This is a genomic window from Streptomyces sp. WG5 (assembly GCF_049974565.1).
GTDB lineage: Bacteria > Actinomycetota > Actinomycetes > Streptomycetales > Streptomycetaceae > Streptomyces.
This window is the reverse complement of record NZ_JBNGGC010000015.1, coordinates 114,564-172,234: the sequence shown is the minus strand read 5'-3', so window position 1 is coordinate 172,234 and position 57,671 is coordinate 114,564. Positions and strand designations below refer to the sequence as shown.

The window sequence follows — 57,671 nt, the reverse complement described above, 5'->3', positions numbered from 1 at the left end:
CGGTCGGCACGGCCGGCTCGGCGGTCGTCTTCGCCGGACTCACCGTCGTCATCGCCCTGGTCGGCCTCGCGGTCGTCAACATCCCGATGCTGACCAAGATGGGCGTCGCGGCGGCCGGCACCGTCGCCATCGCGGTGGTGATCGCCCTGACGATGGTCCCCGCGCTGCTCGGTTACGCCGGCCGCAGGGTCAAGCCGGCCGGCGCCAAGAAGGCGAAGAAGGGCGGGCAGACCGAGGCCAAGCCGGCCAAGGACAACCTGGGCACCCGCTGGGCGCGCTTCGTCGTCCGCCGTCCGCTGGCCGTCCTCCTCCTGGGCGTCGTCGGCCTCGGTGCGGCGGCGGTCCCGGCGGCCTCCCTGGAACTGGGCCTGCCCGACGACGGCTCCCAGCCGACGTCGACGACCCAGCGCCGGGCGTACGACCTCCTGTCGGAGGGCTTCGGGCCGGGCTTCAACGGCCCGCTGATGGTCGTCGTCGACGCGAAGGGCAGCGACGCCCCCCAGCAGGTGTTCACCGACGTCTCCGACGAGATCGAGGGCCTCGACGACGTCATGGCGGTCACCCCGCCCGCCCCCAACAAGGGCGGCGACACCGCGACGATCACCGTGGTCCCGGACTCCAAGCCGTCCTCCGTGCAGACCGAGGACCTGGTGCACGCCATCCGCGACGCGGGCGCCGGCATCAAGGCGGACACCGGCGCGGAGACCCTGGTGACCGGCTCGACCGCGATGAACATCGACGTCAGCGAGAAGCTGAACGACGCGCTGCTGCCGTACCTGGTCCTGGTCGTCGGCCTGGCCTTCCTCCTCCTGATCGTGGTCTTCCGCTCGATCCTGGTCCCGCTGAAGGCCGCACTCGGCTTCCTGCTCTCCGTCCTGGCGGCCCTCGGCGCGGTCGTCGCGGTCTTCCAGTGGGGCTGGCTGTCCGGCCTGATGGGCGTCGAGGAGACCGGCCCGGTCATGTCGATGATGCCGATCTTCATGGTCGGCGTGGTCTTCGGCCTGGCCATGGACTACGAGGTCTTCCTGGTCACCCGCATGCGGGAGGCCTACGTCCACGGCGAGACGCCCCACGAGGCGGTCGTCACCGGCTTCAAGCACGGCGCGCGGGTCGTCACGGCCGCGGCGGTCATCATGATGGCGGTCTTCGCGGGCTTCATCGGCTCCAGCGAGTCGATGGTCAAGATGATCGGCTTCGGCCTGGCGATCGCCGTCTTCTTCGACGCGTTCGTCGTCCGCATGGCCATCGTCCCGGCGGTCCTCGCCCTGCTCGGCAAGAAGGCCTGGTGGCTGCCGAAGTGGCTGGACCGCGCGCTGCCCAACGTGGACGTCGAGGGCGAGGGCCTGCGCACGGCCGGGGACGGCAAGGGCGGCCCCGACGAGGACAGGGAGCTGGCGCGCACCTGACGCACCGCCTCTGACAGGACGACAGACCAGCCGGTGAGGGCTCCGTGGGGACGGGGCTGCCCTCACCGGCTTCCTGTCGGGCCCGGGGCCGCGCGGCGGCTCATACGTGGATCGGGTGGGAGACCCTCCCCGACGCCGCGTCGATGTCGTCGTGCGCCTTGGTGAGCAGCTGCATCGCGAGCTCGTTCAACGCCCGCGCCCCCGCCACCTCCTCGCCGACCCTCGGCTGGTTGGCGTCGACGCGGTGACGGGTGGCGTGGCCGTGCGCGCGGACCTCGCTGCCGTCGGGGAGCCGCACCATCGCGACCGCCCGTGTGTGCTGGTCGTCCTCCATGAACTCCAGCTCGACATGCCATCCCACTGCGGTGTGCATCATGACGATCACCTCCGGAAGACCTCTTTCCAGGGTGCGCCTCGCAGCCGTCGTACGCACCATCCCGGGCGCGAGTCCCCGATCCTGGTCGGCGCGGCGACCGGGCCCGTTCTTCCCGAGGAGCGGTCCGGCGCGCAGGGCGGCGATCGGCGCGGGTCCGCGGGTTCCGGAGGCGTCGTCGGCCGTCGTCGTGGACGGCACCGCAACGGCACGTGTACCCGGCGGGCGACCGGGCTGCGGTGTCCCCGTACGAGGTCCGGGGCCGGCGGCCCGCCGGGAGCACGCACCGGACGCCGCGAAGCCGCCCACCGGGCGACGACGCGCACGGTCGGACGGGTCCGGCCCCGTCCTAGCCCGCGTCGAGTGACGCCCGTACCGCCCGTACCAGCGCCTGCGCCCGCGGGTCCGCCGTCACGGTCCTGCGGAAGCCGTTGGTGACATAGCCGAAGGCGACACCCGACTCCGGGTCGGCGAAGCCGAGGGCGCCGCCGCGGCCCGGGTGGCCGAAGGAACCCGGGGACAGGAACGGGGACGCGCTGCCGTGCAGCATGTAGCCGAGGCCGAAGCGGGTGCCCACGACGAGGACCCGGTCCGGGCCGGCCGACTCCTCGGCGCGGGCCCGTTCCCTCGTGTCCGGGTCGAACAGGCGTACCCGCCGTGTCGCGCCGTCGACCTCGCCGATCAGCGCCGCGTAGAAGCGGGCCAGCCCGTCGGCGGTCGCGATGCCGTTGGTCGCCGGGAGGGCCGCCGCCCGGTACGCCGGGTCGTTCTGGTCGGGGAACGGCGTGATCGCGGCGAAGGCGCGGCGGGTGAGCGAGCCGGGGTCGGCGTAGGCGTCGGTGACCGCGCGCTTGGGACGCAGGCGGGGGCCGTTCCCCGACGGCTCGGGGTCCTCGACGCGCCCGACCCGTCCGGCCCGGCCCGCCGCCTCCTGGGCGGCCGGCAGCCCCAGCCACAGGTCGAGACCGAGCGGCCGGGCGATCTCGTCCGCGATCCACTCACCGGTGCCGCGGCCGCCCGTCGCCCTGCGGACCAGTTCGTCGAGCAGCCAGCCGTACGTCAGCGCGTGGTAGCCGTGGTCCGTGCCCGGTTCCCAGACGGGTGCCTGCGCGGCGACGGCCTCCGGGCCCCGCAACGGGTCGAGGGCCTGCTCCGGGGTGAGCGGCCGGTCCAGGACCGGCAGCCCGGCCCGGTGGCCGAGCACGTGCCGGACCAGTACCCGCTCCTTGCCGTGCGCCTTGAACCGCGGCCAGTACGCGCCCACCGGCGCGTCCAGGTCCAGCTCCCCGCGCTGGTGCAGCAGCAGCGGTACGGCGGCGGCGACGCCCTTGGTCGCCGAGCGCACGACCTGGGCGGTGCCCCGCCGCCACGGTGCGGTGCCGTCGATGTCCCTGGTGCCGCCCCACAGGTCGACGACCTTGCGCCCGTCCCGGTAGACGGCGACCGCCGCGCCCCGGTCCCCGAGCACCGTGAAGTTCCGTGCGAACGCGTCCCTGACCGGCTCGAAACCCTCGGCCACCGTGCCGTGCACATCCACGCTCGCGTCCACGTCCGCGCCCACTTCCCACGTCCCTTCCGACCGCCTGCGACAGTCGGTGCAACCACCACCGGCCGCCCGCGATTCCACGGGCGCGGCGGAGGCGAACTCACATGTGACGTACGGCCCGAAGGGCGTGACCCGGCAAATATGGGACATTGGAGTAGGTGGCGTACGGGGTGGGCGCACAGCTTTCGCAGACGTGGCGAGCGTAAGGGGCCGATCCGATGTCCGTAGTCGAACAGTACGCACGAGCCCACATCCTGACGGACGCGGACCTCCCGGACGAGGACGGCGGCGGTGCCATACCCGTCGTGCTGCGCTACGACCCGGACCGCGACCCGCGGTCCGTCTGCGTCGGGCTGCCCGCGCGGGGCGGCGGTCCCGGCTTCCGCGAGTGGGCCTTCTCCCGGGCACTGCTGGAACAGGGGCTGCGCGCGCCCGCCGGGACCGGCGAGGTGCGGGTGTGGCCGTGCGGGCGGGTGCAGGTCGTCGTCGAGTTCCACACCCCGCAGGGCTGCTCGGTGGTCCAGTTCGAAACGAAGGCGCTCATCCGGTTCCTGCGCCGGACCTACACGGCGGTGGCACAGCCGGTGGCCCACTGAGCCGCCGGCCGCACGTCCTCGCGCTGCCGGTCAGCCGGCGTCCTTCAGCAGCGCCGCAACGATCGGTCCCGCCGTGTCGCCGCCGTGGCCGCCCTGCTGGACGACGCCCGCCGCCGCCAGGTCGCCCCGGTACGCGGTGAACCAGCCGTTGGGCTGCTCCTGGCCGTCGACCTCCGCCGAGCCGGTCTTCGCCCCGGTGTCACCGCTCACGCCGGCCATCGCCTCCGCCGCGGTGCCGTACGCCGCCGTGTAGGACATCAGCTCGCGCAGCTGCGCCAGCGTGGCCGCGGACATCGTGCGGGAGGCGGTGGCGAACGCGCGGCCGTCGACCGACCGGGCGACCAGGTAGGGCTGGTGGAAGCGGCCCGACTTCACGGTCGCCGACACGGACGCCATGTTCAGCGGGTTCATCCGCACCCCGCCCTGGCCGATGAGGGAGGCGGCCATCGGGGCCGCGCTCTGCACCGGCACCGAGCCGTCGAAGGTGGGCACGCCGACGGACCAGTTGTTCATCGACAGGCCGAACACCTCCTTCGCCTGCCTGGTCAGGTCGTCGTTCTCCAGCTCCGGGGCCTGGCTGATGAAGGCCGTGTTGCAGGAGCGGGCGAAGCTCGCCTTGAACGTGCCGTTCCTGATCTCGAACTCGTCGTCGTTCTGGAACTTCCAGCCGCCGTAGCTGAAGTACTTCGGGCAGGGGTGCTGCTCGTCCATCGACGCCAGGTTCTTCTCGATCAGCATCGAGGCGGTGATGACCTTCATGGTGGAGCCGGGGGCCAGCGAGCCCTGGAAGGCGGTGTTGAAGCCGTGGCCGCCGTTGGCGACCGCGAGGATCTCACCGGTGGAGGCGCGCAGCAGGACCACCGACGCCCGTGCCTTGCCGGCCACCTGCCTCTCGGCGGCGGCCTGGAGGGCGGGGTCCAGGGTCGTCCGCACGGTGCCGGGTGTGCCCTCGCTCAGCTTTAGCAGCGTCTTGTCCGAGGCCTTGGCCGCCTTCGACGCCTTCCCCCGGACGGCGCGCAGCTCGATGCCGGGGGTGCCGCCGGCCTTCTTGCCGTACTTCTCGCGCAGGCCGTCCAGCACGGTACCGAGCGACGGGTACTTCGCGGCGGTGATCTCCGCGCCGTCCCGGTCCAGCGCCTTGACCGGCGGGGCGCCGGCCTCCCCGGTGACCAGCGTGTCGCCGTCCCTCAGCTCCGGATGGACGACGGAGGCGTGCCAGTCGACGCGCGGCTCGCCGTCCGGGGCCCGGCGTACGACGGTCAGCGCGCTGTCGTACGCCAGCGGCTCGGCCGTCTTCCCGTGGGCGACGGTGGCCTTCACGGAGAACGGGACCTTCTGGCCGGCCGGGGTGCCCGCGGTGAGCGTGACGTCCTTCGCGCGGGCGTCCTCGGTGTAGCCGGTGAGCAGCGCCGCCGCGGCCTCGGCGTCGTCGGTCGCGGCGGCCGCCCCGGCGACGTCGCCCTGCTGCCAGGCGGTGAGGAACCGCTGGGCCGCCGAGGTGACCTCGGCCGCCGTGAGGGGGCCCGACTTCACCTTCTCCCCGGCCGCCGCGGACGTCGTCCGCGCGGTGTCCTCGGCACCCGCGCCGCCGTACACCGCGTAGGCACCGAATCCGGCGCCGGCCACGACCACGGCGGCCACACTGCCGACCACGGCGGGTTTCGTCCTCCGCCGCTCGCCGGCGGCCCTTCTGCTGCCCACTGCGTCCCCGTTCCTCCGCGCGCTGCCCGTCGGGGACGGGGCCGGCGGTGCCCTCGTTGCTTTTGCTTCATGCTTTCAACGACGGCGACCACATTAGGGTCTTCCGCCCGGCCAGTCCGACCGGATTCAGCCTCCCGCGCGCAGTACGTCCGCCACGATCGGGCCCGCCGCGTCGCCGCCGTGGCCGCCCTTCTCGACCATGGCAGCCGCCGCGACGTCGTCCCGGAAGCCGGTGAACCAGCTGTCGGACGTGGCCTCCCCGTCGACCTCGGCCGATCCGGTCTTGGCGCCGATGTCGCCGCCGAGCCCGGACATGGCCTCCTGGGCGGTGCCCTGGGTGGCGGTGAGCCGCATCATCTGCTTGAGCTGCGTGGCGGTGCTCTGCGGCAGGCCCTTGGCGGTGGCGAGCTCGCGGTCGTCCAGGCCGGGCGAGACCAGGTAGGGCTGGTGGAACTCGCCGGTGATGGCGGTCGCCGTCACGGACGCCATGTTGAGCGGGTTCATCTGGACCTGGCCCTGACCGATGGCGTTCGCCGCGCGGTCCGGGCCGCTCACGGCGGGGACCTTGCCGTCGAAGGAGACGATGCCGGTCTTCCAGTCGTCGCGGCCCAGCCCGAAGCGCTCCTCGGCCTCCGCCGTCAGCGAGGCGTCCGTGACCTCGTCGATGAGCTTGATGAAGCCCGTGTTGCAGGACCGCATGAAGGTGTTGGCGAGGGTGGCGCCCTCGTTGGCCGGCATGCCGGTGAGGTTCTTGAAGATCTGGCTCTTCCAGACCGCCGTGTCGGGGCAGGGCGCCGGGCCGTTCATCGAGGTCACGCCGTTGTCGATGAGCATCGCCGCGGTGATGATCTTCATGGTGGAGCCGGGGGCGACCCGTCCCTGGAAGGCGGCGTTGAAGCCGTCCGCGCGGTTGTTCGCCACGGCCAGCACCTCGCCGGTGCTCGGCTTGACGGCCACCACGGACGACTCGCCGTACCGCTTCACCGCCTTCTCGGCCGCCGCCTGCACGCTCGCGCTGAGCGTCGTCTCCAGCTTGCCGGGCTTGCCCTCGGTCAGGGTCAGCAGCGGGGTGTCCGGCCCGCCGCCGTTCCCGTGCCGGACCACCAGCTCCACGCCGGGGGTGCCGCCCGCCTGAGCGCCGTACTTCTCCCGGAGCGTGGCGAGGACCGGGCCGAGCGAGGGGTACTTCTCCTTGGTCAGCACGGCGCCGTCGCGGCCAACCGCCTGGATCTGCGGGGTCGCCGACTCCTCGGTGACCAGGGTGTCGCCGTCCTTCAGGTCCGGGTGGACGACGGAGGGCTGCCAGTCGACCAGCGCGCGTCCGCTGGTCTCGCCGCGCACCACCGTCAGCTCGCTCTTGTACGTCAGCGGTTTGGTCGTGCCCTGGTGGGACACCTTCGCCTGCACGGTGAACGGCACGGCGGTGCCGGTCGTCGTGCCGGGCGTGATCTCGACGCCGGTGATGTGCGCTTCCTCGCCGTAGGCCGCCAGCAGCGTCCCGGCGACCGCGGAGTTGTTCGTGTGGGACGCCGCCGCCTTCGCGTCGCCCTTCTCCCAGGCCGTGAAGAACTTCTCCGCCGTCTCCTGGACCTCGTCGCCGCTCGGCGGCCCGCTCTTGGCCGACCCGGACCCCGAGCCGCCGTCCAGTGCCGACACCACGTTGTAGGTGCCGTACCCGGCTCCGCCCACCATCACGGCGAACACGCCGCCTATGACGGCGGTCTTCACCCCCTTGCGCATCGCGCCTTCCCCTCCCGTGGGTGCCTCTGTGACGCTTTCCGACGCTTTCCGAACGTGTTCAGAAAACGTGGTCGCCTCAGAAACTGTATGCGGGACACGGGGCGGGAGGTGCGGGGGTGACGCAATCGTTAGCGTGGCGAACGGTGCACGGTGAACGGCGAACGGCCAACAGCGCACGGCAACGGCAACGGCGAACGGCAGAGGCGGACGCCACCGAGCCGTACCGGCGTCCGTGCCGGCCTCCGTCCCACCGGGGCGCCCACCTCGCCGGGCGGGGCGGCGGCGCGGCGCTGAGCACGGCGATTGCCGCTTTCCCTGCTTCCGGGCGGAGCCCGGTCACTTCCGGCGACGGCCAGTCGTCCGGGGGAGCCTCACGGCATGCGCTGCCCGAATACGCGTGCTATGACTGGTGATGAGACTGCACGGCACAAAGGTGCGGAGGGCGAAAATGGCAGACGCGGCTTTCGCCAAGCTTTTGTTCCTGGAGGCGCAAAGAGTCCAGGACCCGGACGGTGCGGACGAGATCGTCATCAGTAGAGGTGACGGCGGTGTATTCGAGAAAATAAGGCTGCGCAAAGGTGATGTGTTCGAGTTCGACGAGCGGTTCGTACCGTTCGTCGGCCAAGCGCCGATCGACATTCTTCTGCACGAAGTGAACGAGGCGACCGGTCGGGCCGTCTTCGTCGGAGGGGCGAAGATCATTCCCTCCGAGGTGGGCCTCGGAGAACGGAAGCAGGCAATCGGCGCACTGTCCCTGTCTCTGTACGAGCTGACATACAAAGTCCTGTAGGCCCAGCTAGACCCACGTATCGAGCCACATCCGCGACCGCCAGTCCTCCATCGGGATTGCCGTCCCCGTGTACAGCGGCCAGAAGTAGATGAAGTTCCAGGCGATCAGCAGCACCAGGACGCCCGCGCCCGTCGCCCCCGCGACCCGCCGGGCGTCGCCGCAGCCCGGCCGGCCCACGATCGCCCCCAGCAGCATCGCCACCGCCAGGCACAGGAACGGCAGGAAGACGACGGCGTAGAAGAGGAAGATCGTGCGCTCCTGGTAGAAGAACCAGGGCAGGTAGCCCGCCACGACGCCGCAGGCGATGGCGCCCGCGCGCCAGTCGCGGCGGAAGGCCCAGCGCCACAGCACGTACAGCAGGGCGAAGACGCCCACCCACCACAGCAGCGGCGTGCCGAGCGCCAGCACCTCGCGGGCGCACTTCCCGCCCGCGTCGGCCGGGCAGCCGTCCGAACCGGCCGTCGGCGACTCGTAGAAGTAGGAGACCGGACGGCCCAGAACGATCCAGCTCCACGGATTCGACTGGTAGGTGTGCGGCGAGGTGAGGTGGGTGTGGAACTCGAGGACCTGCGACTCGTAGTGCCACAGGCTGCGCCACCAGTCCGGGAGGAGCCAGGACCAGGCGCTGTCCTTGCCGTCGTTCGCCGCCCAGTCGCGGTAGTAGCCGCCGGTTCCGTCGGCGGGAGAGAGGATCCAGCCCAGCCAGGACAGGACGTACGTGACGAGCGCGACCGGCACCGTCGACAGGAACGCCCAGCCCAGGTCGTACCGCAGCACCGCCAGCCGCGGCCGGTGGGCGCCCGCGACCCGGCGGGTGCCCACGTCCCACAGCACCGCCATCACGCAGAAGGCCGCCATGATGTACAGGCCGTTCCACTTGGTGGCCGCGGCCAGACCCAGCATCAGCCCCGCCGCCAGCCGCCACGGACGCCACCCGAACCGGAACGTCTCGGCGAGGTGCGCGTCCGGCCGGACCCGGCCGTCGGCGTCCACCGGCAGCGCGGCGGCGAGTCTGCGGCGGGCCCAGTCGCGGTCGGCGACCAGGCAGCCGAAGGCCGCCAGCACGAAGAACATCAGCACGCTGTCCAGCAGCGCGGTGCGGCTCATCACGAAGTGCAGCCCGTCCACCGCCATCAGCGCGCCCGCCAGGCACCCCAGGAACGTGGAGCGGAACAGCCGGCGCCCGATCCGGCACAGCAGCAGCACCGACAGCGTGCCGAGCAGCGCCGTCATGAACCGCCAGCCGAACGGATCGAACCCGAACAGCAGCTCGCCCAGCCCGATCACGTACTTGCCGACCGGCGGATGCACGACGTACGCCGCGTCCGTCGGGACCGTGACGTCGCCGCCCGAGTTCAGGATCAGGTCGTTGGCGTTCTTCTCCCAGTTGACCTCGAAACCGCGGTGGATCAGCGCCCAGGCGTCCTTGGCGTAGTACGTCTCGTCGAATATCACCGCCTTCGGGCTGCCCAGGTTCCAGAACCGCAGCACGCCCGCCAGCAGCGCCACCAGCAGCGGTCCGCCCCAGGCCGACCAGCGCACGATCCGGTCGGCGAGCGGCTTCGACAGGCCGAGGAAGACCCACATGCGCGGACCGGGCCGGGTGTACGGCGGCACCAGCCGGTCGCGGACGTCGTCGGCCGCGGGCGGTGCCGTGTAGCCGAAGCGGCGCAGCCGCTGCTGCCAGGCGGGCCGCCGGTCGGGCGGGGCCTGGTCCTGCCGGGTGTCCGTGGAGGACGCGGTACTGGTCACCGCGCCATCGTAGGGAACCGCGCTGTGCACGTCCCGCGCATGCCCCGGACCGGTCGGACGCGTCCCTGTTCGTCCGCCGCCGGGAGGGCGTCCGTCCGCGCTGGGAGGATGTCCGTCCGCTCCTGGGAGGATGGGGGTGTGACTGGAACCCTTGTACTGGCTGGCACCCCCATCGGCGACGTCCGGGACGCCCCGCCGCGGCTCGCCGAGGAACTGGCCGGCGCGGACGTCGTCGCGGCCGAGGACACCCGGCGGCTGCGCCGGCTCACCCAGGCGCTCGGCGTCACGCCCCGGGGGCGTGTCGTGTCGTACTTCGAGGGCAACGAGTCCGCCCGCACACCCGAGCTCGTCGAGGAGCTGGTGGGCGGCGCACGGGTGCTGCTGGTGACCGACGCCGGGATGCCGTCGGTGTCCGACCCCGGCTACCGGCTGGTCGCCGCCGCCGTCGAGCGGGACGTCCGGGTCACCGCCGTGCCCGGCCCGTCCGCCGTGCTCACCGCGCTCGCCCTGTCCGGGCTGCCGGTCGACCGGTTCTGCTTCGAGGGCTTCCTGCCGCGCAAGGCCGGCGAGCGGCTCTCACGGCTGCGCGAGGTCGCCGGCGAGCGCCGGACCCTCGTCTACTTCGAGGCCCCGCACCGCCTCGACGACACCCTCGCCGCCATGGCCGAGGTCTTCGGCACCGACCGGCGGGCCGCCGTCTGCCGGGAACTGACCAAGACGTACGAGGAGGTCAGGCGCGGCCCCCTGCGGGAACTCGCCGAGTGGGCCGCCGAGGGCGTGCGCGGGGAGATCACCGTCGTCGTCGAGGGGGCGCCGGTCACGGGGCCCGAGGAGGTCGGCGCCGAGGAACTGGTGCGCAGGGTGCGGGTGCGCGAGGAGGCCGGGGAGCGGCGCAAGGAGGCGATCGCCGCGGTGGCCGCGCAGGTGGGCGTGCCCAAGCGGGAGGTGTTCGACGCGGTGGTGGCGGCGAAGAACGCGGGGGCCTGACGGCCGGGGCTCATCGGAACCGACCGGGGTCTGACCGGGGTCTGACCGGGGTGTGACCGGGATCTGACCGGGGCTTGGTCGGGGCCTGGTCGGGGCTGGCCGGGGTCTGAGGACCGGGACCCGACCGGCGTCCGGCCGGGGCCGGTCAGGGGCCTGATCCGGCCACGTTTGACTCGTTCCTGACCTCCCCGCCCTTTGCGTCAAGGGCACCCCAAATCGGCTCAAACACTCGGCAGATCCGGTGCGTTCCCGTCGGCGGAGGAGTCCACTGGAGCAAGGAGCGGACGGAACGGCCAGCGAACCGAAGGAGCCGGGATGAGCATGAGTGAGAGCGCGGCGCGGACCGGACTGCGCGCCGGTGCCACCGCCGTCGTCCACGAGTCGTACTCCTTCGCCTGCATGCGCTGCGGCAACGGCTGGGAGCAGGCCTTCGAGATCGAGCACCACAGGGACGGCGCCGGTCGGGAGTTCGTGCTCTACGTCACGGACGGCCGTGTCGTGCCCTCCCCGCTGACCCGGCCGACCTGCGACGGCTGCGACAACCACGTCGTGCGGATCATGCGGCCGGGGCGGGTCGCCTCGGCGCGCGGCACCGGGCCCGGACAGCAGCACCGGGTGCCGCCGGCCGGGCCGCTGGAGGTACCGGTGGTTCCGGGGTCCACGGGGTCCACGGGGTCCACGGGGTCCACGGGGTCCACCGGGCCCTCGGCGGAGCGTCGGCACCGGCACTGGCACTGGCACTTCGGCGACGTCCTGCACGCCCTCCACCTCCACCGCCGGGCGGGCTGACCCCGCCGGCTGACCCGGCCGGGGCCCGCGGGGCCTTTCGTAGGATCGGGGTATGCCTTCGAACGCCTCCTCGGGCCGGTCCGACAAGAACGACGCGCCCCCGCTCCCCGAACCCCTGCGGGTGCCGGTCGCCGACTCCCACACCCACCTCGACATGCAGTCGGGCACCGTGGAGGAAGGCCTCGCCAAGGCAGCGTCGGCCGGTGTCACCACGGTCGTCCAGGTCGGCTGCGACCTCGCGGGCTCCCACTGGGCGGCCGAGACGGCGGCGGCGCACGACGCCGTCCACGCCACCGTCGCCCTGCACCCCAACGAGGCGCCGCGCATCGTGCACGGAGACCCTGGGGGCACCTCCCAGCCCCCTGGGGCTGGGGGAGGATGGTCCCGGCAGGGGGCGCGCGGGCCCGGCGGGGACGCGGCGCTCGACGACGCCCTCGCCGAGATCGACCGGCTGGCCGCGCTGCCGCAGGTCAAGGGCGTCGGCGAGACGGGACTGGACTACTTCCGCACCGGCCCCGAGGGCAAGGAGGCCCAGGAGAGGTCCTTCCGCGCCCACATCGAGATCGCCAAGCGGCACGGCAAGACGCTGGTCATCCACGACCGCGACGCCCACGCCGACGTCCTGCGCGTCCTCAAGGAGGAGGGCGCCCCCGACCGCACCGTCTTCCACTGCTACTCCGGTGACGCGGAGATGGCCGAGATCTGCGCCCGCGCCGGGTACTACATGTCCTTCGCCGGCAACGTCACCTTCAAGAACGCCCAGAACCTGCGCGACGCCCTCGCCGTGGCCCCGCTGGAACTGGTCCTCGTGGAGACCGACGCGCCGTTCCTGACACCGGTGCCCTACCGGGGGCGGCCCAACGCTCCCTACCTGATCCCGGTCACGGTGCGCGCCATGGCCGGCGTGCGGGGCGTCGACGAGGACACGCTGGCGACCGCCCTGGCGGCGAACACGGCCCGCGCCTTCGGTTACTGAGCGTCGTTCGCCACGCAGCGTAGTCGCTCCGCTTTGGATAGTGACGACCGCTCCGCTAGGTTCTGGGGGCCCGAGCCGGACCCTGGAGCGTGTCGGTGTGAGCAGGACGCAGTTCTCGGCCTTCGAGACCCACCAGATCGACGAGTCGCACGCACCGTACGCCGTGCCCGGCGCGCCGACCCTGGCGTACGGCGACGCCGGCTGCCGGCCCGCCCGCGAGGTGACCGGGCCCGCGCTGCCCCGGCAGGGCGCCGTGCGGGCCCCGGCCCCCGCGCCGCGAGCGGCTCCCGCACCCGGGGACGGGCGGGCCGCGCGACGGCGCCGGGACCGGTACGCCGGGCGCGCGGACGGCTCCCTGCGCCGACTGCTGCCGCGCGCGCTGGTCCTGGCGTTCCTCGCGGGCGGCACCACCGCCTTCGTCGCCGAGGACAAGGCCGTCGAGCTGACCGTCGACGGCACACCCCGCACCCTGCACACCTTCGCCGACGACGTGACCGAGCTGCTCGCGGAGGAGGGCGTCGAAGTGGGCACCCACGACGTGATCGTGCCCGCGCCCGCCACCCCGCTGACCAGCGGCGAGGAGGTCGCCGTGCACTACGGGCGGCCCGTCCTGCTCACCCTCGACGGCCGCCGGCGCCAGGTGTGGACGACCGCGGAGACGGTGGAGGGGGCGCTGAGGCGGCTCGGCGTGCGGACGGAGGGCGCGTACCTGTCCACCGAGGGCTCCCGGCGCATCGGACGGGAGGGCCTCACCCTGAACGTGCGGACCGAACGGGTGGTGACCGTCATGGCGGACGGCAGGGCCCGCACCATCCGCACCAACGCGGCGACCGTGCGCGAGGCCGTCGAGGAGGCCGGGGTCACACTGCGCGGCCAGGACACCACGTCCGTCCCGGAGACCGGCTTCCCCCGCGACGGGCAGACCGTCACGGTGCTGCGGATCACCGGCTCCGAGGAGGTCCGCGAGGACCCGATCCCGTTCGCCGTGCGGAGGGTCGAGGACTCCTCCCTCTACCGGGGCACCGAGATCGTCCGGCAGACGGGCCTGCCCGGGCTGCGGCGGACCACGTACGCGCTGCGCACCGTCAACGGCGTCCGGGGCAAGCCGCGCCGGCTGCGCACCGAGGTGGTGCGTGAACCGAGGACGCAGATCGTGCTGGTCGGCACGCGCGCCCGGCCGACGTCCGTGCGGGGCGCCGACCACCTGAACTGGCAGGGCCTGGCCGCGTGCGAGTCGGGCGGGCGCCCGGACGCCGTCGACCCCTCGGGGACGTACGGGGGCCTCTACCAGTTCGACACCCACACCTGGCACAGCCTCGGCGGCGAGGGGCGGCCGGAGGACGCGCCGGCCGAGGAGCAGACGTACCGTGCGAAGAAGCTGTACGTACGCGGTGGCGCCGACTCCTGGCCGCACTGCGGGGCACGGCTGCGGGAGTGAGCGGCGGTGCCCTCGCGGCCACACCCCGGCACCCCTCGCGGCCACACCCCGGCACCCCTCGCGGCCACACCCCGGCACCCCTCGCGGTCACACCCCGGCCACCCCTCGCGGCCACCCCCCGCGGCCCCGACGCCTCCGCGCTCCTCGGCGCCTCCGCGCCCCCGGCTACCCTTGCGGGGTGAGCAGCCCCACCCCCGACGCCCTCCTGGGTCCCGCCGACGTCCGCGAACTCGCGGCAGCCCTCGGCGTACGCCCCACCAAGCAGCGCGGCCAGAACTTCGTCATCGACGCCAACACGGTCCGCCGTATCGTCCGCACCGCCGAGGTACGCCCCGACGACGTGGTGGTCGAGGTGGGACCGGGTCTCGGCTCGCTCACCCTGGCCCTGCTGGAGGCCGCCGACCGGGTCACCGCCGTCGAGATCGACGACGTCCTCGCCGGCGCCCTCCCCGCCACCGTCGCCGCCCGGATGCCCGAGCGCGCCGGCCGTTTCGCGCTGGTCCACTCCGACGCGATGCACGTGACCGAGCTGCCGGGCCCCGCCCCGACCGCGCTGGTCGCCAACCTGCCGTACAACGTGGCCGTGCCCGTCCTCCTGCACATGCTCGACACCTTCCCGACGATCGAGCGCACCCTCGTGATGGTGCAGGCCGAGGTCGCCGACCGGCTCGCCGCCGGACCCGGCAACAAGGTGTACGGCGTGCCGTCCGTGAAGGCCAACTGGTACGCCGAGGTCCGCCGGGCGGGCTCCATCGGCCGCAACGTCTTCTGGCCCGCGCCCAACGTCGACAGCGGCCTCGTGTCACTCGTCCGGCGGGCCGAGCCGCTGGAGACCACCGCGTCCAGGCGCGAGGTCTTCGCCGTCGTCGACGCCGCGTTCGCCCAGCGCCGCAAGACCCTGCGGGCCGCCCTCGCCGGGTGGGCAGGCTCGGCCGCCGCCGCCGAGGCCGCCCTCGTCGCCGCGGGCGTGTCGCCGCAGGCGCGCGGAGAGGCGCTGACCGTGGAAGAGTTCGCGCGTATCGCCGAACACAAGGAGTGACGAGCAAGTGAGCGTGACGGTCCGCGTCCCCGCCAAGGTCAACGTCCAGCTCGCGGTCGGCGCCGCCCGCCCCGACGGCTTCCACGACCTGGCCAACGTCTTCCTCGCCGTCTCCCTGTACGACGAGATCACCGCGACCCCGGCCGCCGGCGGACTCCGCGTCACCTGCGAGGGCCCGGACGCCGGCCAGGTCCCCCTCGACCGGACCAACCTCGCGGCCCGCGCCGCACTCGCCCTCGCCGAGCGCTACGGCCGCGAGCCCGACGTGCACCTGCACATCGCCAAGGACATCCCCGTCGCCGGCGGCATGGCGGGCGGCAGCGCGGACTGCGCGGGCGCGCTGGTCGCCTGCGACGCCCTGTGGGGCACCGGCGCCTCGCGCGCCGAGCTGCTCGCGATCTGCGCCGAGCTGGGCAGTGACGTGCCGTTCAGCCTGGTCGGCGGGGCCGCGCTCGGCACCGGGCGGGGCGAGAAGCTGACGGAGCTGGAGGTCGGCGGCGACTTCCACTGGGTGTTCGCGATGGCGTCGCGCGGACTGTCCACGCCGGCCGTCTTCCGCGAGTTCGACCGGCTGGGGGAGGGCCTGGACATTCCGGAGCCGGTCGCCGCGCAGTCCGTGCTCGACGCCCTCGCCAAGGGCGACCCGGCCGCGCTCGCCGTCGCCGTCACCAACGACCTCCAGCCGGCCGCGCTGTCCCTCTTCCCCGAACTGTCCGACACCCTCGCGGCGGGGCGGGCGGCGGGCGCGCTGGCGGCCCTGGTCTCGGGCTCGGGGCCGACGACGGCCTTCCTCGCGGCCGACGCCAGGTCGGCGTCCGACATCGCCGGGGTGCTGCGGGCGTCGGGCACGTGCCGCGACGTGCGTACGGCGGTGGGGGCGGCGGCGGGGGCGACGGTGGTCTGATGGGCTTGGCTCAGAGCTGGTCGATGGCGGTCAGGTCGATGTCGATGACGTAAGGCCTGTCGACCTTGATGCGGTCACGGTGGATGCCCATGTGTACGTATGTTTTGGTCATCGGTTCGAGTTCGTAGACGTGGACGACCGGCCTGCCGTCCGTACCGCCCTGCTCGACGCGCCAGAAGTTCGGGATGCCGGCGGCGGCGTACTTCTGCGGCTTGGTCGTGCGGTCGCGGGACTCGGAGTCGGGCGAGACGACCTCGACGGCGAGGAGGACGTCCTCGGCCTGGTAGCTCGTCTGGGTCGGCCCGGTGACCGCCTCGGCGCGGATGACACTGACGTCGGGCTCCGGGCCGTTTCGCCGGTCGAGGATGGTGGTCATCTCCCGGCTGACCTTGAACTCGGCGGGTAGTCCCGCACGCAGCCCCCAGACCAGCAGGTCGATCACATTCGCGTGGAAACGGCGCTGCGGACTCACGAAAACCAGGCTCCCGTCGATCAGCTGGGTGTGCGGCGGGAGATCAGGCAGGGTGAACAGGTCGTCCACGGTGTAACCGTCCACGGGCGGCACCGGCCAGCGCGGGCGGCGGTGCTCTACGGACTCGGCGGTCATGGTTCCTCCCATGGACGGGATCCTGCTGCCTGCCCTCCACGGTAACCGGGGGATACGACACACGTCAGTACAAAGAGTGACGATCCCCGTCCGCGTCACCCCACCCCCCGAAGGGCCTACGCTGGAAGGCTGATCGTCCCCCAGTCAGGAGAGAAATGGCCGTCAACCTGGTCAATGTCGAGAACGTCAGCAAGGTGTACGGCACCCGTGCACTCCTCGACGGCGTGTCCCTCGGCGTCTCCGAAGGCGACCGCATCGGGGTGGTCGGCCGCAACGGCGACGGCAAGACGACCATGATCCGGATGCTCGCCAAGCTGGAGGACCCGGACACCGGCCGGGTCACCCACTCCGGCGGGCTGCGCCTCGGCGTCCTCACCCAGCACGACTCCCTCGACCCCACCGCCACCGTCCGCCACGAGGTCATCGGCGACCTCGCCGACCACGAGTGGGCGGGCAACGCCAAGATCAGGGACGTGCTGACGGGGCTGTTCGGCGGGCTCGACATGCCGGGCTTCCCGCAGGGCCTGGACACCGTCATCGGCCCGCTCTCCGGCGGTGAGCGGCGCCGGATCGCGCTCGCCAAGCTGCTCATCGACGAACAGGACCTGATCGTCCTCGACGAGCCCACCAACCACCTCGACGTCGAGGGCATCGCCTGGCTCGCCGGGCACCTGCGCGAGCGGCGTTCCGCCCTCGTGTGCGTGACCCACGACCGGTGGTTCCTCGACCAGGTCTGCACCCGCATGTGGGACGTGCAGCGCGGTGACGTCTTCGAGTACGAGGGCGGCTACTCCGACTACGTCTTCGCCCGCGCGGAGCGCGAGCGCATCGCCGCCACCGAGGAGACCAAGCGGCAGAACCTGGTCCGCAAGGAGCTGGCCTGGCTGCGGCGCGGCGCCCCCGCACGCACCTCCAAGCCGCGCTTCCGCGTCGAGGCCGCCAACGAGCTGATCGCGGACGTGCCGCCGCCCCGGGACAGCAGCGAGCTGATGAAGTTCGCGTCGTCCCGGCTCGGCAAGACCGTGTTCGACCTGGAGGACGTGACCGTCCAGGCCGGTCCCAAGGTGCTGCTCAAGCACGTCACCTGGCAGCTCGGCCCCGGCGACCGCATCGGCCTCGTCGGCGTCAACGGCGCCGGCAAGACCTCCCTGCTGCGGGACCTCGCGAACGCCGCGTTCAGCGACGGGGAGCAGCAGCCCGCGGGCGGGCACGTCAAGGTCGGCAGGACCGTCAAGCTGGCCTACCTGTCCCAGGAGGTCGCCGAGCTCGACCCCACCTGGCGGGTGCTGGAGGCCGTGCAGCGCGTCCGTGAGCGCGTCGACCTCGGCAAGGGCCGCGAGATGACCGCCGGGCAGCTGTGCGAGACGTTCGGCTTCGGCAAGGAGAAGCAGTGGACGCCGGTCGGTGACCTGTCCGGCGGTGAGCGGCGGCGGCTCCAGCTGCTCCGCCTCCTCATGGACGAGCCCAACGTCCTCTTCCTCGACGAGCCCACCAACGACCTCGACATCGAGACCCTGACCCAGCTGGAGGACGTGCTCGACGGCTGGCCCGGGTCGATGATCGTCATCTCCCACGACCGGTTCTTCGTCGAGCGCACCACCGACCGGGTCTTCGCCCTCCTCGGCGACGGCGCCCTGCGGATGCTGCCGCGCGGCATCGACGAGTACCTGGAGCGGCGGAAGCGGATGGAGGAGGCCGCCGCGGCCAACGCCCCGGCGGCAGCGGCGAAGCCGGCCGCGGAGGTGCCCGAGAAGAGCGCCGCCGACGTGCGTGCCGCCAAGAAGGAGCTGCAGAAGATCGAACGGCAGCTGGACAAGGTCTCCGAGAAGGAGGCCAAGCTGCACGCGCGGATCGCCGAGAACGCCACCGACTTCGCGAAGGTGGCCGAACTGGACACCGAGCTGCGCGAACTGGCCGGCCAGCGCGAGGAGCTGGAGATGCGTTGGCTGGAACTGGCGGAGGACGCCTGACCCTTCGCAGGCGGGGCGCGCGACGCGTGAAGAGGGCGTGAAGGCGCGTAACAGAGGCATCACGGGCCGGTCCTCCCTTGGGTACAGGGGAGGGCGCGGCCCGGTGTGCCGTCCGGTCCGGTGATAGAAAGGCCGTCCGAGAACTGTCTAGTGACTGCCGTTCGACGACCCCGAGGCCAGCGCGTACCTCGGATCGTGGCTAGAAATCAGTAGCTATAAGGGGGAACGCGCTGATGAGCCAGCCGCCCAATCAGCCGCCGCAGCCGGGTGGCTTCGGAGCACCGCAGGATCCACCGCCAGGAGGCTTCGGGGCACCGGCCCCTCAGGGCCCGCCGTCCGGTCCGCCGCCGCAGCCGGGGTACGGCTACCCGCAGCAGGCGCCGCCGCAGCCGGGATACGGCTACCCCCAGCAGCCGCAGCCGGGACAGCCCGGTCAGCCGGGGCCGTACGCGCAGCCCGGTCCGTACGGCTCAGGGCCGTACGCCCAGCCGCAGCAGCCGGGCCCGTACGGCGGACAGCCCGGTTACGGCTATCCGCAGCCGCAGTTCCCGGGCGCCCCCGGCACCCCGCCGCCCGGCGGCTCCGGGTCCCGCAACCCCTTCAAGGGCAAGCCCGCCCTCGCCGTAGGCGCCGCTGTCGCGGCCCTGCTCGTCATCGGCGGCGGCGTGTGGGCGGTCACCGCGAACAGCGGCGACGACAAGGACGAGAAGCCCGTCGCCGGCAAGAGCGACGATCCCAAGCCCTCCGGTTCCGGCGACGCGCCGATCGATTCCGGTGACGGCCGCGGCGACGGCGCCGAGGACCCCGAGGACCTCAACGAGGGCCGCCGGGCGGGCGAGTCCAAGGTGCTCTGGTACAAGGAGGCGCCCGACGCCCCCGGTTCCGGCGCCGACGCCCCCGGCATGTGGATCACCGGCAAGACCGCGGTGAAGGCGGCGTACAAGCAGCTCCTCGCCTACGACGTCGGTGACGGCAAGCCCTCTTGGGACCCGATCGCCTTCCCGGAGAGGATCTGCGCCGTCACCCCGGAGAAGACGGCCGCCGACAAGATTGTCGTCGCCTACATGAGCGGCTCCAGCGACCGCGCCAAGTGCAACCAGTTGCAGGAGATCGACCTCGCCACCGGAGCGAAGGGCTGGAAGGAGGAGGTCGAGGACGGCGAACTCTTCGACACCACCCTCTCCGTCGAGCTGAACGTCAGCGGCAACATCCTGATGGTCGGCCGTTCCCAGTCCGGCACCGCCTACGACGTCACCAGCGGCAAGAAGCTCTACGACAAGAAGCGGTACGGCGACGCCTGCTTCCCCGCCGGCTTCGCGTCCGGACCGAAGGCGATCGTCCAGGTCGCCTCCTGCGGCGCCGGCGGCAACAACGAGCACGACGAGGTGCAGGGCCTCGACCCGAAGACCGGCAAGGTCCTGTGGACCTACAAGTACGGGAAGGGCTGGCGGGTCGAGCGCACCTACTCCGTCGACCCGCTCGTCGTCTACGCCACCAACGAGGACAAGAAGGTCTGGAACATCTCCACCTTCACCGCCAAGGGCACGATCCTCCAGCAGGTCGGCGTCCAGGAGGACTTCGCCCCCGAGTGCGGCTGGGCCATCCTCGACCGCGACCTCCAGGGCTGTGCGGGCGTCGTCGTCGCCGCGGGCACGCTCTACCTGCCGACCGAGGCGACCGGCGGCGCCAACGAGATCGTCGCGATCGACCTCGCCTCCGGCAAGGAGAAGTGGCGCGCGAAGTCCCCCGCGGACGAGACGATGATTCCGATGAAGGTCGAGGGCGACCAGCTCATCGCCTACGTGCAGCCGTCCTACGAGGCGGGCGGCCAGGTCGTGTCGATCGCGACCGGCGGCAGCAGCCACACGCCGGCCAAGCTGATGCAGAACCCGCAGGGCGTGGCGGACATCGAGAGAAGCTTCTACTCCAAGGACATCGACTGGGTCGACGGGCGGTTCTACATCTCCAGCACCCGCCTGACCGGAAACGACGAATCGAAGGAGAAGTTGATGCTCGCCTTCGGCAAGTGACCTTCTTCGCCCGCTCCTTCAGCTTGGCCGGCTCCGCCCGTCCGGTGCGCTCCGCCCGCTCCGGCGGGCCCGCCCGGCCGTCCCCGTCGTCTCCGTTTTCCGAGGTACTCACGTCATGACCCAGCCGCCGCCCCCGCCGTCCCACCAGCCCCCGCAGGGGGGAGGCTTCGGCCCGCCGCAGAACGAACCGCCGCAGCCGCCGGTCCCGCCCGCGGGCGGGGCGCCGAACCCCGGCGGGCCCCCCGAGCCGGGCTACGGCTACCCGCACACGCCGCCGCAGGCGCCCGCGGCCCCGCCGGTGGGGCCGCCGCAGCCGGGGTACGGATATCCGCAGGCCCCGCCGCAGCCCCAGCCCGGGTACGGCTATCCCGGCCAGCAGCCCGGCCCGTACGGGCAGCCGCAGACGCAGCCGCAGCAGCCCGGGCCCTACGGGCAGCCGACGCCGCCGTACGGCCAGCCGGGGCAGCCCGGTCACCCGGGGCAGCCCGGCTACGGCTACCCGCAGGCGACCGTGCCGATGCAGGCTCAGGCCGGCGCGCCGGGCGGCGGCCGGAAGATCAACTCGCAGGTGGCGATCATCGTGTCGGCCGTCGTGGCGATCGCGCTGATCATCGGCGGCGGTGTCTGGTACGCGGACTCCGCCGGCAAGGACGACGACAAGAACGACACCGCGACCTCCTCCGGCGGCAACGGCGGCGAGGGCGGCACCGACGAGAAGGGCGGCGGGGGCGGCACGTCCTCCGGGGGCGAGGAGAAGGTGCCCGCCGACCCCGCCTCCAAGGTGCTCTTCCAGGTCCCCGCGCCCGCGGTGAGCAAGGAGGACGACAGCGTCGACGTCTCCGGCTCGTGGCTCACCGACAAGGTGTACGCCAAGAGCGGCATCGCCGAGATCGTCGGCTACGACCCCGACAAGGGCAGCAAGAAGTGGACGATCAAGCTCGCCGGCCCCGTCTGCACGGCCGGCCGGCACGTCACCGACGACAACAAGACGGTCATCGTCCACCAGCCCGCCATGCCGACCAAGGCGGAGCGCTCGCACGGCTGCTCCCAGGTCGCGCTGATCGACCTGGACGCGGGCAGGACGCTGTGGACGAAGACCGCCGGTGACCAGCCGATCTCCTTCAACAACGTCACCATCAGCGGAGGCACCGTCGCCGCCGGCAGCAATGACGGCGGCGTCGCCTGGGACATCGCCAAGGGCACCGTCCTGTGGTCCCCGAAGACGACCGACACCTGCCAGGACGCGGGCTACGGCGGCGGCGAGAAGCTGGTCGCGGTGCGCAGGTGCGGCCCGTACGACGCCCAGGAGCTGAAGATCCAGACCATCGACCCGAAGAGCGGGAAGGTGATCTCCGAGTACCCGATGGCCAAGGGCATCGAGTACGCGAGCGTCGTGTCGACGAACCCGCTGGTCGTGGCCGCCGACGTCGGCAAGTCCGCCGGTGACGGCAGCGGTATCTCGGACTTCTTCTCCATCGACAACAAGACCGGCAAGCTGCGCGCCCGCATCCTTGCGCCGGGCGATCAGTTCGCGGCCGAGTGCGACGGCATCACGGAGGTCGAGCACTGCTCGGGGCTCGCGGTCGGCAACGACCGGCTCTACATCCCGACGGAGGAGCACGAGAGCGGCGGCGAGTCGTACAGCCGTACCAACGAGATCGTCGCCTTCGACCTGGCCACCGGGAAGCAGACCGGGCAGCGCGCCGACGCCGGCGTCGACTACACGATCACCCCGCTCCGCATGGACGGTGCCAACGTGATCGCGTACAAGCGCCCGCCGTACGACAAGGGCGGCCAGATCGTGAGCATCGACGGGGGGACCTTCAAGCAGACCAAGCTGCTGGAGAACCCGGCGACCGAGGCGGTGCGGGACGTGGAGGCCGGCATGTCGCCGGAGTACTCCGAGATCCTCTACACGCAGGGGCACCTGTACATGGCGGAGGTGTACGCCAGTGAGCCGGTCAACCCCGACGAGAAGGAGTACCTGGTGATCGCGTTCGGCACCAGCGGCTGAGTCCGCAGAGTCCGCAGAGCCCGCCCGGCGTTCCGCCGGGAGATCCCCCCGCGGCCCCGTTCCTGTTCAGGGACGGGGCCGTATTGCGGGGGATTTCGGCGATCCGGGGCAGTTATCACCGGTAGGGGCAGCGCGACGTCGGACTAGCGTGTAGCTTCCGGGGGCATGGAGGGCGGGGTCGGGGCGGGGCCGCGGGCGGGGAGCCGTGGGCCTTCGCAGGCCGTGCCGGGGGTCCGGGTGACTGGGGGGTTGCTCTATGGGAGTACGGCTCATGGTGGTCGACGATCACCGATTGCTCGCCGAGGCGCTGGCCTCGGCGCTGAAGCTGCGCGGGCACCGGGTGCTCGCCGCGGCGGCGCCGGCCGCGGGTGCGGCGGAGCTGGTGATCAGCCGGGCGCCGGAGGTGTGCCTGCTGGGGACGGCGACACCGGCCGAGCCGGGGCGGTTCGACCCGGTGGTGCGGATCAAGCGGGAGCGTCCGCAGGTGGCGGTGCTGGTACTGGGACCGGTGCCGAACCCTCGCGGGATCGCGGCGGCGTTCGCGGCGGGTGCCTCGGGGTACGTCCGGCACGACGAGCGGATCGGGGGCGTCGAGCGGTCGATCATGAAGGCGCGGGCCGGGGAGGTGGCGGTGGCGCCGTCGCTGTTGCAGGGCGCCTTCGGTGAGCTGCTGAATCCGGCGGCCCAGCCCGACGACGAGGGGCAGCGGCTGCTCCAGATGCTGACGCCCCGGGAGGTGGAGGTCCTGGTCAGGGTCGCCGAGGGGGACGACACGCGCCTGATCGCGGCGGGTATGGGGATCGCCCCGTCCACGGCGCGTACGCACGTCCAGCGCGTGCTGATGAAGCTCGGCGTGGGCTCCCGCCTGGAGGCGGCGGCACTGGCCGCGCGGACGGGGCTGCTGGACCGGGCGGGTGCCTCCGGCGGCTGAGCGGGTGGGGTGCCCGCGGCGGTCGAACGGCCGGGGTGCCTGCGGCGGCCTGCGCGGGCGGACCCGCCGACACGGCTCCTCCCCGCCGTACGCAGCCGTCCGTCCGCGCGGGGTGCGCCGTCCCGCCGCGGCGGGGGTGTGGGGCGGGCCGAGCGGCATCCCGCTGGGCCCACCCGACGTCCGCCCCACGCCCGGCAGCGCACCCCGGCGCCGCTCACGGCACCCGCGTCACTCCCCCGGCCCCTCCTCGGCGGAGGGCGGCGGCGGGGCCGTGGGACGCAGCCTCAGCCATGCCAGGAAGAACAGTCCCAGCACCAGCATCCCCAGCCCGGTCCAGAGGTTGATGTTCACCCCCTGCGCCTTGTCGATGTCGTCGTCGGACGCCACGAGGCCCGCGATCGTCACGATGACGCCGTAGACCACGAACAGCCCGCCGATGATCCGCCGGATGTCGAACAGCCGCGCGGCCGTGACGGACTTGGTCTCCAGCTCGGAGACCTCGTCGTGGACGTTCTTCTCGGAGTAGGAATCAGACATGCTCTCTCAATCCTTCCGCGATCAGAACGAGAACGGGACGTAGCAGGCGGCGGCCAGGACGACCGCCCCCCAGCCCAGCAGGGCCGGCTTGCGGTACCACGCGTCGTCGCCCTCGGCGGGTGCCTCGGACATGCCGGGGGAGGTGGTGCCGTAGACCAGGCCCTGCAGTTCGGCGACCGGCTTCGGCTCGGTGAACAGGGAGACGGCGACCATGACCACCGCGCCGGCGACGAAGCCCGCGATCGAGGAGACGAAGTTGGCGCCCTGGTCGGAGGGGATGTCGATGATGCCCTGCTTGTAGATGACGAAGTAGTTCACCATCGCGGCGGTGGTGCCCGCGATCAGGCCCCAGAAGCCGGACTTCATGGAGGCCCGCTTCCAGAACATGCCGATGATGAAGACCACGAACATCGGCACGTTGAAGAAGGAGAACAGCGTCTGGAGGTAGCTCATGATGTTCGAGAACGACGACGCCAGGAAGGCCGTGCCGATCGAGGCCAGCACGCCGATGACCGTGATCAGGCGGCCGAAGCGGACGTAGTAGTCGTCCTCGCGGTCCTTCACGACGTACTTCGCCCAGATGTCGGTGGTGAAGACCGTGTTGAAGGAGGAGATGTTCGCCGCCATGCCCGCCATGAAGGCGGCCAGCAGGCCGGTCACCGCGATGCCGAGGACGCCGTTGGGCAGCAGCTGCTGCATCAGGTACGGGATCGCGTCGTTGTACTGGAGGTCCGAGCCGGGCGTGCCGATCTTCGGGACGAGGACGGCGGCGACCAGGCCCGGGATCATCACGACGAAGACGATGAAGATCTTCGGGAAGGCGGCGATCAGCGGCGTGCGCTTGGCCGCCGAGAGGTTCTTCGCCGACAGGGCGCGCTGCACCTCGGCGAAGTTGGTCGTCCAGTAGCCGAAGGAGAGGACGAAGCCGAGACCGAGCACGATGGTCAGCCAGTTGGCGCCCAGCGGGTTGTCGCTGCCGATGCCCGTGCCGCCCCACGAGGTCATGAAGTCGGCCCCGCGGGTCTGGGTGAGGGAGTCGGACAGGCCGTCCCAGCCGCCGACCTTCTTCAGGCCCAGGACGGTGATCGGGATGAGGCCGGCCAGGATCACGAAGAACTGGAGGACCTCGTTGTAGATCGCCGAGGACAGGCCGCCCAGGGTGATGTACGCCAGGACGAAGAAGCCGGCGACCACGATGGCCACCCACTGGGGCCAGCCCAGCAGTGCCTCGACGACGATCGCGAGGGCGTAGAGGTTCACCCCGGCGATCAGGATGGCGGCGACCGCGAACAGGGCCGAGCTCAGGAGGTGTGACGCCTTGTCGAAGCGGAGGAGGAGGAACTCCGGGACCGAGCGGACCTTCGAGCCGTAGTAGAACGGCATCATCACCAGGCCGAGGAAGACCATCGCCGGGATGGCGCCGATCCAGTACCAGTGGGTCGTGTAGACGCCGTACTGGGCGCTGTTGGCGGCCATGCCGAGGATCTCGGTGGCGCCCAGGTTGGCCGCGACGAACGCGAGGCCGGTGACCCAGGCGGGCAGCGAGCGGCCGGACAGGAAGAAGTCCAGGCTGGTCCTGACCGAACGCCGGGCGGCGAAGCCGATGCCGAGCACGACGACGAAGTAGATCCCGAGGATCGAGTAGTCGAGCCAGTTGGTGGGGAGTCGAAGCTCCGCGGCTAGGTATGTGGGGGTATGCATGCGAACTCGCTTCGTTGCGCGAACTGATCCCAGCGGAACCTACGCCTCCGCGTTCAGTAATTGAACACTTCTGGTGATGTTCTTTGTTTGATTGTGATGATCGGCCTGGCTGGTGAGTTGTGACGTGTTATGTTTGATTGTGTTGGAGTGGTTGCGTGCGGATGCAGGTGTAGAGGAGTCCGGCAGTGAAGAAGACCTCGACCCGGCTGGCCGACGGTCGCGAGCTCGTCCACTACGACCTGCGCGACGACACCGTGCGGGACGCCGTGGACCGCCGTCCGCTGGAGCGGACCGTCACCACCTCCGAGGTCCGCCGCGACCCGCTGCTCGGCGACTCGGTCGCCGTCGCCTCGCACCGCCAGGGCCGCACCTACCACCCGCCGGCCGACGAATGCCCCCTGTGCCCCTCGCAGGGCGAGCGGCTGAGCGAGATCCCGGACTCGTCGTACGACGTGGTGGTCTTCGAGAACCGCTTCCCCTCGCTGGCCGGCGACTCCGGCCGCTGCGAGGTCGTCTGCTTCACCTCCGACCACAACGCCTCCTTCGCCGACCTGAGCGAGGAGCAGGCCCGCCTGGTGCTGGACGCCTGGACGGACCGCACGGCGGAGCTCTCCCACCTGCCCTCCGTCGAGCAGGTGTTCTGCTTCGAGAACCGGGGCGCCGAGATCGGCGTGACGCTGGGCCACCCGCACGGGCAGATCTACGCCTACCCGTTCACCACCCCCCGCACCGCCCTGATGCTCCGCTCACTCGCCGCGCACAAGGAGGCGACGGGCGGGGAGAACCTGTTCGACACGGTCCTGGCCGAGGAGCTGGCCGGTGAGCGGGTCGTCCTGGAGAGCGAGCACTGGGCCGCCTTCGTGCCGTACGCCGCGCACTGGCCGTACGAGGTGCACCTCTACCCCAAGCGCCGGGTGCCCGACCTGCTCGGGCTCGACGAGGCGGCCCGCACAGAGTTCCCCCAGGTCTATCTGGAACTCTTGAGGCGCTTCGACCGGATCTTCGGCACCGGTGAGCCTCCGACGCCGTACATCGCGGCCTGGCACCAGGCCCCGTTCGGGCAGCTGGAGGACTTCGAGGGCGTGACGCGGGACGACTTCGCGCTGCACCTCGAGCTTTTCACCATTCGCCGGACATCGGGCAAGCTGAAGTTCCTCGCGGGCTCCGAGTCCGGCATGAACGTGTTCATCAACGACGTGCCCCCGGAGCGCGCGGCCGAGCGACTGCGAGAGGTAGCGAGTTCATGAGCGGGAAGTACCTGGTGACGGGCGGGGCCGGTTACGTCGGCAGTGTGGTCGCCCAGCATCTGCTGGAGGCCGGCCACGAGGTCGTCGTCCTCGACAACCTCTCGACGGGCTTCCGCGAGGGGGTACCGGCGGGTGCCTCGTTCATCGAGGGCGACATCCGCGACGCCGCCAAGTGGCTGGACCCGTCGTACGACGGCGTCCTGCACTTCGCCGCCTTCTCGCAGGTCGGCGAGTCGGTCGTGAAGCCCGAGAAGTACTGGGACAACAACGTCGGCGGCACCATGGCCCTGCTGGAGGCGATGCGCACGGCGGGCGTGACCCGCCTCGTCTTCTCCTCCACGGCCGCCACCTACGGCGAGCCGGACCAGGTCCCGATCGTCGAGACCGCGCCGACGAAGCCCACCAACCCGTACGGCGCGTCCAAGCTCGCCGTCGACCACATGATCACCGGCGAGGCGGCGGCCCACGGCCTGGGCGCGGTGTCGCTGCGCTACTTCAACGTCGCGGGCGCGTACGGCCAGTACGGCGAGCGCCACGACCCCGAGTCCCACCTCATCCCGCTGGTCCTCCAGGTGGCCCAGGGCAGGCGCGAGGCGATCTCCGTCTACGGCGACGACTACCCGACGCCCGACGGCACCTGCGTCCGCGACTACATCCACGTCGCCGACCTGGCCGACGCCCACCTGCTCGCCCTCGACGCGGCCGCCCCCGGCGAGCACCTCATCTGCAACCTGGGCAACGGCAACGGCTTCTCCGTCCGCGAGGTCGTCGAGACCGTCCGCCAGGTCACCGGCCACCCGATCCCCGAGGTCGTGGCCCCCCGCCGGGGCGGCGACCCGGCGGTCCTGGTCGCCTCGGCGGACACGGCCCGCGAGAAACTGGGCTGGAACCCGTCGCGCGCGGACCTCGCGGGGATCGTGGCGGACGCGTGGGAGTTCGCGCAGCAGCGCGCGAAGTAGACCGTAGGTACGGAAAAGGGCGAGGGGTCAGGGCATGAGCGAGGCTGTCGCAGCAGCTGTCGGCGAGCGGTTCCGGGAGCTGTACGGATCGGAGCCCGAGGGGGTGTGGGCGGCGCCGGGCCGGGTCAACCTCATCGGCGAGCACACCGACTACAACGACGGCTTCGTCATGCCGTTCGCCCTGCCGCACACCGCGGTCGCGGCGGTCTCCCGGCGCGACGACGGCGTCCTGCGCCTGCACTCGGCGGACATCGCGGCCGGCCCCGTCGAGCTGCGCGTCGCGGACCTCACCCCCGAGGCGGACCGGTCCTGGACCGCGTACCCCTCGGGCGTCGTCTGGGCGCTGCGCGAGGCCGGCCACGAGCTGACCGGCGCCGACATCCACCTGGCGTCCACGGTCCCGTCCGGCGCGGGCCTGTCCTCCTCGGCGGCCCTGGAGATCGTCGTCGCCCTCGCCCTGAACGACCTCTACTCCCTCGGCCTGCGCGGCTGGCAGCTGGCCCGCCTCTGCCAGCGCGCCGAGAACATCTACGTCGGCGCCCCCGTCGGCATCATGGACCAGACCGCCTCGGCGTGCTGCGAGGCCGGGCACGCCCTCTTCCTCGACACCCGCGACCTCTCCCAGCGCCAGATCCCCTTCGACCTCGCCGCCGAGGGCATGCGCCTCCTCGTCGTCGACACCCAGGTCAAGCACTCCCACAGCGAGGGCGAGTACGGCAAACGCCGCGCGGGCTGCGAGAAGGGCGCCGCGCTGCTCGGCGTCAACGCACTGCGCGACGTGGCCTACGGGGAGCTCGACGCGGCCCTGGAGCGCCTGGCCGACGACGAGGAGGTACGCCGCCTGGTCCGGCACGTCGTCACGGAGGACGAGCGCGTCGAACGCGTCGTGTCCCTGCTGGAGTCCGGCGACACCCGCGCCATCGGCCCCGTCCTCGTCGAGGGCCACACCTCCCTCCGCGACGACTTCCGCATCTCCTGCCCCGAACTCGACCTGGTCGTCGACACCGCCCTCGCCTCCGGCGCCCTCGGCGCCCGCATGACGGGCGGCGGCTTCGGCGGCTCGGCGATCGTCCTGACGGAGGCGGCCGACGTGGACGCCATCACGAAGGCGGTGGAGGAGGCGTTCGCTTCGGCGGGCTTCACGGCGCCCCGGGTGTTCGAGGCGGTGCCTTCGGCGGGGGCGCGGCGGGTGGGGTGAAGCCGCGGGCGGCGGTACCGGAGCCCGGTGCTGCCGCCCCGGCGGCGGTGCCGGCAAGCACCCGGTGGTCCGGGTCCACGGACTCGACCCCGTCTCCAAGACGTACGACCTGACCGGCACCCCTCGCGAGCTGCTCAAGCTCGGCGTGCCGTACGACATCGACATCGACGTCACCCCGGACGCGCTCGACGCGTTCTGAACGCCTCAGGCCGACTGCCGGCTCAGCCGCTTGGTCAGCGTGTACTCCGTGATCCCCGGCGGATAGTCGGGAATCACGCACACCACCTCGTAGCCGTGTCCCGTGTAGAAGGCCGGTGCCTGGAAGTCCCAGGTCTCCACGCGGGACGCCGCGCAGCCCCGTTCCTCGCGAGCGCCTCGCTCCGCCTCCGCCAGCAGGGCCGACCCCAGGCCCGCGCCCCGGCACCGGTCGTCCACCCACAGGTACGTCACGTGCAGCCAGCTCGCCCAGGTGTGGCCGACCAGGCCGCCCGCCAGGCCGCCGGTCTCGTCCAGCGCCCAGACGTGCAGCGGGAATTCGCGTTCGTGAGGGGTGCCGCGCAGTGACCGCAGGATGGGGGAGGCCGCCGTGTTCGTCTCCCGCAGGCGGGTGCGCAGCAGATCACGCCGTGCTTTGTCGACTTCTGTCACAAGACGAAACATGCGGCTCACCATAAACGCGCCGGGCTGTCAGTTCTGCAAATAGCCTTCCGCTCCCGGCGCCCGCCCGTACTCTGATGAGCAGCATCGGTGGGGGCCGGTGCCGTTCAGGGGGCGAGACAGCCGGGTACGGCGCCCGGGGCGGGGGTAGCGATCAGTGCACGGCGGCGGCCGTGCGGCTGCGGCGACCTGTCCCGGAGTACCGAGTGCACAGCTGGATACGGGGCTTCGGGCGTCGTACCCGTGCCGGTGTCGTCTTCCGAGGATGGACAGACGATGGGTGATCCCCTGCTCCTCCAGGAGCGTGGGGGAGGGGGTTTCGTGGTTCGTATCCGAGTCCTGGTCGTCGATGACCACCGGATCTTCGCCGAGTCGCTCGCCGCCGCCCTGGCCGCCGAGCCCGACGTCGACGTCTCCGCGGCGGGCAGCGGCCCGGCCGCGCTGCGCTGCCTGGAGCGGGCCGCGTCCGAGGGGCGGCGGTACGACGTGCTGCTCGTCGACGCCGACCTGGGGGGCCACGCGCCCGGCGCACGGCCGGCCGCCGTGCCCGTACGGGACGGCAACGAGGACGGGCTGGTCGACGGCATCTCGCTGGTCGCCGGGGTGCGAGCGGGGCAGCCGGGCGTACGGACCGTGGTCCTCGCCGAGAAGGACGACCCCCGGCGGGCAGCCCTCGCGCTGGGCGCCGGCGCCTCCGGGTGGGTGGCCAAGGACTGCTCCCTGTCGCGGCTGCTCAACGTCATACGGGGTGTCCTGCGCGACGAGACGCACCTGCCGCCCGCCCTGCTCACCGGCGTCCTGCGCGAACTGACCGCCGCCCGCAAGCACCGCACCGAGAGCGAACGGCTGGTGGAGTCGCTGACCCCGCGGGAGCGGGAGGTGCTGCGCTGCATGGTCGCCGGGCTCGGGCGCAAGGCCGTCGCCGAGCGGCTGTACCTGTCCCCGCACACCGTGCGGACCCACATGCAGAACGTCCTCGGCAAGCTGGGCGTCCACTCCACCCTCGCCGCCGTGGCGCTCGCCAGGAGGGCCGGGGTGGGTCCGGCGGACCTAACCGGGGATGTTGTCGAACGGGGCGGTCAGTTGGCGTAGCAGCGCGGCCAGTTCGCCCCGCTGGGCGCGGGAGAGTTCGGCCAGGATGGCGCGCTCCTGGGCGAGCAGGCCCGCCAGCGACTGGTCGGCGCGGTCGCGGCCCTCGTCCGTGAGCCGGACCAGTACGCCGCGCCGGTCGCTCGGGTCGGGCAGACGCTCCACCAGGCCCTTCTTGGCCAGGCGGTCGATACGGTTGGTCATCGTGCCCGAGGTGACCAGAGTCTGGGTGAGGAGCTGCCCCGGCGAGAGCTGGTACGGGGTGCCCGCGCGGCGCAGCGCCGTCAGGACGTCGAACTCCCACGGCTCCAGATGGTGTTCCGAGAAGGCCAGGCGGCGTGCGCGGTCCAGGTGCCGGGCGAGCCTGCTGACCCGGCTCAGCACCTCGAGCGGTTCCACGTCGAGGTCCGGGCGCTCCCGGCGCCACGCTGCGACCAGCCGATCGACCTCGTCCTCCATGACGATCAGTGTAGTGGTTGTGTCGATGTGAAGTCTCTTGATGTCAACTGTCTTGACGACGAGAGAGTCTCCGGGTGACGCTGGGTACCCGGCCCGGACCACCGGCATCCTGGAGGCCCCCATGCCCGCCACCGCCCCCACCTGGGACCCCGCCCAGTACCTCCGCCACGCAGGCCCACGGGCCCGCCCCTTCGGCGACCTCCTCTCCCGCGTCCCCGACCTGCCCGGCGACCCGCCCCGCATCGCCGACCTCGGCTGCGGCCCCGGCAACGTCACCGTCCTGCTCGCCGACCGCTGGCCCACCGCCCGCATCACCGGCTACGACAACTCGCCCCAGATGCTCGAACGGGCCCAGGAGCACGCCGGCCCCACACCCGGCGGCGGCCACCTCGACTTCGCCCCGGCCGACGCCCGCACCTGGACCCCCGACGAGCCGTACGACCTCCTCGTCAGCAACGCCACCCTCCAGTGGATCCCCCACCACGTCGAGCGCTTCCCCGACTGGACCGACCGTCTTGCCCCCGGCGGCACCCTCGCCTTCCAGGTACCCGGCAACTTCGACGCCCCCAGCCACCGCCTGATGCGCGAACTCGCCCACTCCCCGCGCTGGCGGAACCACCTCGCCGGCGTCCTGCGCCACGACGACGCCGTCCTCACCCCCGAGGCCTACCTCGCCCACCTCACCGCCGCCGGCTGCACCGCCGACGTGTGGGAGACGACGTACGTCCACCTGCTGCCCGGCGAGGACGCCGTACTGGACTGGGTGAAGGGGACGGGCCTGCGGCCTGTACTCACCGCGCTCGACGACGACCCCGAGGCCCGCGACGCGTTCGTCGAGGAGTACCGGACCGTGCTGCGCGCCGCCTACCCCGCCGGGGCGCACGGCACGCCGTTCCCCTTCCGCCGCGTCTTCGCCGTCGCCCGGAAGGGCGGGAAGGAAGGGCCGCCGAGCCGGTGACCGGCGGCACGGCCGGTCACGCCACACCCTCCGCGACACGGCTGTCGTAGGAGCGGGCGAAACCACCCGTCCCGGGACGCTCCACCTTGATCACGCGCGCGCCGAGGTCGGCCAGCTGACGGCCGGCGCAGGGAGCGGCGATCGCCTGTTCGAGTGAGACGACGGTGATTCCGCGCAGCGGCTGCACGGGCTCCGGTCTCCGGTTCGGTCCTAGCTCTTCCGGTGCCCTATCAGCCGGGGCTTCGGCTCCAGGCCGTCCAGCCCGTGCCACGCCAGGTTCACCAGGTGCGCCGCCACCTCCGCCTTCTTCGGCTTGCGCACGTCCAGCCACCACTGCCCGGTCAGCGCCACCATGCCGACCAGCGCCTGCGCGTACAGCGGGGCCAGCTTGGCGTCGAAACCGCGGTTCTTGAACTCGCGGCCCAGGATGTCCTCCACCTGGGTGGCGATGTCCGAGATGAGCGACGCGAAGGAGCCCGTCGACTGCGGGATGGGCGAGTCGCGGACCAGGATGCGGAAGCCGTCCGTGTACTCCTCGATGTAGTCCAGGAGGGCGAAGGCCGCCTGCTCGCACAGCTCACGCGGATGCCCGGCGGTCAGGGAACTGGTCACCATGTCCAGCAGCCGCCGCATCTCACGGTCCACCACCACCGCGTACAGCCCCTCCTTGCCGCCGAAATGCTCGTACACCACCGGCTTGGACACCCCGGCCTTCGCCGCGATCTCCTCCACCGACGTGCCCTCGAAACCCTTTGCCGCGAACAGCGTGCGACCGATCTCCAGCAGCTGCTGGCGCCGCTCGGCACCGGTCATCCGGGTGCGGCGTGCGCGCCGGGGCTTCTCATTGCTCGGGGTGCTGCTGGAGTCGGTCGCCACGCCGACCATCATGCCGCCTCGACGGTATCCGTCCGGCGGCGGGAGCCGCCTTGGTCCGTGTTACGGCGGGAATCGATACGCGAGCGTGACGGCCACCGCACGTCGTACGCCCACCCGAACTGCTCGAACCAGCGGATCAGACGGGCGGACGAGTCCAGTTGCCCGCGCATCACACCGTGCCGCGCCGAGGTGGGGTCGGCGTGGTGCAGGTTGTGCCAGGACTCGCCGCAGGACAGCACCGCCAGCCACCACACGTTGCCCGAACGGTCCCGCGACTTGAACGGGCGCTTGCCGACCGCGTGGCAGATCGAGTTGATCGACCAGGTGACATGGTGCAGCAACGCCACCCGGACGAGTGAGCCCCAGAAGAAGCCGGTGAACGCCCCCCACCAGGACATCGTCACCAGCCCGCCGATCAGCGCCGGCAGGGCCAGGGACAGCGCCGTCCACCAGATGAACTGGCGGGAGATCGCACGGAGCACCGGGTCCTTGATCAGATCCGGGGCGTACTTGTCCTGCGGGGTCTGCTCCTCGTCGAACATCCATGCGATGTGCGCCCACCACAGGCCCTTCATCAGCGCCGGCACCGTCTCGCCGTACCGCCACGGTGAATGCGGATCGCCCTCGTCGTCGGAGAACTTGTGATGCTTGCGGTGGTCGGCCACCCAGCGGACCAGCGGCCCCTCCACCGCCATCGAACCCGCGATCGCCAACGCGATCTTCAGCGGACGCTTCGCCTTGAAGGAGCCGTGGGTGAAGTGGCGGTGGAAGCCGATGGTGATGCCGTGGCAGCCCAGGAAGTAGAAGAAGACCAGCAGGCCCACGTCCAGCCAGCTCACGCCCCATCCCCACGCCAGCGGCACCGCCGCCACCAGCGCGAGGAACGGAACGATGATGAACAGCAGCAGCGTGATCTGCTCCAGGGACCGCTTCTGTTCACCACCCAGCGTGGCGGAGGGCGCGGACGTGCCGTCGGAAGGCGGCTGCGGAGCGTCTGGGATCACATCGGAACTCGTGGTCATGCGCGTCCCCTGTGGGATCGAGGGTGGGGTCGGGGTTGTGGGGCTGTGTCCGGTGCCGGGTTCCGGAAACCGGGCACCGTATTCCTACGGTTCCGTAACCTACGGCGACGTAAGTATGGCAGCGCGTCACGCCGCGGCAAGAGCCCGAAACCCTGCGCGTCCCGGCCGACACCTATCCTGGACTCGGTCGGACAGCGCGGTCCGCTCTGATTTCTTCCCGGACGTCCGGCCCGGTAAGCGGCACCCGCCGCGCGAGACGGCCGTCCGGGTCCCCTCCCAGACGAGCTTCAACACTGCAAGGAGCCGCACCTGTGAGCAGTGCCGACGACCAGACCACCACGACGACCGGCAGCGAGCTGCGCGCCGACATCCGCCGACTGGGTGATCTCCTCGGAGAGACCCTCGTCCGGCAGGAAGGCCCTGAACTGCTGGAACTCGTCGAGAAGGTACGCCGACTCACCCGAGAGGACGGCGAGGCCGCCGCCGAGCTGCTGCGCGGCACCGAACTGCAGACCGCGGCCAAGCTGGTCCGCGCCTTCTCCACCTACTTCCACCTCGCCAACGTCACCGAACAGGTCCACCGCGGCCGCGAACTCGGCGCCAAGCGCGCCGCCGAGGGCGGACTGCTCGCCCGGACGGCCGACCGCCTGAAGGACGCCGACCCCGAGCACCTGCGCGACACCGTCCGCAACCTCAACGTCCGGCCCGTCTTCACCGCACACCCCACCGAAGCCGCCCGCCGCTCCGTCCTCAACAAGCTGCGCCGCATCGCCGCCCTCCTGGACACCCCGGTCAACGAGTCCGACCGGCGCCGCCTCGACACCCGCCTCGCCGAGAACATCGACCTCGTGTGGCAGACCGACGAACTCCGCGTCGTCCGCCCCGAGCCCGCCGACGAGGCCCGCAACGCCATCTACTACCTGGACGAACTCCACGCCGGCGCCGTCGGCGACGTCCTCGAGGACCTGACCGCCGAGCTGGAACGCGCCGGCGTCAAGCTCCCCGACGACACCCGCCCCCTCACCTTCGGCACCTGGATCGGCGGCGACCGCGACGGCAACCCCAACGTCACCCCCCAGGTCACCTGGGACGTCCTCATCCTCCAGCACGAACACGGCATCAACGACGCCCTGGAGATGATCGACGAGCTGCGCGGCTTCCTCTCCAACTCCATCCGCTACGCCGGCGCCACCGAGGAACTCCTGGCCTCCCTCCAGACCGACCTGGAACTGCTCCCCGAGATCAGCCCCCGCTACAAGCGCCTCAACGCGGAGGAGCCCTACCGGCTCAAGGCCACCTGCATCCGGCAGAAGCTGGAGAACACCAAGGAGCGCCTCGCCAAGGGCACCCCCCACCAGCCCGGCCGCGACTACCTCGGCACCGCACAGCTCCTGGACGACCTGCGGCTCGTCCAGACCTCCCTGCGCGAGCACCGCGGCAGCCTCTTCGCCGACGGCCGCCTCGCCCGCACCATCCGCACCCTCGCCGCCTTCGGCCTCCAGCTCGCCACCATGGACGTCCGCGAACACGCCGACGCCCACCACCACGCCCTCGGCCAGCTCTTCGACCGGCTCGGCGAGGAATCCTGGCGCTACGCCGACATGCCCCGCGAGTACCGCACCAAGCTCCTCGCCAAGGAGCTGAGGTCGCGCAGGCCCCTGGCCCCCACCCCCGCGCCCGTCGACGCCGCCGGCGAGAAGACCCTCGGCGTCTTCCAGACCGTCAAGCGCGCCCTGGAGGTCTTCGGCCCCGAGGTCATCGAGTCCTACATCATCTCCATGTGCCAGGGCGCCGACGACGTCTTCGCCGCGGCGGTGCTCGCCCGCGAGGCCGGCCTCATCGACCTGCACGCCGGCTGGGCCAGGATCGGCATCGTGCCGCTCCTGGAGACCACCGACGAGCTGAAGGCCGCCGACACCATCCTCGAGGACCTCCTCGCCGACCCCTCCTACCGGCGCCTGGTCGCCCTGCGCGGCGACGTCCAGGAGGTCATGCTCGGCTACTCCGACTCCTCCAAGTTCGGCGGCATCACCACCAGCCAGTGGGAGATCCACCGCGCCCAGCGCCGCCTGCGCGACGTCGCCCACCGCTACGGCGTACGCCTGCGCCTCTTCCACGGCCGCGGCGGCACCGTCGGCCGCGGCGGCGGCCCCACCCACGACGCGATCCTCGCCCAGCCTTGGGGCACCCTGGAGGGCGAGATCAAGGTCACCGAGCAGGGCGAGGTCATCTCCGACAAGTACCTCATCCCCGCGCTGGCCAGGGAGAACCTGGAACTGACCGTCGCCGCCACCCTCCAGGCCTCCGCCCTGCACACCGCACCCCGCCAGTCCGACGAGGCCCTCGCCCGCTGGGACGCCGCCATGGACGCCGTCTCCGACGCCGCCCACACGGCCTACCGCGAGCTGGTCGAGGACCCCGACCTGCCGACGTACTTCCTGGCCTCCACGCCGGTCGACCAGCTCGCCGACCTGCACCTGGGGTCGCGGCCCTCCCGCCGCCCCGGCTCGGGCGTCTCGCTCGACGGACTGCGCGCCATCCCGTGGGTGTTCGGCTGGACCCAGTCCCGGCAGATCGTCCCCGGCTGGTACGGCGTCGGCTCCGGCCTCAAGGCGCTGCGCGAGGCCGGCCTGGACAGCGTCCTCGACGAGATGCACCAGGAGTGGCACTTCTTCCGCAACTTCATCTCCAACGTCGAGATGACCCTCGCCAAGACCGACCTGCGCATCGCCCAGCACTACGTCGACACCCTCGTCCCCGACGAGCTCAAGCACGTCTTCGACCGGATCAAGGCCGAGCACGAGCTCACCGTCGCCGAGGTCCTGCGCGTCACCGGCGAGACCGAACTGCTCGACGCCGACCCCGTCCTCAAGCAGACGTTCACCATCCGCGACGCCTACCTGGACCCCATCTCCTACCTCCAGGTGGCCCTCCTCGGCCGCCAGCGCGAAGCCGCCGCCGCCGGTGAGGAAGCCGACCCGCTGCTCGCCCGAGCCCTGCTCCTCACGGTCAACGGCGTCGCCGCGGGCCTGCGCAACACCGGCTGACCCGCACCCCCGCACACACGACGGTGCCCCCGCGCTCACCAGTCGAGCGCGGGGGCACCGTCACGTCGTGGGACGCAGCGGCCGGAGACTCACACCGCGAAGAACGCCGCCGTCAGCAACCCCGCACCCGACCCGGCCATCACCCACGCCGCCCGCGTCCGCCGCAGACCGCCCGCCACCACCACCGACGCCAGCAGCTGGGGGCACCTCCCAGGCCGTCAAGGCACTGGGGGAGCGCCACCCAACGGCACCCACGCGTACAGCACCCCGGCCGGGCCCGAACGCACCACGCCGTCACCGCCGGGCTTCACCACCACCGAGTACGTCCGCCCCTGCGCCACGGCGACCGAGTCCTCGAAGACGACCCGCTCCCGCGCCTGCGACCCCGCCGACACCGGCGAATACGGCCCACTGCACGAACCCCCGCCGCACCGCGTCACCTCGACCGTGCCCTGCTCCCGGCCCTTGGTCAGCAGCACGTGCTGCGCCGTACCCCAGGACGCCCACACACCCGCGATCAGGATCAGCGCGGTGACCGTCCCCATCGCCGCGACCCGGCCGAACCGCAGCACGGCGCGCGAGGCCCGACGGGGACGGGCAGCGGCGGCGGCTGAGGCAGGCATGGCCGGGACCATTGGCCATACCCGCGCGCCCGGTCAACTCACGCCCGCACCATCGACGGACAAGCCGGGAGTTGTACGACGGGCAGGGCCGGGAGTTCCGCAGCAGGCGACGCCCGGCAGGACACGTCGGGAGCCGTCCAACGGACCACGCGCGTCAGGACGCGTCAGGAGTTGTACGCGCTCTGCGCCCGCTCCAGCCCCTCGATCACCAGGGCCTCCACCGCGTCCGCGGCCCGGTCCACGAAGTAGTCCAGCTCCTTGCGCTCCGTCGACGAGAAGTCCCGCAGCACGAAGTCCGCCACCGGCATCCGCCCCGGGGGCCGGCCGATCCCGAACCGCACCCGGTGGTAGTCCGGGCCCAGCGCCTTCGTGATCGACTTCAGCCCGTTGTGCCCGTTGTCCCCGCCGCCCAGCTTCAGCCGCAGCACGCCGTAGTCGATGTCCAACTCGTCGTGGACCGCCACGATGTGGGAGACCGGCACCTTGTAGAAGTCGCGCAGCGCCGTCACCGGCCCGCCCGACACGTTCATGAACGACATCGGCTTCGCCAGGATCACCCGCCGGCCGGCCGGCCCCGGCGGCCCGATCCGCCCCTCAACCACCTGCGCCTGCGCCTTGCCGTGCCGCTTGAACCGCGCCCCGACCCGCTCCGCCAGCAGATCCGCCACCATGAAACCGACGTTGTGCCGGTTCGAGGCGTACTCGGGGCCCGGATTGCCGAGACCGGCCACCAGCCAGGGCGCACCCGTGTCCGTCGTCACGTCCGTGTCTCCTTCGTCTCCATCGGACCCGTCACCTGCATACGCGTCGGCCGCTGCCCCGGACGGGAACAGCGGCCGACCACACGTTGACCGTAGAGGATCAGGCCCCGGCGGCCTCGTCGCCCGCGCCCTCGGCGGGGGCCTCCTCGGCCTGCGCCGACAGCACCTGCAGGACCACGGTGTCACCGTCGACGTCCAGCTTCACACCGGACGGCAGCGCGATGTCCTTGGCGTGGATCGAGGCACCGGCCTCCAGACCCGCCACCGACACCGTCACCTGCTGCGGGATGTGCGTGGCCTCGGCCTCGACCGGCAGCGCGTCCAGGACGTACTCCAGCAGGAAGCCGCCCGGGGCCAGCTCGCCCTCGGCCTGCACCGGGATCTCGACCGACACGGTCTCACCGCGCGTCACCAGCTGCAGGTCGACGTGCTCCAGGAAGCCCTTGATCGGGTCACGCTGGACCGACTTCGGGATCGCCAGCTCGTTGGTCTTGCCGTCGATGTCCAGCGCGATCAGCACGTTGGAGGTACGCAGCGCGAGCAGCAGCTCGTGGCCCGGCAGGGTCAGGTGGATCGGGTCCGAACCGTGCCCGTACAGAACACCCGGAACCTTGTTGTCACGACGGATACGACGCGCTGCACCCTTGCCGAACTCGGTACGCGTCTCGGCGGTGAGCTTCACCTCGGACATGATCACTCCTCGTAGAAAGTAGACGGACGTGGTCACCCGGCCACGAACGGCCTGCTACGAAGAGCGCGTCGATTACGGACCGCCACACCCGCGAAACGGGCACGGCCTCCCTCGCCGAGCAACTTCGGCAGTCTACTCGGAGAGGGAGGCCGTACCCAAAACGATCTCTATGGAACGATCGTGCAGAACGGTTACTGCACGACGCTCACCCCACGACGCTCACTGCTCGTCGAACAGGCTCGTCACCGAACCGTCCTCGAACACCTCGCGCACCGCACGCGCGATCGTCGGCGCGATCGACAGCACCGTGATCTTGTCCAGCTCCAGCTCGTTCGGTGTCGGCAGCGTGTTCGTGAACACGAACTCACTCACCTTCGAGTTCTTCAGCCGGTCCGCCGCCGGACCCGACAGCACACCGTGCGTCGCCGTCACGATGACGTCCTCCGCACCGTGCGCGAACAGCGCGTCCGCCGCCGCGCAGATCGTGCCACCGGTGTCGATCATGTCGTCCACCAGGACGCAGATCCGGCCCTCCACCGAACCGACGACCTCGTGCACCGTCACCTGGTTCGCCACGTCCTTGTCGCGCCGCTTGTGCACGATCGCCAGCGGCGCGCCCAGCCGGTCGCACCACCGGTCCGCCACCCGCACCCGGCCCGCGTCCGGGGACACCACCGTCAGCTTCGACCGGTCCACCTTCGCGCCCACGTAGTCCGCGAGCAGCGGAAGCGCGAACAGGTGATCGACGGGACCGTCGAAGAAGCCCTGGATCTGGTCCGTGTGCAGATCCACGGTCAGGATCCGGTCAGCACCCGCCGTCTTCATCAGATCGGCGATCAGACGCGCCGAGATCGGTTCACGCCCCCGGTGCTTCTTGTCCTGCCGCGCGTAACCGTAGAACGGCACGATGACCGTGATGGAGCGGGCCGACGCACGCTTCAGAGCGTCGATCATGATCAACTGCTCCATGATCCACTTGTTGATCGGAGCCGTGTGGCTCTGGATCAAAAAGCAGTCCGCACCGCGCGCCGACTCCTGGTAGCGCACGTAGATCTCGCCGTTCGCGAAATCGAAGGCCTTCGTCGGGACGACCCCGACACCCAACTGCTGGGCGACCTCCTCGGCAAGCTCGGGGTGGGCGCGGCCGGAGAAGAACATCATCTTCTTCTCGCCGGTCGTCTTGATCCCGGTCACAGCACTTTCTCCTCAGAGGTTTCGCAGCTGAGCGTCACAGGCTCTTCCGGCTGGGTGCGGGAGGCGTCTCAGCTGGTGGGGTGCGGATGTGCACTTATCACGGTACGCCGTGTTCGGCGCGCCGGTTTCCGGTCAGCCTTCGCCGCCGGCCTCCCGGGACACCGCCTCGGCCGCCTTCGCCGCCGCGCTCCCCGGACGCTTCCGAGCCACCCAACCCTCGATATTCCGCTGCTGGCCCCGGGCCACGGCCAGCGAACCGGGCGGTACGTCCTTCGTGATCACCGACCCCGCGGCGGTGTACGCACCGTCCCCCACCGTGACAGGAGCCACAAACATGTTGTCCGAACCCGTGCGGCAGTGCGAACCGATCGTGGTGTGGTGCTTGTCCTGTCCGTCGTAGTTCACGAACACGCTTGCGGCACCGATGTTCGTGTACTCACCGATCGTCGCGTCACCCACATAGGAGAGGTGCGGGACCTTGGTCCCCTCGCCGATCGACGCGTTCTTCGTCTCGACGTACGCACCGATCTTCGCCTTCAGCCCCAGACGGGTACCGGGACGCAGATACGCGTACGGACCCACGGTCGTCTCGGGGCCGACCTCGGCACCGAGCGAGACCGTGTTGTCGACGCGTGCGCCGACACCCACGCGCGTGTCGGTGAGACGGGAGTTCGGGCCGACCTCGGACCCCTCGGACAGGTGCGTCGAGCCCAGCAGCTGCGTACCCGGGTGGACGATCACGTCCTGCTCGAAGGTCACCGTCACGTCGACCCACGTCGTCGCCGGGTCCACCACCGTCACGCCGGCCAGCATCGCGCCGGTCAGCAACCGGTCGTTGAGGATCCGGCGGGCCTCGGCGAGCTGCACCCGGTTGTTGATCCCCGCGATCTCCCGGTGGTCGCCGGCCACGGACGCGCCCACCCGGTGCCCGGCCTCACGCAGAATGCCGAGGACGTCCGTCAGGTACTCCTCACCCTGGCTGTTGTCCGTCCGCACCTTCCCCAGCGCGTCCGCGAGCAGCCGCCCGTCGAACGCGAACACACCCGAGTTGATCTCACGGATCGCCCGCTGCGACTCCGACGCGTCCTTGTGCTCCACGATCGCGGTCACGGCACCGGAGGCCCCGTCCCGCACGATCCGGCCGTACCCCGTCGCGTCCGGCACCTCCGCCGTCAGCACCGTCACGGCGTTCCCGTCGGCGGTGTGGGTGGCGGCGAGGGCCCGCAGCGTCCCACCGGTGAGGAGGGGAGTGTCACCGCAGACGACGACCACCGTCCCGTCCACGGCACCGCCCAGCGCCTCCAACCCCATCCGCACCGCGTGCCCGGTGCCGTTCTGCTGCTCCTGCACGGCGGTGCGTACGTCGGGGGCGACCTCGGCGAGGTGCGCGGTCACCTTCTCGCGGGCGTGCCCGACGACGACGACCAGGTCCTTGGGGTCCAGCTCACCGGCGGCGGCGAGCACGTGCCCCACGAGGGACCGGCCGCACAGCTCGTGCAGGACCTTGGGTGTGGCCGACTTCATACGGGTGCCCTCACCCGCTGCGAGAACGACGACGGCGGCCGGGCGAATGGCGCTCACGGGATGCCCTTCGGCTGAGGGGTGGGGGTGGACATCCGCAGGATACCGGGGTGGTTTGTGGGGGACATGAGTGCGGGCCCTGACGGAAAGGTCAGGGCCCGGACAGCAGCTCCCCCATCAGGATTTGAACCTGAACTTAAGGGACCAAAACCCTCAGTGCTGCCTGATTACACCATGGGGGATCAAACTCGACTGAACCGGACATTTAGCTGGGCCGCCGAGTCGGCACCCAACACTATGCCGTACCAGGCGCCCGCGATGCGACGGTACCGGTCGCCCTCTTGTCGCGGGCGCCGTGGCCGGCGAGGCGGGCCGGGCGGCCGTCCGGCCGGAATTCCTGCTTCCGGAGGTGAACGCCGAATGCCTCACCGGTTCGAGGGGTATCGCGTCGTATCGCTTGTCGAAAGTCGCCGGAAATGTGCCGCCCGCCGCCCGTAGGCTGGAGGGCATGACCACGACGGGGGAAGACCACGTACCGGCCCGGGGAGGGTCTTGGTGGTGGGACAGGCGGCGCGGTGCGGTGCTCGATGTGAGCCTCGGTGCCGTGTCCGCGTTGGAGTGCGCGGCGGAGGGGGTTCCGTTCGCGCGGGATGCCGGGATTCCGTGGGCGGCGGGGGTCGTCTTCGGGTTGCTGGCCGGTTCGGTGCTGGTGGTGCGGCGGAAGTGGCCGATCGCGGTGGTGCTGGTGGCGATCGCCATCACACCGGCGCAGATGGGCCTTCTGATGGGCATCGTCGGCCTGTACACGCTGGCGGCGTCGGAGTTGCCGCGGCGGATCATCGGCGCGCTGGCCGGGATGTCGTTGCTGGGGACGTTGATCGTGACGTTCGTCCGGCTGGGGCAGGACGCGGCGAACGAGGACGTGCAGTTCGGGGACTGGTTCCTGCCGTTCGCGTCGATCACGATGTCGCTGGGGGCGACCGCGCCGCCGTTGCTGCTGGGTCTGTACGTGGGGCAGCGGCGGCGGCTGATGGAGAGTCTGCGGGAGCGGGCGGACAGTCTGGAGCGGGAGCTGCAGTTGCTCGCGGAGCGTGCGGAGGAGCGTGCGGAGTGGGCGCGGGGTGAGGAGCGGACGCGGATCGCGCGGGAGATGCACGACGTGGTGGCGCATCGGGTGAGCCTGATGGTGGTGCACGCGGCGGCGTTGCAGGCGGTGGCGCGGAAGGACCCGGAGAAGGCGGTGAAGAACGCGGCGCTCGTGGGGGACATGGGGCGGCAGGCGCTGACGGAGTTGCGGGAGATGCTCGGGGTGTTGCGCAGTGGTGGGGGTGGCGGGAGTGCCGAGCGGGCGTCGGTGCCGCCGCCGTTGGCGGCGGTGGGGGCGGCCGCGGCGGTGGCGGCTTCGCGGGCCGCGGAGGGTGGCGAGTCGTCCGTGGACGGGCCGTGGCTGTCCGAGCTGGACGAGTTGATCGGGCAGTCGGAGGCGGCCGGGATGGTCGTGGACCTGTCGGTGGAGGGGGAGGAACGGCCGTATGCGGTGGAGGTGGAGTCGACGGCGTTCCGGGTGGTGCAGGAGGCGTTGACGAACGTGCACAAGCATGCGGCGGGTGCGAAGACGTATGTGCGGTTGGCGCACCGGGTGTCGGAGATCGCGATGCAGGTGGAGAACGAGCCGCCGCCGGAGGTGTCGTCGGCCTCGTCGGCGCGGTTGCCGTCGGGGGGTAACGGGTTGGTCGGGATGAAGGAGCGGGTGGCTGCTCTGGGGGGTGTGTTCGTGTCGGGGCCGACGGACGCGGGGGGTTTTCGGGTGTCGGCGGTGATTCCGGCTTCGTAGCCGTGTCGGCGGGGCCTGTCAGCCCGTGGTGAGGCGGGTGGGCTGGGTGCCTGCGACGAGGGTGGCGAGGGCTTGGTCGATGGTGGGGCCGAGGTACCAGTCGCCGGTGTGGTCGAGGGCGTAGACGCGGCCCTCGGTGTCGATGGCGATGAGGGCGTGGCTGTCGGTCTCGGTGCCGAGGGGGCAGGTCTGGGTGCCGAGGGCGCGGCCGAGGTCGCCGAGCGTGCGGGCCATGTGGAGGCCGTGGAGGGGGTCGAGGTGGAGGGTGGCGGGCGCGACTTGCCGGCCGGGGCCGGTGGGGGCGATGTGGAGGCCGCCGAATTCGGCCCAGGCTTCGACCGCGGCGGGGAAGACGGTGTGCCGGTGTCCTGCGGGTGAGGTGTGTCCGCGCAGGGTGTCGGCCCAGATTTCGGCCTGCTTGATGTCCCAGCGTCCGGGTTGCCAGCCGGCGTCGCGGAGGGCGGCGTCGACGGGGACGGGGAAGCGGGTGGTGGAGGTGCGGTCGGCGTGCATCTGCCCTTGGTTCGTTTTGGTCGGCGGTCGGCGGTCGGCGGTCGGCGGTCGGCGGTCGGCTCGGACGGCTCGGTGGTGCCGTGCGGCGTCGGCGTTGGTAGCGGCTTCGGCTTCGGCTTCGGCTTCGGCTACGGCGTCGGGGGGTGGTGGACGGTGGCCGGTGTCAGTCGTCGTTCGTCGTGGGGTCGACGATGCGGACGCCGAAGTGGGCGGTGAGGGCGGTGCAGGCGCGGCAGGGTGAGGCGAAGCCGCCGTGGAGGGGGTCGCCGTCCTCGCGGATGCGGCGGGTGGTGAGTTTGGCGTGTTTGAGTGCTTTGCGGGCTTCGCCGTTGGTCATGGGCTTGCGCGACGCGCGTTTGCTGCGGGCGGCGTCGGCGGTGGCGAGGTGGCGTGAGATGAGGATGGTTTCGGCGCAGCGGCCGGTGTAGCGGTCTCGTTGGCCGCTGGTGAGGGTGTCGAGGAAGTCCTGTACGAGGTGGTGCAGGGCGGGGGGTGTGTCGGCGCGGGTGGCGGTGCCGGTGAGGGTGGTGCCGCGGACGGAGAGTGCGGCGGCGACGGTGGGGAGGATGCCGTCGCGGCGGTGCTGGAGGGTGGGGGCGTGGAGGGCTTCGGTGGCGCTCCAGCCGATACGGGGGTCGCCGCCCCGCAGGTCGCCTCCGCGGGGGTCGTCGGACCGCCCGGTGTGGGGCCCTGCCTGTGTCGCACTCATGATCATCTTCCCCTCCTGAGCATCCCCCCGAAGGTCACAGAGTGCCAAATACCGGGGCTGCTGCGGAAGCTGGGGCGGGGTGACACGCCCGGGTGTGGGCGTTGCGTCACGGGAGGGTGACGGCTGGTCACGGAAGTGGAGGGGTGGTGGCCGGGCGCGGGGTCCGGTGCCGGTGACCGGTCTTGCCGTACCGCATAGGCTGTCGGCACCGCGATCGCGTGCGGTGACCGGACAGCGCAGACGAGTCGTGCAGACGAGTCGGTGCACACAGATCAGACAGACGCCGCAGGGGGCAACCGCCATGACGACAGGTCGGCTCGGGCTGGGGGCACCTCCCGGCCGCCAGGCCGGGGGACACGCCGCGCCGCCGAACGCGGCCTATGCCGGGCAGGTCGTGCATTTTCCGGATCCGGTGCGGGCGGCGCGTCACCCGCGAGGGGTACGGGTGGACGAGGGTGGCTATCCCGTCTTCTCGCCGTACGCCCGTGCGGTCGCGGAGATCGCGGACCCGCCGGAGGGCTTCGGGGTCGACGAGCTGCGGCTGACGGACTACGTGTCGGCGAACGCGGCGTTGTCGGCGTCGGGACACGAGCTGTGGGACACGGTGCCCGCGGTGGCGACGCCGCACGGCTGGACGTGGCACCACGTGGCCGGGTCACGGCGGATGGAGCTCGTCCCGGTCGAGGTCAAGGCGCTGCTGCGGCATCACGGTGGGCTGGCGACGGCCGCGGTGGACCAGGGCAAGCGGGGGACACGGCCGTTGCAGGAGACGCGTCCGGCGCACTTCGGTCTGCCGAAGTCGGGTGTCGCGGTGTCGGAGCAGCAGGTGCAGGAGGTCGAGGAGGACCTCGGGTACCGGCTGCCGGGTGCGTACCGGTCCTTCCTGAAGGCGGCGGGCGGCTGTGCGCCGGTGGGTACGGCGCTGGACGCGGAGCTGGGGCTGCTGGTCGACCAGCCGTTCTTCACGGTGCGTGAGGAGGCGGCGGTCAACGACCTGGTCTATGTCAACAAGTGCCTGCGGGATCACCTGACCAAGGACTATCTGGGCGTCGCGTTCGTGCAGGGCGGTCTGCTCGCGGTGAAGGTGAAGGGGGAGCGGATCGGTTCGGTGTGGTTCTGCGCCTACGACGACGTGCGGGACGTGGACCCCTCGGTGCCGCCGGCGGAACGGGTGGAGCGGTTGCTGCTGCCCTGCGGTGAGGATTTCGACGCGTTCCTGTCGCGGCTGGCGGGGTCCCCGCCGGAGTTGGAGACGGTGGCGAACCTGATGGTGGACGGTGGGTTCGCGCGTGCGGTGCCCGTGGCGTCGGCGTCGGTAGGGGAGTGAGCTGGCGATGGTGACGTTCGCGCAGGCGCAGGAGCGCGCGGAGGAGTGGGTCAACGGCGAGCTGCCCGCGTACCAGCACCGTGAGGTGCGGGTGCGGGAGTTCGAGCTCGGGTTCGTGGTCTGGGCCGAGGACCGTGCGGACGGGCCGCGTTCGGACGGGGGCGCGCACCGGCTGGTGATCGCGCGGGACAGCGGTGAGGCGACGCTGTGGCCGGGGCTGCCGGTGGGTGAGGTGATCCGCCGGTACGAGGAGGAGTACGGCCGCCCCGAGGAGGCGGCGGAGCCGGTGGCGGCGCCCGCGGCGCGGGTGGATCTGAATCAGACGTCGTTCTTGCTGACTCCGCCGGAGTGGTTGCAGGAGGCGGCGGACAAGCTGGGCATTCCGGACCGTCGGCGGGGGGAGCACGGCGGCGGGGGTGTCGGTGACACTGCTGGTGCTGGTGCTGGTGCTGGTGCTGGTGCTGGTGCTGGTGCTGGTGCTGGCGCTGGTGCCGGGGCCGGGGCCGGGGCCGGGGGTGGCGCGCTTCCTGAGACGCAGGGCGGGGTGCCGTCAACTCCTGCAGCCCCTCCGGCCCCTGCGGTCCCCCCGGCCCCTGCGGCATCGGCGGCTTCGGTGGACGCGCCGGGGAGCGGTGCGGCGTGGCCGGCTGCCGGGGCGAGTGGTGCCGGTGGGCCCGGGACGGATGCGTCCGGTGCGCCGGGTGTGCCTGCCGGGGCGACGCCCTGGGCGGGGACGGACACCAACGCGGACGCCGGTGAGGACCGTTCCGTACCGCTGCCCCAGACCGTGTTCGCGCCGCCGCTGAGCGGTGCCGACGACGACGCGCCGCCGCCCGCGGCGGCGCCGGACGCGAAGACGGCGCTGATGTCGGGCGGCAGTGGGCTTCCGCCGACGGCGCTCGCGCCGGCGATCGACGCCCCGAACGCGCCGGCCGCGTCCGCGGGGACGCCGCCGGTGCCGCCCGCTCCGCAGCGGCCCGCCGATCCGGGTGCGTCCGCCACGCCGGCCCAGCCGCTCGCGCCGCCGGCCGGGGACATCGCCGACGCCGCGACCCGCAAGGCGACGCCTCCGCCGCGCCGTGGCGGTGGTGCGACCACGCCGCCTCCGCCGGGGGCCCCGGGTGTGCCGGGTGTGCGGCCGGGGAGTACGCCTCCCCCGTCGGCGCCGGCCGCACCGGCGGGTGGTTACGTGCCGACGCAGCTGGTGTCGTCGCTCGGGCCCGAGGGTCCGGGCGGTGCTCCGACCCCGCCGCCTTCGCCGGGCGCACCGCAGCCTCCGGCCGGTCAGGGCGCTCCCGGTGGTCCGGGTACGCCGCCCCCGCCGAGCGCACCTGGGGGGACGCCCGCCGGTGGTACGCCTCCCGGGGGGATGCCTCCCGGTGGGATGCACCATGCCGCCACGATGCTGGCCGACCCGGGCCGGACGGGCGGCGGTGGGCCTCAGCCGCCCGCTCCTCCCGCTCCTCCCGGAGCGCCCGGTGTCCCGGGCGCGTCCGGTGGCCCGGGTACGCCGCCTCCGCCTGCCCCTCCCGGTGCCCCGGGCGTTCCCGGTGGGCCCGGCTCGCGGGGGCCCTCGGGCGGTGCGGGCGGTGCCGTGCATCATGCGCAGACCGTGCTGGCCGGGCCTCCGGTGGGCGGGCCCGCTGCGCCCCCGCCTCCGCCGGGTGCTCCTGGTGTTCCCGGGGCTCCCGGGGCTCCCGGTGTCCCGGGCGTCGGACAGCCCGTGCCGCCCGGTGCCGTGCCGCCGCCCGGCGGGCCGGTGCCCGGTGCGCCACCGGCGTACGGCTATCCGCAGCAACAGCAACAGCAGCAGCCAGCCGGTCCGCCGACCGTCGGCCCCGGCTACCAGGCCGTGCTGCGCTACCGCGCCCAGGACGGTTCCGAGCAGCAGCTGATCCGTCGTTCGGCGCCGGGTACGCCGCACCCCGAGTGGCAGATCTTCCACGAGCTGCGGGGCATGAACGTGCCGCCGGACCAGGTGCTGGAGCTGCACACGGAACTGGAGTCGTGCGAACTGCCGGGTGCCTACTGTGCGCGGATGATCAGGGAGCAGTGGCCGCAGGCGCGGATCACGTCCATCGCGCCGTACGGCACGGACCACGCGAGCCGGCAGCAGGGCATGCGGCAGTTGCTGGCGCACCAGGGCGAGCTGCACCAGGTGGCCGACGGGCCGGCACGTCCGGCGCCCGTGCGTGCGCCGCTGCCTCAGGTGCAGCCGGTTCCGCCGGTCCCGCCGGAGGCCATCGGGCAGGAGCTGGGCGGTGCGTTCGGGCCGGGTGTCTTCCGGTTCGAGCAGGCCGCGGTGTCCCGGCAGGGGGTGCCGCCGATCGTGGCGCACACGCTGGTGGCGGCGGGTCTGCCGATGGACATGGGCCCGTTCTTCTGGGCGCAGGCCCAGCCGGGGCGTCCGGTGCCGACGCTGGCGGAACTGGCGGCGGAGCGCGGGGTGCAGCCGGCGTCCGACGCGGGTTCGTACCTGGTCGTGGGCAGTGACTTCGGCCGGGCGATCTGTGTGCAGTACGGCACGGCGGCCATCGTGGCGGTGCCGGTGGAGGCGGGGCCGGGCGGTACGCCGGTGCCTCCGCAGTTCGTGAACACGGGGCTGCCGGAGTTCGCGCGTTCCCTGGCGCTGCTGGGCCGGATGTGGCGGCTCAGGTTCGGTCTGAACCAGGAGCAGGCAGGCCGCTGGACGGTGGACTTCCAGGCTCAGCTGGCCGCGCTGGACCCGGCGGCGCTCGGGTCGCCGGAGAGCTGGTGGTCGGTGCTGCTCGAGCAGATGTGGGACGGGCTGCTGTGACGCGGCGGCGCCGTTGACGTATCCGGCGGGCGGGGCCCGGTCGACCTGTGAGGCGACCGGGCCCCGCCCGTTTCCGTGTGGTGTGTCGCATTATGAGGCTTTACTTCCGATCCATAAAGTCGGTTGAGTCCATTAAGTGCGGCAATGCATCACAGGGGTGTTGAGCATGAGCGGCGCATCGGCGTCTCCCCACGGCTTCGTGACCGTACGCGGGCGCGAGCGCGGCTACCGTCCCGAGCAGGTGGAGGCTTGTGCCGCGGCGCTCTTCGAGGAGCGTGACGCGGCCTGGGAGCGTGCCGCCCGGCTCACCGTGCTGGCCCGGGAGATGGAGGAGGAGCTGGAGGACCTCCTGGAGGTCGTCGCCCAGCTGGAGTCGCAGAGCTACGAGGCGCTCGGGGAGCGCGCGAGGCACCTCTTCCAGCTCGGTCAGGAGGAGGCCGAGGCGGTGCGGGAGAGGGCGCGGAGCGCGGCGGAACGCCTGGTGGCGGATGCGCGGGCGCATGCGGCCGGTGTGCGTGCGGCAGCTCAGGCGCACGCCGAAGCCGTACGTGCCGAGGCCGACGAACGGGCCCGGCGGCGACTGCTCGCGGCGCGTGCGGAGGCCGATGAGACGCGGATCGCGGCGCGGCGCGAGGTGCGGGCGGGGCGCGGAGAGGCGCTGTGCGTGCTGCGCGAGATGCGGAGGCGCACCACCGGGATGCTGGCCGAGCAGAGCAGGGAGCACGCGGAGAGGTGGGCCGGCGAAGAACGGGCGGAGGACGAGCGGGCGCGCGCCCTGGACGCGTATCACGCGGAGCTGTTGGCGCGCGCCGAGCAGGATCTGTACGAGGCTCGGCAGGCCCTGGCCGACGCCGGGGAGGCGGCCGGGAGGTGGCAGGAGGAAGCCCGGGCCCGGGCGGCCGAGGTGGTCGCCGAGGCCCGGGTGCGTCAGGAACGGATCGCCCGCGAGACGGAGCGGGTGCTGCGTGAGCACGGGGCGCGCTGGGACGAACTCCAGGCCCATGTGGCCTCCGTACGCAGCAATCTCCGTTCGCTGACGGGCGGGGCGGTGGAGTGACGCCTCGGGCCGCCTTCCCGGCGCCGCCACCCGCGCCGGCGTACCGGCCTGTCACCCGTCCTGGCGTACCGGCCTGTCACCCGTCCTGGCGTACCGGCCTGTCACCCGTCCTGGCGTACCGGCCCGGCACCCGCGCCGGCGTACGCCCCGTCAGGGGCCAGCCCGCCATGGTCTCGTGGTGCCGCGGCCGGCCTGCGCCTTGCGTCGGCCGGCCTCGGCGGCGTGCCCGGCCGTCCGCAGGCGAAGCCCCGGGGCGGATCTTGGTCCCGCGTCCTGACCGGGACGTGCTGGCCCCGGTGTCTCGGCCCCTGCGTGCTGACCCCGACGTATTGGGCCTCAGGGCTTGACCCTGACGTCGGGGGAGGGTGGATGCTCGATGCGCCTCGGGGAGGAGGGCGACCCTGAGGCGGGTTCCGTCGAAGGGTGTACTGCCCCTAGGGGTACCTCCGTACTACGGCCTGGGGGCGGCTCGTACCGTCGGAGGACGAGATGGCCCCGGGGGCGTCCTTAACCTGGTCCTACGTCGCCGGGGGGCGGCGAACCGGACCCGTGGGGGTGGGGTTTTCCCCAGGGAAAGAGTGCGCTGAACACCAGGGCGGTCGCTCTCCGGTCCGGCCAGAATCATCGATGTAGCAGCACGGCACACGCACGGTGGCGCGTACACCGGGGCGGGTCGCAGCACCGCGTTCACGAGTACCGCTCAGCGCCCGCCGCCGGCACCGGCGGCTCACCTGATGACCGACATAGGAGACTTGACATGACATCGGCCGTGAGTATTCCCACGCACGGGAGCACCGGAGGGCGTACGGCCGTTGCCGCGCGGGCGCGGCAGGTTGTGAAGGCTTACGGATCGGGTGAGACCCGGGTGGTCGCCCTCGACCACGTGGACGTGGACATAGCCCGTGGCCAATTCACCGCGATCATGGGGCCGTCGGGGTCCGGCAAGTCCACGCTGATGCACTGCCTGGCCGGCCTGGACACCGTCACCGGCGGGCAGATCTACCTCGACGACACCGAGATAACCGGTCTGAAGGACAAGAAGCTCACGCAACTGCGCCGCGACCGGATCGGGTTCATCTTCCAGGCGTTCAACCTGCTCCCGACGCTGAACGCGATCGAGAACATCACGCTGCCCATGGACATCGCCGGGCGCAAGTACGACCGGGCGTGGCTGGACCGCGTGGTGGAGACCGTGGGGCTCGCCGGGCGGCTCAAGCACCGGCCGACCCAGCTCTCCGGCGGTCAGCAGCAGCGGGTCGCGGTGGCGCGGGCGCTGGCCGCCCGGCCCGAGATCATCTTCGGTGACGAGCCGACCGGAAACCTCGACTCGCGCGCCGGCGCCGAGGTCCTGGGCTTCCTGCGCCGGTCGGTGACCGAGCTGGGCCAGACCATCGTGATGGTCACCCACGACCCGGTGGCCGCCAGCTACGCGGACCGGGTGCTGTACCTCGCCGACGGCCGGATCGTCGACGAGATGCACAAGCCGACCGCGGACGCCGTCCTCGACCGCATGAAGGACTTCGACGCCCGGGGGCGCACGTCATGACCGTTGTCAAGACCTCGATGCGCAACTTCCTCGCGCACAAGGGCCGTATGGCGCTCTCGGCGGTGGCGGTGCTGCTGTCGGTCGCGTTCGTGTGCGGCACCCTGGTGTTCACGGACACCATGAACACCACCTTCGACAAGCTCTTCGCGGTCACCTCGTCGGACGTGACGGTCGCCCCGAAGGACGCCGAGGCCGAGGACACGCCGCAGAACGGGGTGCCCGAGTCGCTGCCGGCGTCCACGCTGGAGCAGATCCGCTCGGCCGACGGCGTGGCATCGGTCGAGGGCGCGGTCGTCTCGATGAACGTGACCGTCGTCGACGCCGACAACGACAACGTGGGTGCCGCCAGCGGCGCCCCGACCTTCGCCGGGAACTGGACCAAGAACGACCTGCGGTCCATGGAGATCACCTCGGGGCACGCGCCGCGCGGCCCGACCGAGACGATGGTCGACTCCGACACCGCCGACAAGCACGACCTGAAGATCGGCGACGAGCTGCGCACCATCGCGCAGACCGGCGACTTCAAGGCGAAGATCGTCGGCATCGCCTCCTTCACCGTCACCAACCCCGGTGCCGCGGTCGTCTACTTCGACACTCCCACCGCCCAGCGTCAACTCCTCGGCGGCGAGGGCCGCTTCAGCCAGTTCAACGTCACCGCGGCGTCCGGCGTCACCGACGCACAGCTCAAGCGGAACGTCTCCAAGGCCCTGGACGGCGGCTCCTACAAGGTCCAGACGGCCAAGGAGACGTCCGACGAAGGCCGCGCGGACATCGGCGAGTTCATGGACGTCATCAAGTACGCCATGCTCGGCTTCGCCGGGATCGCGTTCCTGGTCGGCATCTTCCTGATCATCAACACCTTCTCCATGCTGGTCGCCCAGCGCACCCGCGAGATCGGCCTGATGCGGGCCATCGGCTCCTCCCGCCGGCAGGTCAACCGCTCGGTGCTGGTCGAGGCGCTGCTCCTCGGCATCGTCGGTTCCGTCCTCGGCGTCGCGGCCGGCGTCGGGATCGCCGTCGGCCTGATGAAGCTGATGTCGGCCGCGGGCATGAACCTGTCCACCGACGACCTGACCATCAAGACGGCGACCCCTGTGGTGGGCCTGGTCCTCGGCGTCGTGGTCACCGTCCTGGCCGCCTACCTCCCGGCCCGTCGCGCCGGAAAGATCTCCCCGATGGCCGCCCTGCGCGACGCCGGTACGCCGGCCGACGGCAAGGCCGGCTGGATACGCGGTCTGATCGGCGCGGTGCTCACCGGCGCCGGCGTCGCCGCCCTGCTCACGGCCGCCTCCGCCGACAAGGCGAGCGACGGTTCGCTGATGCTCGGCGCGGGCATCGTGCTGACCCTCATCGGCTTCGTCGTCGTCGGACCGCTGCTGGCCGGCTTCGTGGTGCGAGTGATCAGCGCGGTGCTGCTGCGGGCCTTCGGTCCGGTGGGACGGCTGGCCGAGCGCAACGCCCTGCGCAACCCGCGCCGCACCGGTGCCACGGGTGCCGCCCTGATGATCGGTCTCGCGCTGGTGGCCTGCCTCTCCGTCGTCGGCTCCTCCATGGTCGCCTCGGCCACGAGCGAGCTGGACAAGACGGTCGGCACGGACTTCATCGTCCAGGGCAACCAGCGGATCGTGCCGCAGGCCGAGAAGGCGATGCAGGACACGCCCGGCCTGGAGTACGTCACCCGCTACAAGATGCTCGACGCCACGCTGACCTCGCCCGACGGCAAGACCGACGACGACGGGGTCACGGCCGCCGACCCGACCTACGCCGAGGACGTGCGCCGCACGACGACGGAGGGCGAGCTCTCCGCCGCCTACGGCACCGACGCCATGTCGGTCGGCTCGGACTACGCCGAGAAGCACGGTGTGCACGTCGGCGACACGATCTCCGTCGCCTTCAAGGGCGGCGAGACCGCGAAGCTGAAGGTCGCCGCGATCACGAGCGACGACGTCGCCATCGACCAGGGCGCGCGGTACATCAGCATCGAGACGATGCGGAAGTACCTGCCGGCCGAGAACATCCCGCCGAACACGATGATGTTGGCCAAGGCCGAGGAGGGCCAGGCGGACCAGGCCTACGCGGCGCTGAAGAAGTCCCTGGACGCCTACCCGCAGTACCGGGTGGCCGACCAGACCGACTACAAGGAGGAGCTGAAGGACCAGGTCGGCCAGCTGCTGAACATGGTCTACGGCCTGCTCGCCCTGGCGATCATCGTCGCGGTCCTCGGTGTGGTGAACACACTGGCCCTGTCGGTGGTCGAGCGGACCCGCGAGATCGGCCTGATGCGGGCGATCGGCCTCTCCCGCCGCCAGCTGCGCCGGATGATCCGGATGGAGTCCGTCGTCATCGCCCTCTTCGGTGCCCTGCTGGGCCTGGGACTGGGCATGGGCTGGGGCGCCACGGCACAGAAGCTGCTCGCGCTGGAGGGACTGAACGTCCTCGACATCCCCTGGCCGACGATCATCGGCGTCTTCATCGGCTCGGCCTTCGTGGGCCTGTTCGCCGCCCTGGTACCGGCGTTCCGTGCGGGCCGCATGAACGTCCTGAACGCCATCGCGACGGAGTAACGGAGTAGCGGCCGACGGCCACCACGCACGGGGGTCGTGGGGGAGCGCCCGGTGCCGGAACGTCCTGGAGGACGTCCGGCACCGGGCTCGTCGCTGCCTCAAGCGTCCTTCGACGGGCTGCCCCCCGGCCGGCCGGTTGTCGGGCGGTGACCTCTTCGGGCAGGGGCGTGCGCAGGCCAGGGGACAGGGGAGACAGGGGCCAGGGGCCGAGGGGCCGAGGGGCCGAGGGGACGTGGGGGCGTGGGCACGTGGGGACGAGGGGACGTGGGGAGGCAGGGAACCAGGAACCACGGGCCAGGGGACAAAGGACGGGAGCCAGGGGGCGGAGCCCCTGGTGGGGACCCCGCCATGCCGGTCAACCTGGCAACGGACGTCATCCACAGCCCCGACGCCGACGAGCGCAGCGTCGTACGCTGGACACCCCCGGCCCTCACCGCGTCGGGCTACTCGTGTTGTCCACCCCGGCACCCCAGGACGGAAGCGCCCCCTCAATGAGTCTGCACGGTCTGCTCGACGCCGTCGTCAAGGACACCGCCCTCGCGGAAGCGATCACGGCGGCCGCAGACGGCAACCGCATGCACGTCGACCTGGTCGGCCCGCCCGCCGCCCGCGTCTTCTCGGTCGCCGCGCTGGCCCGCGAGACCGGCCGCCCCGTGCTGGCGGTGACCGCGACGGGACGTGAGGCGGAGGACCTGGCCGCCGCTCTGCGCTCCCTGCTGCCCCCGGAGGGCGTCGTGGAGTACCCCTCCTGGGAGACCCTTCCGCACGAACGGCTCAGCCCCCGCAGCGACACCGTCGGCCGCCGCCTCGCCGTCCTGCGGCGGCTGGCCCACCCCCGCCCCGACGACCCCGAGACCGGCCCGGTCTCCGTCGTCGTCGCACCCGTACGCTCCGTGCTCCAGCCCCAGGTCAAGGGCCTCGGCGGCCTGGAGCCGGTGGCGCTGCGCACCGGGCAGAGCGCCGACCTGAACGAGGTCGTCGAGGCCCTGGCGGCCGCCGCGTACGCGCGGGTGGAGCTGGTGGAGAAGCGCGGCGAGTTCGCGGTGCGCGGCGGCATCCTGGACGTCTTCCCGCCCACCGAGGAGCACCCCCTCCGCGTCGAGTTCTGGGGCGACGACGTCGAGGAGATCCGCTACTTCAAGGTCGCCGACCAGCGCTCCCTGGAGGTCGCCGAGCACGGCGTGTGGGCCCCGCCCTGCCGTGAGCTGCTGCTCACCGAGGACGTACGGGAGCGGGCCCGGGTCCTCGCCGAGGACCATCCCGAGCTGGGCGAACTGCTCGGCAAGATCGCCGAGGGCATCGCGGTGGAGGGCATGGAGTCCCTGGCCCCCGTCCTCGTCGACGACATGGAACTGCTGCTGGACGTGCTGCCCAAGGGCTCGATGGCCCTGGTCTGCGACCCGGAGCGGGTGCGCACGCGGGCCGCCGACCTCGTGGCGACCAGCCAGGAGTTCCTCCAGGCGTCCTGGGCGGCCACCGCGGGCGGCGGCGACGCGCCGATCGACGTGGACGCGGCCTCCCTGTGGTCCATCGCGGACGTCCGGGAGCGGGCCCGCGAGCTGGACATGATGTGGTGGTCGGTGTCGCCGTTCGCCGCCGACGACGCGCTGGACGACGCCGACACGCTCAAGCTCGGCATGCACGCCCCGGACAGCTACCGCGGCGACACCGCCAAGGCGCTGGCCGACACCAAGGGCTGGCTCGCCGACGGCTGGCGCGCCGTCTACGTCACCGAGGGCCACGGCCCGGCCGCGCGCACCGTCGAGGTCCTCGGCGGCGAGGGCATCGCGGCCCGCCTGGACAACGACCTCGGCACCCTCAGCCCCTCCGTCGTGCACGTCTCCTGCGGTTCGATCGACCACGGCTTCGTCGACCAGGCCCTCAAGCTCGCCGTGCTCACCGAGACCGACCTGACCGGGCAGAAGGCCGCCGGCCGCGAGGGCGCCCGGATGCCCGCCCGGCGCCGCAAGACCATCGACCCGCTCACCCTGGAGGCGGGTGACTACATCGTCCACGAGCAGCACGGCGTCGGCCGCTACATCGAGATGGTCCAGCGCACCGTGCAGGGCGCCACCCGCGAGTACCTGGTCGTGGAGTACGCCCCCGCCAAGCGCGGCCAGCCCGGCGACCGCCTCTACATCCCCACCGACCAGCTGGAGCAGATCACCAAGTACGTCGGCGGCGAGGCCCCCACGCTGCACCGCCTGGGCGGCGCCGACTGGACCAAGACCAAGGCCCGCGCGAAGAAGGCGGTCAAGGAGATCGCCGCCGACCTGATCAAGCTGTACAGCGCGCGGATGGCGGCGCCCGGTCACGCGTTCGGCGCGGACACCCCCTGGCAGCGCGAGCTGGAGGACGCCTTCCCGTACGCGGAGACCCCGGACCAGCTCACCACCATCGCCGAGGTCAAGGAGGACATGGAGAAGACCGTCCCCATGGACCGCCTGATCTGCGGCGACGTCGGCTACGGCAAGACCGAGATCGCGGTCCGCGCCGCCTTCAAGGCCGTCCAGGACGGCAAGCAGGTGGCCGTGCTCGTGCCGACGACCCTGCTGGTGCAGCAGCACTTCGGGACGTTCGGCGAGCGGTACGCCCAGTTCCCGGTGAACGTGAAGGCGCTGTCCCGCTTCCAGACCGACACCGAGTCGAAGGCGACGCTGGAGGGCCTGCGCGAGGGCTCGGTGGACATCGTCATCGGCACCCACCGCCTGTTCTCCTCCGAGACGAAGTTCAAGGACCTCGGCCTGGTCATCGTCGACGAGGAGCAGCGCTTCGGCGTCGAGCACAAGGAGCAGCTGAAGAAGCTCCGCGCCAACGTCGACGTCCTGACCATGTCCGCCACCCCCATCCCGCGCACCCTGGAGATGGCGGTCACCGGCATCCGCGAGATGTCCACGATCACCACCCCGCCGGAGGAGCGCCACCCGGTGCTGACCTTCGTCGGCCCCTACGAGCACAAGCAGATCGGCGCCGCGATCCGCCGCGAGCTGCTGCGCGAGGGCCAGGTCTTCTACATCCACAACCGGGTCGAGTCCATCGACCGCGCGGCGGCCAAGCTCCGCGAGATCGTCCCCGAGGCGCGCATCGCCACCGCCCACGGCCAGATGTCGGAGCAGGCCCTGGAGCAGGTCGTCGTCGACTTCTGGGAGAAGAAGTTCGACGTGCTGGTCTCCACGACCATCGTCGAGTCCGGCA

General features: G+C 71.9%; 45 protein-coding genes and 2 pseudogenes (2 of these 47 cut by a window edge). 27 read left to right on the top strand and 20 right to left on the bottom strand.

Annotated features, from left to right (window positions below; translation table 11 throughout):
• On the top strand, positions 1-1,406 hold the 3' portion of the coding sequence (locus ACP4IX_RS18275) for an MMPL family transporter (protein ID WP_426521172.1). The gene continues 808 nt to the left of window position 1, outside the view; 1,406 of the gene's 2,214 nt are visible here — the last part of the coding sequence; its start codon lies off the left edge, out of view; it ends in the stop codon at positions 1,404-1,406.
• 100 nt (positions 1,407-1,506) lie between these two features.
• Here ACP4IX_RS18275 and ACP4IX_RS18270 read toward each other — a convergent pair whose 3' ends face one another.
• Positions 1,507-1,782 carry a DUF1876 domain-containing protein gene (locus ACP4IX_RS18270; RefSeq protein ID WP_426521174.1) on the bottom strand — a complete coding sequence of 92 codons (276 nt, stop codon included), beginning with the start codon at positions 1,780-1,782 and terminating at the stop codon, positions 1,507-1,509.
• A gap of 346 nt (positions 1,783-2,128) precedes the next feature.
• Positions 2,129-3,316, bottom strand: a complete 1,188-nt coding sequence (locus tag ACP4IX_RS18265) for a serine hydrolase domain-containing protein (protein WP_426556121.1) — start codon at positions 3,314-3,316, stop codon at positions 2,129-2,131.
• Positions 3,317-3,543: 227 nt separating this feature from the next.
• On the opposite strand from ACP4IX_RS18265, the gene ACP4IX_RS18260 reads away from it, so the two are divergent.
• Positions 3,544-3,921 carry an SsgA family sporulation/cell division regulator gene (locus ACP4IX_RS18260; protein ID WP_426521176.1) on the top strand — a complete coding sequence of 126 codons (378 nt, stop codon included), beginning with the start codon at positions 3,544-3,546 and terminating at the stop codon, positions 3,919-3,921.
• A gap of 30 nt (positions 3,922-3,951) precedes the next feature.
• Here the strand turns inward: ACP4IX_RS18260 and ACP4IX_RS18255 are convergent, their stop codons facing one another.
• Positions 3,952-5,622 carry a penicillin-binding transpeptidase domain-containing protein gene (locus ACP4IX_RS18255; RefSeq protein ID WP_426556105.1) on the bottom strand — a complete coding sequence of 557 codons (1,671 nt, stop codon included), beginning with the start codon at positions 5,620-5,622 and terminating at the stop codon, positions 3,952-3,954.
• A gap of 126 nt (positions 5,623-5,748) precedes the next feature.
• Positions 5,749-7,362, bottom strand: coding sequence for a penicillin-binding transpeptidase domain-containing protein (locus tag ACP4IX_RS18250; protein WP_426521180.1), 1,614 nt, complete (start codon positions 7,360-7,362; stop codon positions 5,749-5,751).
• A 448-nt stretch (positions 7,363-7,810) separates the two neighbouring features.
• Here ACP4IX_RS18250 and ACP4IX_RS18245 point away from each other — a divergent pair, with 448 nt between their 5' ends.
• Positions 7,811-8,152 (top strand): hypothetical protein, encoded by a 342-nt coding sequence (locus ACP4IX_RS18245; protein WP_426521182.1) that lies wholly within the window; start codon positions 7,811-7,813, stop codon positions 8,150-8,152.
• Positions 8,153-8,158: 6 nt separating this feature from the next.
• Here ACP4IX_RS18245 and ACP4IX_RS18240 read toward each other — a convergent pair whose 3' ends face one another.
• Positions 8,159-9,904: a dolichyl-phosphate-mannose--protein mannosyltransferase gene (locus tag ACP4IX_RS18240; protein ID WP_426556104.1), complete on the bottom strand. Its 1,746-nt coding sequence runs from the start codon at positions 9,902-9,904 to the stop codon at positions 8,159-8,161.
• Between the two features lie 138 nt (positions 9,905-10,042).
• Between ACP4IX_RS18240 and rsmI the strand changes: the two genes are divergently transcribed.
• From rsmI to ACP4IX_RS18210, 6 genes are all read left to right on the top strand, one after another.
• Complete coding sequence (gene rsmI / locus ACP4IX_RS18235) at positions 10,043-10,891, top strand: 16S rRNA (cytidine(1402)-2'-O)-methyltransferase (protein WP_426556103.1); 849 nt, start codon at positions 10,043-10,045, stop codon at positions 10,889-10,891.
• Positions 10,892-11,212: 321 nt separating this feature from the next.
• Positions 11,213-11,680 carry a hypothetical protein gene (locus ACP4IX_RS18230; RefSeq protein ID WP_426556102.1) on the top strand — a complete coding sequence of 156 codons (468 nt, stop codon included), beginning with the start codon at positions 11,213-11,215 and terminating at the stop codon, positions 11,678-11,680.
• 52 nt (positions 11,681-11,732) lie between these two features.
• Entirely contained in the window at positions 11,733-12,656 is a 924-nt protein-coding gene (locus ACP4IX_RS18225) for a TatD family hydrolase (RefSeq protein ID WP_426556101.1), read from the top strand.
• 97 nt (positions 12,657-12,753) lie between these two features.
• The gene (locus ACP4IX_RS18220; RefSeq protein ID WP_426556100.1) at positions 12,754-14,094 is read left to right on the top strand and encodes a ubiquitin-like domain-containing protein; all 1,341 of its coding nucleotides are present in this window, start codon (positions 12,754-12,756) and stop codon (positions 14,092-14,094) included.
• Between the two features lie 178 nt (positions 14,095-14,272).
• Positions 14,273-15,133, top strand: a complete 861-nt coding sequence (rsmA, locus tag ACP4IX_RS18215) for a 16S rRNA (adenine(1518)-N(6)/adenine(1519)-N(6))-dimethyltransferase RsmA (RefSeq protein ID WP_426521194.1) — start codon at positions 14,273-14,275, stop codon at positions 15,131-15,133.
• Between the two features lie 7 nt (positions 15,134-15,140).
• Positions 15,141-16,037, top strand: a complete 897-nt coding sequence (locus ACP4IX_RS18210) for a 4-(cytidine 5'-diphospho)-2-C-methyl-D-erythritol kinase (protein WP_426556099.1) — start codon at positions 15,141-15,143, stop codon at positions 16,035-16,037.
• 10 nt (positions 16,038-16,047) lie between these two features.
• Here ACP4IX_RS18210 and ACP4IX_RS18205 read toward each other — a convergent pair whose 3' ends face one another.
• A complete protein-coding gene (locus tag ACP4IX_RS18205; protein ID WP_426556098.1) occupies positions 16,048-16,644 on the bottom strand; it encodes a Uma2 family endonuclease in 597 nt (198 codons plus the stop codon).
• A gap of 155 nt (positions 16,645-16,799) precedes the next feature.
• Between ACP4IX_RS18205 and ACP4IX_RS18200 the strand changes: the two genes are divergently transcribed.
• The 4 genes from ACP4IX_RS18200 (at position 16,800) to ACP4IX_RS18185 (ending at position 23,589) form a co-directional block, all read left to right on the top strand.
• Positions 16,800-18,614: an ABC-F family ATP-binding cassette domain-containing protein gene (locus ACP4IX_RS18200; RefSeq protein WP_426556097.1), complete on the top strand. Its 1,815-nt coding sequence runs from the start codon at positions 16,800-16,802 to the stop codon at positions 18,612-18,614.
• A 233-nt stretch (positions 18,615-18,847) separates the two neighbouring features.
• Positions 18,848-20,644, top strand: coding sequence for a PQQ-binding-like beta-propeller repeat protein (locus tag ACP4IX_RS18195; RefSeq protein ID WP_426556096.1), 1,797 nt, complete (start codon positions 18,848-18,850; stop codon positions 20,642-20,644).
• Between the two features lie 115 nt (positions 20,645-20,759).
• Positions 20,760-22,658, top strand: coding sequence for a PQQ-binding-like beta-propeller repeat protein (locus ACP4IX_RS18190; RefSeq protein ID WP_426556095.1), 1,899 nt, complete (start codon positions 20,760-20,762; stop codon positions 22,656-22,658).
• 256 nt (positions 22,659-22,914) lie between these two features.
• Entirely contained in the window at positions 22,915-23,589 is a 675-nt protein-coding gene (locus ACP4IX_RS18185) for a helix-turn-helix transcriptional regulator (protein WP_426556094.1), read from the top strand.
• 228 nt (positions 23,590-23,817) lie between these two features.
• On the opposite strand, the gene ACP4IX_RS18180 is transcribed toward ACP4IX_RS18185, so the two are convergent.
• A complete protein-coding gene (locus ACP4IX_RS18180; RefSeq protein ID WP_426521208.1) occupies positions 23,818-24,126 on the bottom strand; it encodes a hypothetical protein in 309 nt (102 codons plus the stop codon).
• A 21-nt stretch (positions 24,127-24,147) separates the two neighbouring features.
• Positions 24,148-25,827, bottom strand: coding sequence for a sodium:solute symporter family protein (locus tag ACP4IX_RS18175; RefSeq protein ID WP_426521210.1), 1,680 nt, complete (start codon positions 25,825-25,827; stop codon positions 24,148-24,150).
• 185 nt (positions 25,828-26,012) lie between these two features.
• Between ACP4IX_RS18175 and galT the strand changes: the two genes are divergently transcribed.
• The 4 genes from galT (at position 26,013) to ACP4IX_RS18155 (ending at position 29,430) form a co-directional block, all read left to right on the top strand.
• Positions 26,013-27,074, top strand: coding sequence for a galactose-1-phosphate uridylyltransferase (gene galT, locus ACP4IX_RS18170; protein ID WP_426521212.1), 1,062 nt, complete (start codon positions 26,013-26,015; stop codon positions 27,072-27,074).
• On the top strand, positions 27,071-28,033 hold the full coding sequence (gene galE / locus ACP4IX_RS18165) for a UDP-glucose 4-epimerase GalE (protein ID WP_426521214.1): 963 nt from the start codon (positions 27,071-27,073) through the stop codon (positions 28,031-28,033). Before galT ends, galE begins: the two co-directional genes overlap by 4 nt.
• A gap of 34 nt (positions 28,034-28,067) precedes the next feature.
• The gene (gene galK, locus ACP4IX_RS18160) at positions 28,068-29,231 is read left to right on the top strand and encodes a galactokinase (RefSeq protein WP_426556093.1); all 1,164 of its coding nucleotides are present in this window, start codon (positions 28,068-28,070) and stop codon (positions 29,229-29,231) included.
• Between the two features lie 64 nt (positions 29,232-29,295).
• A complete protein-coding gene (locus ACP4IX_RS18155) occupies positions 29,296-29,430 on the top strand; it encodes a hypothetical protein (protein ID WP_426556092.1) in 135 nt (44 codons plus the stop codon).
• A gap of 5 nt (positions 29,431-29,435) precedes the next feature.
• Here ACP4IX_RS18155 and ACP4IX_RS18150 read toward each other — a convergent pair whose 3' ends face one another.
• The gene (locus ACP4IX_RS18150; protein ID WP_426556091.1) at positions 29,436-29,903 is read right to left on the bottom strand and encodes a GNAT family N-acetyltransferase; all 468 of its coding nucleotides are present in this window, start codon (positions 29,901-29,903) and stop codon (positions 29,436-29,438) included.
• A 306-nt stretch (positions 29,904-30,209) separates the two neighbouring features.
• On the opposite strand from ACP4IX_RS18150, the gene ACP4IX_RS18145 reads away from it, so the two are divergent.
• Positions 30,210-30,980 (top strand): LuxR C-terminal-related transcriptional regulator, encoded by a 771-nt coding sequence (locus ACP4IX_RS18145; RefSeq protein ID WP_426521222.1) that lies wholly within the window; start codon positions 30,210-30,212, stop codon positions 30,978-30,980.
• On the opposite strand, the gene tamR is transcribed toward ACP4IX_RS18145, so the two are convergent.
• Positions 30,939-31,436: a MarR family transcriptional regulator TamR gene (gene tamR, locus ACP4IX_RS18140; protein ID WP_351388917.1), complete on the bottom strand. Its 498-nt coding sequence runs from the start codon at positions 31,434-31,436 to the stop codon at positions 30,939-30,941. The two genes, ACP4IX_RS18145 and tamR, sit on opposite strands and share 42 nt — an antisense overlap.
• Positions 31,437-31,557: 121 nt before the next feature.
• Between tamR and ACP4IX_RS18135 the strand changes: the two genes are divergently transcribed.
• Positions 31,558-32,394: a trans-aconitate 2-methyltransferase gene (locus tag ACP4IX_RS18135; protein ID WP_426521224.1), complete on the top strand. Its 837-nt coding sequence runs from the start codon at positions 31,558-31,560 to the stop codon at positions 32,392-32,394.
• A 34-nt stretch (positions 32,395-32,428) separates the two neighbouring features.
• On the opposite strand, the pseudogene ACP4IX_RS18130 reads toward ACP4IX_RS18135, so the two are convergent.
• From ACP4IX_RS18130 to ACP4IX_RS18120, 3 genes and pseudogenes are all read right to left on the bottom strand, one after another.
• Positions 32,429-32,581 (bottom strand): annotated as a pseudogene (locus ACP4IX_RS18130) (CoA transferase); the annotation flags it as partial.
• A gap of 23 nt (positions 32,582-32,604) precedes the next feature.
• On the bottom strand, positions 32,605-33,282 hold the full coding sequence (locus ACP4IX_RS18125) for a TetR/AcrR family transcriptional regulator (RefSeq protein WP_310872965.1): 678 nt from the start codon (positions 33,280-33,282) through the stop codon (positions 32,605-32,607).
• Positions 33,279-34,292, bottom strand: coding sequence for an acyl-CoA desaturase (locus ACP4IX_RS18120; protein ID WP_426521227.1), 1,014 nt, complete (start codon positions 34,290-34,292; stop codon positions 33,279-33,281). The genes ACP4IX_RS18125 and ACP4IX_RS18120 overlap by 4 nt, the downstream gene beginning before the upstream one ends.
• 311 nt (positions 34,293-34,603) lie before the next feature.
• On the opposite strand from ACP4IX_RS18120, the gene ppc reads away from it, so the two are divergent.
• Positions 34,604-37,339 carry a phosphoenolpyruvate carboxylase gene (gene ppc / locus ACP4IX_RS18115; RefSeq protein ID WP_426521229.1) on the top strand — a complete coding sequence of 912 codons (2,736 nt, stop codon included), beginning with the start codon at positions 34,604-34,606 and terminating at the stop codon, positions 37,337-37,339.
• An 89-nt stretch (positions 37,340-37,428) separates the two neighbouring features.
• Here ppc and ACP4IX_RS18110 read toward each other — a convergent pair.
• From ACP4IX_RS18110 to glmU, 5 genes and pseudogenes are all read right to left on the bottom strand, one after another.
• Positions 37,429-37,974: pseudogene (locus tag ACP4IX_RS18110) on the bottom strand (hypothetical protein).
• 152 nt (positions 37,975-38,126) lie between these two features.
• Complete coding sequence (gene pth / locus ACP4IX_RS18105) at positions 38,127-38,723, bottom strand: aminoacyl-tRNA hydrolase (protein ID WP_426556090.1); 597 nt, start codon at positions 38,721-38,723, stop codon at positions 38,127-38,129.
• Positions 38,724-38,823: 100 nt separating this feature from the next.
• Positions 38,824-39,414 carry a 50S ribosomal protein L25/general stress protein Ctc gene (locus ACP4IX_RS18100; RefSeq protein WP_426521233.1) on the bottom strand — a complete coding sequence of 197 codons (591 nt, stop codon included), beginning with the start codon at positions 39,412-39,414 and terminating at the stop codon, positions 38,824-38,826.
• 219 nt (positions 39,415-39,633) lie between these two features.
• Positions 39,634-40,608, bottom strand: coding sequence for a ribose-phosphate diphosphokinase (locus ACP4IX_RS18095; protein ID WP_426521235.1), 975 nt, complete (start codon positions 40,606-40,608; stop codon positions 39,634-39,636).
• A gap of 132 nt (positions 40,609-40,740) precedes the next feature.
• Entirely contained in the window at positions 40,741-42,189 is a 1,449-nt protein-coding gene (gene glmU, locus ACP4IX_RS18090; protein ID WP_426556089.1) for a bifunctional UDP-N-acetylglucosamine diphosphorylase/glucosamine-1-phosphate N-acetyltransferase GlmU, read from the bottom strand.
• A gap of 448 nt (positions 42,190-42,637) precedes the next feature.
• Here glmU and ACP4IX_RS18085 point away from each other — a divergent pair, with 448 nt between their 5' ends.
• The gene (locus ACP4IX_RS18085) at positions 42,638-43,963 is read left to right on the top strand and encodes a histidine kinase (RefSeq protein ID WP_426521239.1); all 1,326 of its coding nucleotides are present in this window, start codon (positions 42,638-42,640) and stop codon (positions 43,961-43,963) included.
• 18 nt (positions 43,964-43,981) lie between these two features.
• On the opposite strand, the gene ACP4IX_RS18080 is transcribed toward ACP4IX_RS18085, so the two are convergent.
• Complete coding sequence (locus ACP4IX_RS18080) at positions 43,982-44,476, bottom strand: SUKH-3 domain-containing protein (protein WP_426556088.1); 495 nt, start codon at positions 44,474-44,476, stop codon at positions 43,982-43,984.
• A 163-nt stretch (positions 44,477-44,639) separates the two neighbouring features.
• Positions 44,640-45,185 (bottom strand): YwqJ-related putative deaminase, encoded by a 546-nt coding sequence (locus ACP4IX_RS18075; protein WP_426521243.1) that lies wholly within the window; start codon positions 45,183-45,185, stop codon positions 44,640-44,642.
• A gap of 301 nt (positions 45,186-45,486) precedes the next feature.
• Here ACP4IX_RS18075 and ACP4IX_RS18070 point away from each other — a divergent pair, with 301 nt between their 5' ends.
• The 6 genes from ACP4IX_RS18070 to mfd form a co-directional block, all read left to right on the top strand.
• Positions 45,487-46,512 (top strand): SMI1/KNR4 family protein, encoded by a 1,026-nt coding sequence (locus tag ACP4IX_RS18070; RefSeq protein WP_426521245.1) that lies wholly within the window; start codon positions 45,487-45,489, stop codon positions 46,510-46,512.
• A gap of 7 nt (positions 46,513-46,519) precedes the next feature.
• The gene (locus tag ACP4IX_RS18065) at positions 46,520-49,309 is read left to right on the top strand and encodes an SUKH-4 family immunity protein (protein WP_426556087.1); all 2,790 of its coding nucleotides are present in this window, start codon (positions 46,520-46,522) and stop codon (positions 49,307-49,309) included.
• A 166-nt stretch (positions 49,310-49,475) separates the two neighbouring features.
• Positions 49,476-50,366 carry a cellulose-binding protein gene (locus ACP4IX_RS18060; protein WP_426521249.1) on the top strand — a complete coding sequence of 297 codons (891 nt, stop codon included), beginning with the start codon at positions 49,476-49,478 and terminating at the stop codon, positions 50,364-50,366.
• Between the two features lie 757 nt (positions 50,367-51,123).
• The gene (locus ACP4IX_RS18055; RefSeq protein WP_426521251.1) at positions 51,124-51,912 is read left to right on the top strand and encodes an ABC transporter ATP-binding protein; all 789 of its coding nucleotides are present in this window, start codon (positions 51,124-51,126) and stop codon (positions 51,910-51,912) included.
• Positions 51,909-54,476 carry an ABC transporter permease gene (locus ACP4IX_RS18050; protein WP_426556086.1) on the top strand — a complete coding sequence of 856 codons (2,568 nt, stop codon included), beginning with the start codon at positions 51,909-51,911 and terminating at the stop codon, positions 54,474-54,476. The genes ACP4IX_RS18055 and ACP4IX_RS18050 overlap by 4 nt, the downstream gene beginning before the upstream one ends.
• Positions 54,477-54,967: 491 nt before the next feature.
• Positions 54,968-57,671 carry the 5' portion of a transcription-repair coupling factor gene (gene mfd, locus ACP4IX_RS18045; protein WP_426556085.1) on the top strand. The gene runs 830 nt beyond the window's last position, so only the first 2,704 of its 3,534 coding nucleotides appear in the window; its start codon is at positions 54,968-54,970; its stop codon lies off the right edge, out of view.

What these genes read in the sequence shown, in the direction of transcription:
- ACP4IX_RS18100 (WP_426521233.1), bottom strand. Translation starts at nt 39,414, where the DNA reads ATGTCCGAGGTGAAGCTCACCGCCGAGACGCGTACCGAGTTCGGCAAG.
- ACP4IX_RS18080 (WP_426556088.1), bottom strand. Translation starts at nt 44,476, where the DNA reads ATGCACGCCGACCGCACCTCCACCACCCGCTTCCCCGTCCCCGTCGAC.
- galE (WP_426521214.1), top strand. Translation starts at nt 27,071, where the DNA reads ATGAGCGGGAAGTACCTGGTGACGGGCGGGGCCGGTTACGTCGGCAGT.
- ACP4IX_RS18075 (WP_426521243.1), bottom strand. Translation starts at nt 45,185, where the DNA reads ATGAGTGCGACACAGGCAGGGCCCCACACCGGGCGGTCCGACGACCCC.
- ACP4IX_RS18150 (WP_426556091.1), bottom strand. Translation starts at nt 29,903, where the DNA reads ATGGTGAGCCGCATGTTTCGTCTTGTGACAGAAGTCGACAAAGCACGG.
- ACP4IX_RS18225 (WP_426556101.1), top strand. Translation starts at nt 11,733, where the DNA reads ATGCCTTCGAACGCCTCCTCGGGCCGGTCCGACAAGAACGACGCGCCC.
- ACP4IX_RS18180 (WP_426521208.1), bottom strand. Translation starts at nt 24,126, where the DNA reads ATGTCTGATTCCTACTCCGAGAAGAACGTCCACGACGAGGTCTCCGAG.
- ACP4IX_RS18185 (WP_426556094.1), top strand. Translation starts at nt 22,915, where the DNA reads ATGGGAGTACGGCTCATGGTGGTCGACGATCACCGATTGCTCGCCGAG.
- ACP4IX_RS18190 (WP_426556095.1), top strand. Translation starts at nt 20,760, where the DNA reads ATGACCCAGCCGCCGCCCCCGCCGTCCCACCAGCCCCCGCAGGGGGGA.
- galK (WP_426556093.1), top strand. Translation starts at nt 28,068, where the DNA reads ATGAGCGAGGCTGTCGCAGCAGCTGTCGGCGAGCGGTTCCGGGAGCTG.
- ACP4IX_RS18070 (WP_426521245.1), top strand. Translation starts at nt 45,487, where the DNA reads ATGACGACAGGTCGGCTCGGGCTGGGGGCACCTCCCGGCCGCCAGGCC.
- ACP4IX_RS18200 (WP_426556097.1), top strand. Translation starts at nt 16,800, where the DNA reads ATGGCCGTCAACCTGGTCAATGTCGAGAACGTCAGCAAGGTGTACGGC.
- ACP4IX_RS18085 (WP_426521239.1), top strand. Translation starts at nt 42,638, where the DNA reads ATGACCACGACGGGGGAAGACCACGTACCGGCCCGGGGAGGGTCTTGG.
- ACP4IX_RS18120 (WP_426521227.1), bottom strand. Translation starts at nt 34,292, where the DNA reads ATGACCACGAGTTCCGATGTGATCCCAGACGCTCCGCAGCCGCCTTCC.
- ACP4IX_RS18055 (WP_426521251.1), top strand. Translation starts at nt 51,124, where the DNA reads ATGACATCGGCCGTGAGTATTCCCACGCACGGGAGCACCGGAGGGCGT.
- ACP4IX_RS18060 (WP_426521249.1), top strand. Translation starts at nt 49,476, where the DNA reads ATGAGCGGCGCATCGGCGTCTCCCCACGGCTTCGTGACCGTACGCGGG.
- ACP4IX_RS18195 (WP_426556096.1), top strand. Translation starts at nt 18,848, where the DNA reads ATGAGCCAGCCGCCCAATCAGCCGCCGCAGCCGGGTGGCTTCGGAGCA.
- ACP4IX_RS18260 (WP_426521176.1), top strand. Translation starts at nt 3,544, where the DNA reads ATGTCCGTAGTCGAACAGTACGCACGAGCCCACATCCTGACGGACGCG.
- ACP4IX_RS18270 (WP_426521174.1), bottom strand. Translation starts at nt 1,782, where the DNA reads ATGATGCACACCGCAGTGGGATGGCATGTCGAGCTGGAGTTCATGGAG.
- ACP4IX_RS18230 (WP_426556102.1), top strand. Translation starts at nt 11,213, where the DNA reads ATGAGTGAGAGCGCGGCGCGGACCGGACTGCGCGCCGGTGCCACCGCC.
- ACP4IX_RS18065 (WP_426556087.1), top strand. Translation starts at nt 46,520, where the DNA reads ATGGTGACGTTCGCGCAGGCGCAGGAGCGCGCGGAGGAGTGGGTCAAC.
- ACP4IX_RS18245 (WP_426521182.1), top strand. Translation starts at nt 7,811, where the DNA reads ATGGCAGACGCGGCTTTCGCCAAGCTTTTGTTCCTGGAGGCGCAAAGA.
- ACP4IX_RS18205 (WP_426556098.1), bottom strand. Translation starts at nt 16,644, where the DNA reads ATGACCGCCGAGTCCGTAGAGCACCGCCGCCCGCGCTGGCCGGTGCCG.
- ACP4IX_RS18175 (WP_426521210.1), bottom strand. Translation starts at nt 25,827, where the DNA reads ATGCATACCCCCACATACCTAGCCGCGGAGCTTCGACTCCCCACCAAC.
- tamR (WP_351388917.1), bottom strand. Translation starts at nt 31,436, where the DNA reads ATGGAGGACGAGGTCGATCGGCTGGTCGCAGCGTGGCGCCGGGAGCGC.
- ACP4IX_RS18125 (WP_310872965.1), bottom strand. Translation starts at nt 33,282, where the DNA reads ATGATGGTCGGCGTGGCGACCGACTCCAGCAGCACCCCGAGCAATGAG.
- ACP4IX_RS18250 (WP_426521180.1), bottom strand. Translation starts at nt 7,362, where the DNA reads ATGCGCAAGGGGGTGAAGACCGCCGTCATAGGCGGCGTGTTCGCCGTG.
- ACP4IX_RS18135 (WP_426521224.1), top strand. Translation starts at nt 31,558, where the DNA reads ATGCCCGCCACCGCCCCCACCTGGGACCCCGCCCAGTACCTCCGCCAC.
- ACP4IX_RS18050 (WP_426556086.1), top strand. Translation starts at nt 51,909, where the DNA reads ATGACCGTTGTCAAGACCTCGATGCGCAACTTCCTCGCGCACAAGGGC.